This is a genomic window from Corynebacterium sp. HMSC074A09 (genome assembly GCF_001811545.1).
In the GTDB taxonomy this organism is placed as follows: Bacteria; Actinomycetota; Actinomycetes; order Mycobacteriales; family Mycobacteriaceae; genus Corynebacterium; species Corynebacterium hiratae.
Genome location: NZ_KV805155.1, coordinates 1 through 56,908, shown reverse-complemented (window position 1 = coordinate 56,908; position 56,908 = coordinate 1). Strand labels below are relative to the sequence as shown.

50 protein-coding genes, 1 other RNA gene and 4 pseudogenes are annotated in these 56,908 nt (G+C 58.2%); 21 read left to right on the top strand and 34 right to left on the bottom strand.

Features of this window, described 5'->3' with window-relative positions:
• A pseudogene (locus HMPREF2807_RS09180) lies at positions 1 to 1,003 on the bottom strand (IS3 family transposase); the annotation flags it as partial.
• A 73-nt stretch (positions 1,004 to 1,076) separates the two neighbouring features.
• Between HMPREF2807_RS09180 and HMPREF2807_RS09170 the strand changes: the two are divergent.
• Positions 1,077 to 1,643, top strand: a pseudogene (locus HMPREF2807_RS09170) (transposase); the annotation flags it as partial.
• 543 nt (positions 1,644 to 2,186) lie between these two features.
• Here HMPREF2807_RS09170 and HMPREF2807_RS09165 read toward each other — a convergent pair.
• Genes HMPREF2807_RS09165 through HMPREF2807_RS09155 form a run of 3 tightly spaced genes read right to left on the bottom strand, consistent with a single transcriptional unit; the run spans position 2,187 to position 4,823 of the window.
• A complete protein-coding gene (locus HMPREF2807_RS09165; protein ID WP_014303356.1) occupies positions 2,187 to 3,008 on the bottom strand; it encodes an ABC transporter permease in 822 nt (273 codons plus the stop codon).
• Positions 3,001 to 3,762, bottom strand: a complete 762-nt coding sequence (locus HMPREF2807_RS09160; RefSeq protein ID WP_014303357.1) for an ABC transporter permease — start codon at positions 3,760 to 3,762, stop codon at positions 3,001 to 3,003. Before HMPREF2807_RS09160 ends, HMPREF2807_RS09165 begins: the two co-directional genes overlap by 8 nt.
• Complete coding sequence (locus tag HMPREF2807_RS09155) at positions 3,759 to 4,823, bottom strand: ATP-binding cassette domain-containing protein (protein WP_014303358.1); 1,065 nt, start codon at positions 4,821 to 4,823, stop codon at positions 3,759 to 3,761. The genes HMPREF2807_RS09160 and HMPREF2807_RS09155 overlap by 4 nt, the downstream gene beginning before the upstream one ends.
• 411 nt (positions 4,824 to 5,234) lie before the next feature.
• On the opposite strand from HMPREF2807_RS09155, the gene HMPREF2807_RS09150 reads away from it, so the two are divergent.
• The 5 genes from HMPREF2807_RS09150 (at position 5,235) to HMPREF2807_RS09130 (ending at position 11,389) form a co-directional block, all read left to right on the top strand.
• Complete coding sequence (locus HMPREF2807_RS09150; RefSeq protein WP_014303359.1) at positions 5,235 to 5,864, top strand: sugar O-acetyltransferase; 630 nt, start codon at positions 5,235 to 5,237, stop codon at positions 5,862 to 5,864.
• 7 nt (positions 5,865 to 5,871) lie between these two features.
• Positions 5,872 to 7,089 carry a glycosyltransferase gene (locus tag HMPREF2807_RS09145; protein WP_070512124.1) on the top strand — a complete coding sequence of 406 codons (1,218 nt, stop codon included), beginning with the start codon at positions 5,872 to 5,874 and terminating at the stop codon, positions 7,087 to 7,089.
• Complete coding sequence (locus HMPREF2807_RS09140) at positions 7,086 to 7,871, top strand: thioesterase II family protein (RefSeq protein WP_023018093.1); 786 nt, start codon at positions 7,086 to 7,088, stop codon at positions 7,869 to 7,871. Before HMPREF2807_RS09145 ends, HMPREF2807_RS09140 begins: the two co-directional genes overlap by 4 nt.
• 93 nt (positions 7,872 to 7,964) lie before the next feature.
• The gene (locus HMPREF2807_RS09135) at positions 7,965 to 9,665 is read left to right on the top strand and encodes an ABC transporter ATP-binding protein (protein ID WP_232751658.1); all 1,701 of its coding nucleotides are present in this window, start codon (positions 7,965 to 7,967) and stop codon (positions 9,663 to 9,665) included.
• Complete coding sequence (locus tag HMPREF2807_RS09130; RefSeq protein WP_014303363.1) at positions 9,665 to 11,389, top strand: ABC transporter ATP-binding protein; 1,725 nt, start codon at positions 9,665 to 9,667, stop codon at positions 11,387 to 11,389. Before HMPREF2807_RS09135 ends, HMPREF2807_RS09130 begins: the two co-directional genes overlap by 1 nt.
• A gap of 3 nt (positions 11,390 to 11,392) precedes the next feature.
• Here the strand turns inward: HMPREF2807_RS09130 and HMPREF2807_RS09125 are convergent, their stop codons facing one another.
• The 4 genes from HMPREF2807_RS09125 to HMPREF2807_RS09110 form a co-directional block, all read right to left on the bottom strand.
• Positions 11,393 to 12,871: an ABC transporter ATP-binding protein gene (locus tag HMPREF2807_RS09125; protein WP_070512120.1), complete on the bottom strand. Its 1,479-nt coding sequence runs from the start codon at positions 12,869 to 12,871 to the stop codon at positions 11,393 to 11,395.
• A complete protein-coding gene (locus HMPREF2807_RS09120; protein ID WP_070512117.1) occupies positions 12,868 to 13,614 on the bottom strand; it encodes an energy-coupling factor transporter transmembrane component T in 747 nt (248 codons plus the stop codon). The genes HMPREF2807_RS09125 and HMPREF2807_RS09120 overlap by 4 nt, the downstream gene beginning before the upstream one ends.
• On the bottom strand, positions 13,614 to 14,240 hold the full coding sequence (locus HMPREF2807_RS09115) for an MptD family putative ECF transporter S component (protein WP_014307391.1): 627 nt from the start codon (positions 14,238 to 14,240) through the stop codon (positions 13,614 to 13,616). The genes HMPREF2807_RS09120 and HMPREF2807_RS09115 overlap by 1 nt, the downstream gene beginning before the upstream one ends.
• A gap of 91 nt (positions 14,241 to 14,331) precedes the next feature.
• Positions 14,332 to 17,079, bottom strand: a complete 2,748-nt coding sequence (locus tag HMPREF2807_RS09110) for a non-ribosomal peptide synthetase (protein WP_255365585.1) — start codon at positions 17,077 to 17,079, stop codon at positions 14,332 to 14,334.
• Positions 17,080 to 17,116: 37 nt separating this feature from the next.
• On the opposite strand from HMPREF2807_RS09110, the gene HMPREF2807_RS09105 reads away from it, so the two are divergent.
• A complete protein-coding gene (locus tag HMPREF2807_RS09105) occupies positions 17,117 to 18,427 on the top strand; it encodes a purine-cytosine permease family protein (RefSeq protein WP_083306710.1) in 1,311 nt (436 codons plus the stop codon).
• Between the two features lie 21 nt (positions 18,428 to 18,448).
• On the opposite strand, the gene HMPREF2807_RS13750 is transcribed toward HMPREF2807_RS09105, so the two are convergent.
• The 10 genes and pseudogenes from HMPREF2807_RS13750 to HMPREF2807_RS13915 all read right to left on the bottom strand — a co-directional run bounded on the left by HMPREF2807_RS13750 (position 18,449) and on the right by HMPREF2807_RS13915 (position 28,911).
• The gene (locus HMPREF2807_RS13750) at positions 18,449 to 18,577 is read right to left on the bottom strand and encodes an IS3 family transposase (RefSeq protein ID WP_066512189.1); all 129 of its coding nucleotides are present in this window, start codon (positions 18,575 to 18,577) and stop codon (positions 18,449 to 18,451) included.
• Between the two features lie 439 nt (positions 18,578 to 19,016).
• Complete coding sequence (locus HMPREF2807_RS09090) at positions 19,017 to 19,388, bottom strand: hypothetical protein (protein WP_066512193.1); 372 nt, start codon at positions 19,386 to 19,388, stop codon at positions 19,017 to 19,019.
• A gap of 412 nt (positions 19,389 to 19,800) precedes the next feature.
• Positions 19,801 to 20,745, bottom strand: coding sequence for a coiled-coil domain-containing protein (locus HMPREF2807_RS14215; RefSeq protein WP_066512197.1), 945 nt, complete (start codon positions 20,743 to 20,745; stop codon positions 19,801 to 19,803).
• A 484-nt stretch (positions 20,746 to 21,229) separates the two neighbouring features.
• Positions 21,230 to 21,544 (bottom strand): annotated as a pseudogene (locus HMPREF2807_RS14380) (relaxase/mobilization nuclease domain-containing protein); the annotation flags it as partial.
• Positions 21,545 to 21,716: 172 nt separating this feature from the next.
• Positions 21,717 to 22,109: a plasmid mobilization relaxosome protein MobC gene (locus tag HMPREF2807_RS09080; RefSeq protein WP_066512200.1), complete on the bottom strand. Its 393-nt coding sequence runs from the start codon at positions 22,107 to 22,109 to the stop codon at positions 21,717 to 21,719.
• A gap of 244 nt (positions 22,110 to 22,353) precedes the next feature.
• Positions 22,354 to 22,662, bottom strand: coding sequence for a hypothetical protein (locus HMPREF2807_RS09075; protein ID WP_070512106.1), 309 nt, complete (start codon positions 22,660 to 22,662; stop codon positions 22,354 to 22,356).
• Between the two features lie 2 nt (positions 22,663 to 22,664).
• Positions 22,665 to 23,003 (bottom strand): hypothetical protein, encoded by a 339-nt coding sequence (locus tag HMPREF2807_RS09070; RefSeq protein ID WP_070512104.1) that lies wholly within the window; start codon positions 23,001 to 23,003, stop codon positions 22,665 to 22,667.
• A 92-nt stretch (positions 23,004 to 23,095) separates the two neighbouring features.
• The gene (locus HMPREF2807_RS09065; RefSeq protein ID WP_070512101.1) at positions 23,096 to 27,325 is read right to left on the bottom strand and encodes a DNA polymerase; all 4,230 of its coding nucleotides are present in this window, start codon (positions 27,323 to 27,325) and stop codon (positions 23,096 to 23,098) included.
• On the bottom strand, positions 27,325 to 27,531 hold the full coding sequence (locus tag HMPREF2807_RS13535) for a helix-turn-helix transcriptional regulator (protein ID WP_255365581.1): 207 nt from the start codon (positions 27,529 to 27,531) through the stop codon (positions 27,325 to 27,327). Before HMPREF2807_RS13535 ends, HMPREF2807_RS09065 begins: the two co-directional genes overlap by 1 nt.
• Before the next feature lie 990 nt (positions 27,532 to 28,521).
• Positions 28,522 to 28,911 (bottom strand): hypothetical protein, encoded by a 390-nt coding sequence (locus HMPREF2807_RS13915; RefSeq protein ID WP_158010536.1) that lies wholly within the window; start codon positions 28,909 to 28,911, stop codon positions 28,522 to 28,524.
• Between the two features lie 56 nt (positions 28,912 to 28,967).
• Between HMPREF2807_RS13915 and HMPREF2807_RS13530 the strand changes: the two genes are divergently transcribed.
• Positions 28,968 to 30,194, top strand: a complete 1,227-nt coding sequence (locus HMPREF2807_RS13530; protein WP_232751656.1) for a site-specific integrase — start codon at positions 28,968 to 28,970, stop codon at positions 30,192 to 30,194.
• Between the two features lie 257 nt (positions 30,195 to 30,451).
• Positions 30,452 to 31,282 (top strand): aspartate dehydrogenase domain-containing protein, encoded by an 831-nt coding sequence (locus tag HMPREF2807_RS09050; protein ID WP_070512094.1) that lies wholly within the window; start codon positions 30,452 to 30,454, stop codon positions 31,280 to 31,282.
• A 119-nt stretch (positions 31,283 to 31,401) separates the two neighbouring features.
• Here HMPREF2807_RS09050 and HMPREF2807_RS09045 read toward each other — a convergent pair whose 3' ends face one another.
• Positions 31,402 to 33,228, bottom strand: a complete 1,827-nt coding sequence (locus tag HMPREF2807_RS09045; RefSeq protein WP_232751655.1) for a vWA domain-containing protein — start codon at positions 33,226 to 33,228, stop codon at positions 31,402 to 31,404.
• A gap of 252 nt (positions 33,229 to 33,480) precedes the next feature.
• Between HMPREF2807_RS09045 and HMPREF2807_RS09040 the strand changes: the two genes are divergently transcribed.
• On the top strand, positions 33,481 to 34,443 hold the full coding sequence (locus tag HMPREF2807_RS09040; protein ID WP_070512090.1) for a YwqG family protein: 963 nt from the start codon (positions 33,481 to 33,483) through the stop codon (positions 34,441 to 34,443).
• 17 nt (positions 34,444 to 34,460) lie between these two features.
• On the opposite strand, the gene HMPREF2807_RS09035 is transcribed toward HMPREF2807_RS09040, so the two are convergent.
• Positions 34,461 to 34,907, bottom strand: a complete 447-nt coding sequence (locus tag HMPREF2807_RS09035; RefSeq protein WP_070512087.1) for a DUF1990 domain-containing protein — start codon at positions 34,905 to 34,907, stop codon at positions 34,461 to 34,463.
• A 59-nt stretch (positions 34,908 to 34,966) separates the two neighbouring features.
• On the opposite strand from HMPREF2807_RS09035, the gene HMPREF2807_RS09030 reads away from it, so the two are divergent.
• The gene (locus HMPREF2807_RS09030; protein ID WP_070512083.1) at positions 34,967 to 36,172 is read left to right on the top strand and encodes a DUF418 domain-containing protein; all 1,206 of its coding nucleotides are present in this window, start codon (positions 34,967 to 34,969) and stop codon (positions 36,170 to 36,172) included.
• Between the two features lie 7 nt (positions 36,173 to 36,179).
• Here the strand turns inward: HMPREF2807_RS09030 and HMPREF2807_RS09025 are convergent, their stop codons facing one another.
• Genes HMPREF2807_RS09025 through HMPREF2807_RS09015 form a run of 3 tightly spaced genes read right to left on the bottom strand, consistent with a single transcriptional unit; the run spans position 36,180 to position 37,676 of the window.
• Positions 36,180 to 36,488: a hypothetical protein gene (locus tag HMPREF2807_RS09025; protein WP_070512079.1), complete on the bottom strand. Its 309-nt coding sequence runs from the start codon at positions 36,486 to 36,488 to the stop codon at positions 36,180 to 36,182.
• A 47-nt stretch (positions 36,489 to 36,535) separates the two neighbouring features.
• Positions 36,536 to 37,222: a DUF4232 domain-containing protein gene (locus HMPREF2807_RS09020; protein WP_070512076.1), complete on the bottom strand. Its 687-nt coding sequence runs from the start codon at positions 37,220 to 37,222 to the stop codon at positions 36,536 to 36,538.
• A gap of 25 nt (positions 37,223 to 37,247) precedes the next feature.
• Complete coding sequence (locus HMPREF2807_RS09015) at positions 37,248 to 37,676, bottom strand: NUDIX hydrolase (RefSeq protein ID WP_070512073.1); 429 nt, start codon at positions 37,674 to 37,676, stop codon at positions 37,248 to 37,250.
• 186 nt (positions 37,677 to 37,862) lie between these two features.
• Between HMPREF2807_RS09015 and HMPREF2807_RS09010 the strand changes: the two genes are divergently transcribed.
• Positions 37,863 to 39,065 carry a S1 family peptidase gene (locus HMPREF2807_RS09010; RefSeq protein ID WP_070512070.1) on the top strand — a complete coding sequence of 401 codons (1,203 nt, stop codon included), beginning with the start codon at positions 37,863 to 37,865 and terminating at the stop codon, positions 39,063 to 39,065.
• Between the two features lie 130 nt (positions 39,066 to 39,195).
• Here the strand turns inward: HMPREF2807_RS09010 and hisN are convergent, their stop codons facing one another.
• On the bottom strand, positions 39,196 to 39,969 hold the full coding sequence (gene hisN / locus HMPREF2807_RS09005; protein ID WP_070512067.1) for a histidinol-phosphatase: 774 nt from the start codon (positions 39,967 to 39,969) through the stop codon (positions 39,196 to 39,198).
• Entirely contained in the window at positions 39,962 to 40,789 is an 828-nt protein-coding gene (locus HMPREF2807_RS09000; protein ID WP_070512064.1) for an inositol monophosphatase family protein, read from the bottom strand. The genes hisN and HMPREF2807_RS09000 overlap by 8 nt, the downstream gene beginning before the upstream one ends.
• 69 nt (positions 40,790 to 40,858) lie before the next feature.
• On the opposite strand from HMPREF2807_RS09000, the gene prfB reads away from it, so the two are divergent.
• The 5 genes from prfB to HMPREF2807_RS08975 are packed head-to-tail and all read left to right on the top strand — an operon-like array spanning position 40,859 to position 44,516.
• Positions 40,859 to 41,965, top strand: coding sequence for a peptide chain release factor 2 (gene prfB / locus HMPREF2807_RS08995; protein ID WP_070512060.1), 1,107 nt, complete (start codon positions 40,859 to 40,861; stop codon positions 41,963 to 41,965).
• Between the two features lie 33 nt (positions 41,966 to 41,998).
• Positions 41,999 to 42,688, top strand: a complete 690-nt coding sequence (gene ftsE / locus HMPREF2807_RS08990) for a cell division ATP-binding protein FtsE (protein ID WP_070512057.1) — start codon at positions 41,999 to 42,001, stop codon at positions 42,686 to 42,688.
• Positions 42,689 to 43,591, top strand: a complete 903-nt coding sequence (gene ftsX / locus HMPREF2807_RS08985; RefSeq protein WP_070512053.1) for a permease-like cell division protein FtsX — start codon at positions 42,689 to 42,691, stop codon at positions 43,589 to 43,591.
• 54 nt (positions 43,592 to 43,645) lie between these two features.
• Entirely contained in the window at positions 43,646 to 44,149 is a 504-nt protein-coding gene (gene smpB / locus HMPREF2807_RS08980; RefSeq protein ID WP_070512049.1) for an SsrA-binding protein SmpB, read from the top strand.
• A gap of 10 nt (positions 44,150 to 44,159) precedes the next feature.
• On the top strand, positions 44,160 to 44,516 hold the full coding sequence (locus HMPREF2807_RS08975; RefSeq protein WP_070512046.1) for a DUF488 domain-containing protein: 357 nt from the start codon (positions 44,160 to 44,162) through the stop codon (positions 44,514 to 44,516).
• On the opposite strand, the gene HMPREF2807_RS08970 is transcribed toward HMPREF2807_RS08975, so the two are convergent.
• Entirely contained in the window at positions 44,513 to 45,784 is a 1,272-nt protein-coding gene (locus tag HMPREF2807_RS08970; RefSeq protein ID WP_070512043.1) for an SLC5/6 family protein, read from the bottom strand. The genes HMPREF2807_RS08975 and HMPREF2807_RS08970 overlap by 4 nt on opposite strands.
• Before the next feature lie 211 nt (positions 45,785 to 45,995).
• On the opposite strand from HMPREF2807_RS08970, the gene ssrA reads away from it, so the two are divergent.
• Positions 45,996 to 46,375, top strand: a transfer-messenger RNA (tmRNA) gene (ssrA, locus tag HMPREF2807_RS08965).
• Positions 46,376 to 46,713: 338 nt separating this feature from the next.
• Here ssrA and HMPREF2807_RS08960 read toward each other — a convergent pair.
• From HMPREF2807_RS08960 to HMPREF2807_RS08945, 4 genes are read right to left on the bottom strand one after another with little or no spacing between them, the layout of a single operon-like run.
• Complete coding sequence (locus tag HMPREF2807_RS08960) at positions 46,714 to 47,568, bottom strand: ABC transporter ATP-binding protein (RefSeq protein WP_070512040.1); 855 nt, start codon at positions 47,566 to 47,568, stop codon at positions 46,714 to 46,716.
• The gene (locus tag HMPREF2807_RS08955) at positions 47,565 to 48,623 is read right to left on the bottom strand and encodes a FecCD family ABC transporter permease (protein ID WP_070512353.1); all 1,059 of its coding nucleotides are present in this window, start codon (positions 48,621 to 48,623) and stop codon (positions 47,565 to 47,567) included. Before HMPREF2807_RS08955 ends, HMPREF2807_RS08960 begins: the two co-directional genes overlap by 4 nt.
• Positions 48,624 to 48,670: 47 nt before the next feature.
• Positions 48,671 to 49,696 (bottom strand): FecCD family ABC transporter permease, encoded by a 1,026-nt coding sequence (locus HMPREF2807_RS08950; protein WP_070512037.1) that lies wholly within the window; start codon positions 49,694 to 49,696, stop codon positions 48,671 to 48,673.
• Positions 49,693 to 49,962, bottom strand: coding sequence for a hypothetical protein (locus HMPREF2807_RS08945; protein ID WP_141754747.1), 270 nt, complete (start codon positions 49,960 to 49,962; stop codon positions 49,693 to 49,695). Before HMPREF2807_RS08945 ends, HMPREF2807_RS08950 begins: the two co-directional genes overlap by 4 nt.
• Before the next feature lie 624 nt (positions 49,963 to 50,586).
• Between HMPREF2807_RS08945 and HMPREF2807_RS08940 the strand changes: the two genes are divergently transcribed.
• The 3 genes from HMPREF2807_RS08940 (at position 50,587) to HMPREF2807_RS08935 (ending at position 53,619) form a co-directional block, all read left to right on the top strand.
• Positions 50,587 to 51,372, top strand: a complete 786-nt coding sequence (locus tag HMPREF2807_RS08940; RefSeq protein ID WP_232751654.1) for an ABC transporter substrate-binding protein — start codon at positions 50,587 to 50,589, stop codon at positions 51,370 to 51,372.
• A gap of 4 nt (positions 51,373 to 51,376) precedes the next feature.
• The gene (locus tag HMPREF2807_RS14205) at positions 51,377 to 51,574 is read left to right on the top strand and encodes a hypothetical protein (protein WP_232751653.1); all 198 of its coding nucleotides are present in this window, start codon (positions 51,377 to 51,379) and stop codon (positions 51,572 to 51,574) included.
• 188 nt (positions 51,575 to 51,762) lie between these two features.
• Positions 51,763 to 53,619, top strand: coding sequence for a siderophore-interacting protein (locus HMPREF2807_RS08935; RefSeq protein ID WP_070512031.1), 1,857 nt, complete (start codon positions 51,763 to 51,765; stop codon positions 53,617 to 53,619).
• 171 nt (positions 53,620 to 53,790) lie between these two features.
• Here the strand turns inward: HMPREF2807_RS08935 and HMPREF2807_RS08930 are convergent, their stop codons facing one another.
• The 4 genes and pseudogenes from HMPREF2807_RS08930 to HMPREF2807_RS13910 form a co-directional block, all read right to left on the bottom strand.
• Positions 53,791 to 55,371 (bottom strand): phospho-sugar mutase, encoded by a 1,581-nt coding sequence (locus HMPREF2807_RS08930; RefSeq protein ID WP_070512028.1) that lies wholly within the window; start codon positions 55,369 to 55,371, stop codon positions 53,791 to 53,793.
• Positions 55,372 to 55,374: 3 nt separating this feature from the next.
• The gene (gene deoC, locus HMPREF2807_RS08925; protein ID WP_070512024.1) at positions 55,375 to 56,022 is read right to left on the bottom strand and encodes a deoxyribose-phosphate aldolase; all 648 of its coding nucleotides are present in this window, start codon (positions 56,020 to 56,022) and stop codon (positions 55,375 to 55,377) included.
• Positions 56,019 to 56,681: pseudogene (locus HMPREF2807_RS08920) on the bottom strand (MFS transporter); the annotation flags it as partial. The pseudogene HMPREF2807_RS08920 and the gene deoC, both read right to left, overlap by 4 nt.
• A complete protein-coding gene (locus tag HMPREF2807_RS13910) occupies positions 56,672 to 56,830 on the bottom strand; it encodes a hypothetical protein (RefSeq protein ID WP_158010535.1) in 159 nt (52 codons plus the stop codon). The gene HMPREF2807_RS13910 and the pseudogene HMPREF2807_RS08920, both read right to left, overlap by 10 nt.
• Positions 56,831 to 56,908 lie beyond the last annotated feature (78 nt).

Genomic DNA, 56,908 nt, shown 5'->3' with positions numbered 1-56,908 from the left:
GATTCTGCCAGGGCATTATCGGCACTCGTTCCAACCGCGCCCATGGACTGGCGCACACCTAACGACGAGCAGTAGTTCCTAAAGGCTTGTGAGGTGTACACGCTGCCGTGATCGGAATGGAAAATAGTCCCGTCAAGACTGCCGCGCACGCCGTGTGCGTGGGCTAGAGCATCGATAACTAGTGAGACCCGCATGTGGTCTGCGAGTGCATAACCTGCAAGTTTACGTGAATACGTGTCAATGACTGTGGCCAAATACATGTTCTTGCCACCCTTACAGGGCAGGTAGGTAATGTCGCCAACATAAACGCGGTTCGGCTCGTTGGCTGTGAATTTACGGCCTACTAAGTCCGGCATGACACGGTGACCAGGCTTACGCCTGGTAGTAATGCATCGACGCCGTTTGCTAAAGCCTTTTAACCCCATGGATTTCATGATGCGTGCAACTTTCTTGTGATTGATCGGGGTATACGTCGTGTCCTCCTTGAGGCTTGCGGCGATGCGTTTAGCACCATAAAGCCCGTGCTCATCATCGAAGATGGTCTTGATTCTTGCACCAATAACGGCATCAGAATACATCTTTAACCTGCGTTTTTTACGGGTGCTCACCCACTTGTAAAACGAGGAACGATTCAGCTTTAACACATCGCACATCCGCTTAACCGAGTACTCGGTTCGGTGGTCATCGACAAACTGGAAGCGGATCACCAGTGAGTCTCTTCGGCAAAATATTTCGCGGCCTTACGCAGGATGTCGCGTTCCTCGCGCAGCTTAGAGACTTCTTTTTCCAGCTGACGGATTCGCGCAGAATCATTCGCCGCTTGGGCTTGATCGTGCACGGCCTTCGTGCGGGCACGTTTGCCAGTGCCGTACTTTTTGACCCAAGAATGTAGCGAGGCACGGTTGATACCGAGCTCAGCTGATGCTGAGTTCAGCGAGAGATCCTCGTTGTTCTCATAGAGGGCTACGGCATCGCGTTTGAACTGTTCGGAGTACCTGGACATGGTGGTAGATTACCTTTCTTCCCAGCTCGACTGGGCTGGATATCAGGTGTCCACCACATGGGGGTCAGGTCCCATCGATGCCATGCTTGCTGCCATCCACGAACAGACCGTATCCATTGCCGGCGCAGAATACGCCGAACTTGGCGTAGCAATGTCCGCCACAGATGCACTAACCAAACTCGAGCATCGTAAAGAAATCGAAGCGCAGGTACTCAAGCTGATTCAGGACATTCCGCAGACCGAGATTCTTTTATCCATGCCTGGTATCGGCCCGCGTAGCGCAGCGCAGATCCTCATGACTGTTGGCGATATGTCCGACTTCCCCGATGCAGCGCACCTAGCATCCTATGCAGGGCTATCACCGCGGACGAATCAGTCAGGAACGTCTATCATGTCGAATTCGCCTAACCGGGCTGGCAACAAAAAATTAAAGAACGCCCTATGGCAATCGTCTTTTGCATCGATCAGATTCCACGAGCGTTCCCGGCAATTCTATGAACGAAAACGCAAAGAAGGCAAAAGACACAACGCCGCAGTCGTCGCACTCGCACGCCGGCGCCTCAACGTTCTCTTCGCCATGATGCGAAACGGCGAGCTCTACCGAGACATCTCCACAGTCCAGGAGGCCGCAGCAGCCTAGAACCAACAGACCCTCACCTCAAGCCGATTGCACAGCAAGCCCAATCGGCTCCTCACCGTGCCCGAAAACAACATCCACAAGGAAAAGCAGAAACCCTTCACACCCCCCCAACAAACTCACCCACGGAATTGACAAACTATATAGGAACACCTCCCTGGGCGATGGTGCAGGCGCGGAGAGCGCCGCTGTTGCCGATGCCGCGCCCAACACCGCGACGGTAGTAGAGTACCCGCTGCCGGTGCAGGAGTTTGCGGTGACCCGCTACGATTTGCCCGCCGGCACCACGGTTTCCACGCAGCTTCCCGGACCGGCCATCGCCCTGGCTACTTCTGGTGTGGTCACGGTAAACGACCTGGAGCTAGCCCCGGGCGAGGCCGCCTGGTTGCCGGTAACCGGCGGCGACACTACCCGCCTTAGCGCGGCCGCGGGTAAAGATTCGCAGCTCTTTATCGCGGCGGCGCGCCCTGCGCGGCAAGTAGCGCTACCGCGCCGCTGGGGACGCCGCCGCGCGACAAGTAGCACTGTCGCGCTAACCGGCGCTATTTACGACATGGTGGGGCGGCGGAACGCAGCTGCGGCGGCTAGCAGCACTACGGTGAGTGCTACCATCCAGGCCACGAAAGCCCAGACTGCGGTGCCGGGCTGGCCGGTGGCAAGGATTTCGGCGCTTGGCGTGCCGTCGATGGCGGCGCCGGCGCGGGCGGCGAAGGTAAGCGGATTCCACCGGGCGATGGGTTGAACCACACCAGCGAATTGCTCCACGGGCACGAGGCCGCCGTTAAGTGCCATGGCCGCCATGATGATGGGGGCCGGGCCAATGGCGGCCTCCGGGGTGGCGCACATCGCGCCCACCATGGCCGATAGCGAGGCGGCCACCACCGCGCCGAAGATGATGACTAACAGCACCCAGCCAAACCCGGCCAGCGTGTGAATACGCAGGCCAGAAGCCACGGAAGCCAGCAGCACCGCGCAGCCGGAGATAAGGCTGCGTAAGGAATCGAAACACCAGCGGCCGAAGATCTCCGGGCTGGTGCCGTAGCGCGTGGTCGCGATGCGGGTGGTGATACCGCGTTGGCGTTCCTTAATTATCTGCGCGGCGGCGGAGGTGCCATTCATCAGTTCGCTGGAAAGGATGAGCGCGATGGTAAGCGGTAACGCGTCGAGCGTGGCAGAGCCTTGCGAGGCCGCCATGAGGTCGCCAAACAGCCACCGCATGACCAGGAACATCAAAACGGGACCAGCCACGGTATTGGTAATTACCGCGCTATCGCGGCGGGCGGCGCGCAGGTGCCTTCCAAAATGCGTGGCGACAGTGGACAGCCAGGTGGTGTCGTGCGACACGGTGGCGGTGGTGTGGTTAGTCATGTTTCCTCCCCTGGAAAGCGGTGATAAAGCCCCATACGCCAACGACGGTCATGGCGATGAGCCAGCACAGTGCTTCGACTCCGCGCGCCCCCAGGGCAGCGCCACCTAGTAGGTTGCGGGCGGTGTCCAAGATGGGAGATAGCGGTACGTGCCGGATGATGGGGCCAATGCCGCCGGGCAGCGCATCCGCAGGCACGAATGCGGTGGAGAACATCACCATGACCAGCACGAGGTTTTGGAAGAGCAAGGACGCCGAGGTGGGCTTGGGGGCCAACAGGCAGGAGCCATCGATAAACGCGGAGAGGATGATGGTGAGGGCGGCGAAAAGGGCGATGGTAAGGATAATACGACCCGGTCCGGCAGCGTAGCGGGCACCGAGCAGGATCGTGGTGAGGACGACGATGCTGCACGACCACGCGGCGCGGGTGAGATCTGCCAGCAGCCGGCCGACGACCGTGGCCCAGGCGGGCGTCCCGGTGGCGCGGATGCGGTCGTGGATGCCGTTTTCGGCGTCACGCGTAATCGCCAAGGAGGAGCCCCCGGCGGCGAACACAATCGCCTGAATAACGCCGGCGGGCAGGAGGAAGGCGGCGTAATCGATGCCGAGTTCCGTCGAAGCCTTGGCGAAGGTGGCGTAAAAGATGACCATGAACAGGCTGGGTATTGCCACGGCGGAAACCATTACGGCCTTGTTGCGGACGGTGCGCAGGACATTGCGGTGCCACGAGGCAGCGACTGCTCCGAGCGCGTTCACTGGGAGCCTCCACCGGTGTGGGGAGCCTGCTGCGCGATGTCGCCGGACCCGGCGATAGCGAAGTAGACATCGTCCAAGGAGGGCGGAACCAAGGAGACGTCCGCGACCGAGGTGTCGTCGCCATCCCACAAGGCCAGCGCCCGGACTAGGGTGCGGTGGCCATCGGGCGCATCGACGCGCAATACGGTGTCCTCTTGGCGGCAGTCGATGCGGTGTTCTTGCAAGGTGTGGGTGAGGCGTGCGGCATCGTCCGGGCTAGACATCGTGATGAGGCACACCGTGGTGCCATAGCGGTCCTTGAGCTCGGCGGGGGTGCCTTCGTCGAGCACCTTGCCTCCGGCGAGCACGGCGACGCGGTCTGCGAGCTGGTCAGCTTCTTCCAGGTATTGGGTAGTAAGCAGGATCGAGGTGCCGTCGGCCGCCAGCCCGCGGACGGTATCCCACACGGAGCTGCGCGCGGCGGGGTCGAGGCCCGTGGTCGGCTCGTCGAGGAACAGCAGCGCGGGCGGGACAGTGAGGGAGGCGGCGATATCTAACCGCCGGCGCATGCCGCCCGAGTATGCCGAAACCAGGCGGTCGGCGGCGCCAACCAGATCGAAGCGCTCAAGAAGTTCCGCGGCGCGGGCCTTCGCATCGCTAGCTTTAAGCCCTGCCAGGCGGCCAAAGAAGATGAGGTTTTCCTTGCCGGTAAGCTCCTCATCCACTGCGGCGTATTGCCCGGTCAGCGCGATGGAAGCGCGCACCTTGGAAGGATCCGTGGCTAAGTTGTGGCCATCGATGATGGCGGTTCCGCCCGTGGCGGGCAGCAGCGTGGAAAGGACATTGACCAAGGTTGTCTTGCCGGCACCATTGGCGCCTAGGACGGCGAGGATGCCCCCGCGCGGAATGGCGAGGGTCACACCGCGCAGGATTTCCGTTCGCTTCTTGACTTTTCCCAGGCTACATCGCAGATCTTGGACATCAAGCACCAGGTCGCGGCCTTTTGCGTGGGCGCTGGTTGAGGGGACTGCGGTGGCGCTGGGGTCACCGCTAGCGGTTGCCGTGGTGGGGTTTTCTTTCATGATTCATCCCTGGATATACGTCAACGGTCTATTAGACGGCGCACCGATTCTCCTACCGCAGAAGGAAAACCGATTATTGCCCGCGAACGATGGATTGTGGTCCACGGAGCAAGCGCCTGGGGTAGTGCCAACTAATCCTTAGAAAATGATGTATGTCTAGCGGCACCGGGTCGTGCACAGCGCCCCGCAGGAGAGGGCTGCACAGGTCGGCTGATCGGCGGCGACGCTGCAGGTTGCTGCAAAGTTGAGCATACCATAATTAGGCATGGCATGCTTGACAATTAAGTCGAAGGCCTGTAAGCTACCAAGTGTGAGCTAAGAATCTGGGTATTCCGACTAGTCAGGGTCAAACCGCGTGGCTGACCGTAATTCGTATTGTGGCTCGCGCCTCTCAAGCGCAAAGGAGTATCCATGGATTCTCGAGAGCAAATCGAAGATAAGATTCTCTGCGGTCAGCCCTTCCGCCCTATTGAGGACCCGGATCTCTATTACGAGATGATGGAGGCGGCGGAGAAGTGTCACGATCTCAACCAGCTTCGTCCACTTCAAACAGCGGAGAAGCAGGCAGTGATGGCAGACCTGCTTGGTGAACTGGGGGAGCGCTTAATGGTTTTCCTGCCATTTCATGTCCAATATGGCTCGAAAATCAAGGTCGGAGATGGCGTGACCTTCAATCGAGGAACGACGGTACTTGATATGGCCCCGGTGACATTTGGCAATGAGGTCATGGTTGGTCCATGGTGTTCCTTCTTTGCTGGCAATCACGCCTTAGACCCCGTAGAGCGGCAATACATGGTGTGTACCGGGGGTGCGATCACCATACAAGACCATGTGTGGCTTGGTGGCAATTGCACGGTAACTGCGGGTGTCACGATTGGGCATGGTGCAGTAATTGGTGCTGGCAGTGTTGTGACAAGAGATATTCCGCCCATGGTACTCGCAGCCGGTAATCCGTGCCGAGTCATTCGTGATATTGGCCCGGAAGATAAGCTCATGGGGGAGTCTTGGGTTCCTGAGTGGCCTAGTTGGATTACGGATTGAGACGGCTGTGAAAGTTCTCGCGGTCGTCCTGGGTTCTGAGGGTGATATGCTGCCATTTGCGCACCTTGGTGTCGCACTTCGAGATCGTGGCCACCAGTTTGTTTTGGCTGGGTTTAGCGAATTCGGCGGGAGTTTTCGTGCAAACGGGGTGGACTACATCGAGTTACCCGGTGATTACCGGGCGTTAATGAAGCGCCTTTTGGGCGATAGTAAAGGCATGATGGACACTGTCTTAGGTATCCGTGAGATGATATCTGACGCCCACGTTTTCGATGTGTTAGAGCATGCCATGGATGGCGTTGACGTGGTCATGTACACCCAATTCAGTGAAGTTGCTCGGTTGTTAGGGGCTGCACGCGGAGTCCCCAGCGTTCGGGTGCAGGTTTTCCCTACCGAACCCTGCCTCCGTTACAGCCTCGTGGATCCGCGAAAACTGGACGGCTCTGTCGGAGCTCTGGTCACCCACTGGATGTCCAATACTCTGATGGCTTGGGCGATGCGCCCAGTGATAGCGGCATGGCGCCGTAGGTTGGGGCTGCGTCAGCGAGCGCTCTCCTCTCCACCAACCACGATCTACCAATTCAGTCCCGCGTTGAGTCCGCCGGCGCCGGAATGGAAAAACCACATTCACGTCACTGGCGAGTGGCTTGACCCGCACCACAGTGAACTCGCCCTAGACCCAGCAGTCGAGGAGTTTGTGGCTGCCGGCTCGGCCCCGGTTCTGGCAAGCTTTGGGAGTATGGTCTCAGATCGCGTTTATGACCTTCAACGATGGACTCGAGACGCGTGCATCGAGCATGGTCTGCGGGCGATAATCGTCGATCCCGATCATGAGCCTGGTGTGAGAGAAGGAATCCTCACCGTCGCCCGGGTCCCGTTCGCGACTGTGCTTCCGTGGTGCCGTGCAGGCATCTGCCACGGCTCACTGGGCACCACCGGGGCGATCCTGCGCGCCGGCAAGCCGTGCCTTGCGGTTGCATTCGGTGGTGACCAACACTTCCATGCCAACGCAGTTTGTCGAAACGGTGCCGGGCCGAACTATATTGACGCCCAGCGAGGCGAACTGAGTGCCCAGTCCCTGGCCGCCGGAATTGCCAATTTGGTAAGTGGAGCATACGACTCCGCAGCCCGCAGGATGCCCGAGTTGCTTGCCACAGACCCGGGTACCGTCGCAGCAGTAGAAATCGTGCTTAATCAGTCCGACCTAGCGAAAGGCGAAAAATGACAGAAATCAGCTGCGAGGGAGTCTTTCCGTTTGTGGCCGGACATCGCACTGGAACCCTCTTGTTTTGCTTCCATCACGCAGGAGGCAGCGCTTCCGTCTATCGTGGATGGGTGGGGGTCAACCCAAGCATTGACGTGGTGCCGGTGGAGCTTCCCGGAAAGGCAACCCGTCGCCGAGAGAAATGGGTAAGCGACTTTGACAAGCTCGCCGATATGTGCGCAACCGAGATAGTAGATCTGGCGGCGGGCGCGCCGATTGCGTTGTACGGCCACTCCATGGGGGCAGCGCTGGCCTACCAGGTTGCTGCCTGCCTGCAGCAGATGCATCGGCCCACTATACCGGAAGCCGTGGTGGTGGCCGCACGGCAGGCGCCCGGAGAAACCGTGCCTGGGGAATACCACTCGTCAATGGGGTTCGGTGCGCTGCGCAGGGAGTTTGAGAAGGTAGGTGGCACACCACCTGAGATCCTTGCCAATGATGATGTGATGAAGCTGCTGCTCGCTGACATTCGTCGCGATTATGTGTTACACGAGGGCTTTCACCATGCAACCACGGTGCTTCGCTCTCCTGTGCTGGCATTGGCGGGGGATAGCGACCCAGCTGTCAGCCCAGAGATGCTTTCCCGGTGGGAAAATTTTACCAGCGGTAGTTTTGAACTGAAGGTCCTGCCGGGTGGGCATTTCTTCCCGCTCGATACTGGAACCGAGTTCCTCGACCTGCTTGCCGGTTTTCTAGCGGGAATTACTGGGAACACTGCCTGGTTAGCGCGGAACAATGCGTGATTGTGACTGTTAAGTAAAGAGGCCCCGATGACCGAACAAAAACCACCCATTACATTTAGGCAAATATCTCAACCTGCCCACCGGCAGATCACGGTGTCGCTGCTATTGGCGGTGCTGGCGGCGGTTTTGTCGCTGGTGCCGGTAATCGTGCTGGTTGAGCTGGTGCGCACCGTAATGCTGTCCTTCCAGGGAGAGCCGATAGATGCGTCAAAGCTGTGGCTGCTAGTCGCGGCGCTCATGGTGGCCACCGTCCTACATGGACAGGCAACCGTGAAGAGCCTCCAGGTAAGCCACCAGGCCGACGGCCTTTTGGGCGAGCACTTACGCCAGCAGCAGATTACCAAGCTGGGTAGGCTCCCGCTGTCTTGGTTTACGCGGACACCTTCGGGGACTGTGAAAACCTACATCGAAGACGACGTCACCAAGATCCACCAGCTCATCGCCCACGCGCCGCACGATTATTCGGCCGGTGTACTCGTACCGCTATTGAGCCTGGGATACATGTTCGTGGTGGACTGGCGGATAGGCCTGCTGGGCCTGGTACCACTGCTGTTGGCAGTGGCCACCATGCCGTTTATGATGCGCGAGTTTCAAGAAAAGGCGGAGAAATTTAAGTCCAGCCAGAAGCAGCTAGACGCCGCCGTCGTAGAGTTGGTGCGCGGCATCCCGGTTATCAAGGTGTTTGTTCCGGAAGGCTACGACGAGAGCATTTTCCTTAGTCGTTCCCGGAGTTTTGGTGGGTTCTATCGCGAGTGGTTGCACGCCACCGTACACCCCACCGCTTTGATGAAGATCTTCACCTCCACCGGGTTTGGCCTGCTGGTGGTAGCCGCGGCCAGCCCGTGGCTCATCACGTCTGCGGGCGTACCAGTGGCCGATGTGCTGGCAGCGTTTTTGTTCATCAACAACATCGCCGCGCCTCTGCTTATGCTTTCGCGCACTAACATCATGTTTTCGGAGGCGAAGGCTGCCGCGGCGGATCTCACCGAGTTCTTCAACATCCCGGTATTGCCGCCCGCTGCTGGCGGCAGGGAGCCTGCAAACGCCGGAATTGAGTTGAAAGATTTAAGCTTCTCCTACGTGCCGGACACCCCGGTGCTTTCCGGCATTAACCAAAAACTTACCGCCGGCAGCATCACTGCGGTGGTGGGACCTTCCGGCTCGGGGAAGTCCACGTTAGCCGCGCTCATCCCCCGGCTATTAGACCCCACGGAGGGGTCGGTGCGCATTGGTGGCGTCCCTAGTACTGATCTCCGATCTGACCAGCTCTACCGTAGGGTAGGGTTCGTCTTCCAGGACCCTTACCTTATGCGGATGAGCGTGCGGGATAACATTCGCCTCGCTCACCCGGAGGCCACCGACGCAGACGTGGTTCGCGCCGCCCGCGCCGCCCAGATTCATGAGCGCATTACCCATCTGCCGCGCGGCTACGACTCGGTGGTGGGAGAGGACGCGCAGCTTTCCGGTGGCGAGCAGCAGCGGCTGGCTATTGCCCGGTCCATCTTGCTCGACGCGCCGATCCTCGTGTTGGATGAGGCCACCGCTTTTGCGGATCCGGACTCCGAGGCCGCGATCCAGCGGGCCATTACCGAGCTGGTGGCCGGGCGCACGCTAGTAGTTATCGCACACCGGCTCCACACGATCACCGGCGCTGACCGGATCCTCATGCTGGAAAACGGTGAGGTCACCGAAGCAGGCACTCACGAAGAGTTAGTGGCGGCAGGCAAGGGCTACGCCACGATGTGGGCACGCTACCAAACCGCGCAGGCGGGCATCCAAGGGGAGGAAAAATAATGATCCGCACGCTCTATTCACTGGGCAGTCCGGCTGATCGTCGCCGTCTGGTGCTGGTCCTTACGCTAATTGGGATTTCCGCGGTGGCGTTGGCCATTGGCCTTATCCTCATTGCACTGTTTTTGGACACGCTGTTTAGCGAAGATCCCGCGCAGGCCGCAGCATGGTTGCCCTGGATCATTATCTCCGTCCTCGTCTACGCCGCCGCAGACTGGCCCACTGAGGTTATTGCCCAGGACCTGGGGCATGATTACGTGCTGCGCATCCACCGGCTTATCGCCGATCGCACGGCACAGCTACCCCTGGGCTATTTTGAAGAAGATCGCGCCGGCCAGATCGGTGTTGTAGCCACCAGCGGTGCGCTGTTTGCCGCTAACGCGCCGGCAATGATGCTGCGGCCCATGCTGCACGGTGCTGCCTCGGCCGGTTTGGCTTGCGTGTTTCTCATCGCCGTGGACTGGCGGCTGGGGCTGGTTACCGTTGCAGTGGCTGCCGTGGTGTGGTTCGCCTATAACCGCCTAATGCGGCAGTACCGCGTGGCAGAGCGCCAGAAGGGCGAGCGCAACGAGCACGGCGCCGCGGAGGTGCTGGAGTTCGCCCAGGTGCAGCCGGTGCTGCGCATGGCTGGGCCGGATTCGCTGGGGGAGCGCGCCGTGCGCGCCTCGATTCGAGAGCAGCTTAGCGCCCAGCAGCACACCCAGAAGACAGGTGAGATGATCATGGGTCGTCTGGCTTTAATCATCATGGTCGGTACCGTGGTCATTGATGCCCTGGCCACCGTGCTACTTCTCAACCACTGGCTAGAAGCAGGCACCTACATTGGCGTCATTGTGTTGGTGTTCATCCTGGCTCGCGTTGCTATGTCGGGCATACCCTACGGCGAGGGCTTGGAATCCGCGCGCAATACCTTAGATGAGATCCAAAAGATCCTCGATGCGCGGGTGTTGCCGGAGCCTGCGGTTCCGGCGGCGCCACGCGACTATGGCATCGAGTTCGATGGGGTGGGCTTTGGCTACGAACCCAACACCCCAGTGGTCCGCGACGTGAGTTTCCGCGTGGCGCCCGGAACTACTACTGCGTTGGTGGGTCCCAGCGGCTGCGGCAAGAGCACCTTGCTAAAACTTGCGGCACGCTTCTATGACGTTGACCAGGGGACCATCCGTATCGGTGGTGTGGATATTCGCGATCTTGGCTCCCGGGCGGTGTTGGATTCGCTGGCTATGGTGTTCCAATACGTGTACCTCTTCGAGGACACACTGTATGAAAACATCCGCCTGGGCTGCCACAATGCAACGCGGGAGGAGGTGCTCCGCGCAGCGGAGTTGGCCGGTGTCACCGAGATTGCCCGGCAGCTGCCGCAGGGGTTTGACACCCTGATTAGCGAGGGCGGGCAGAATCTCTCCGGTGGTGAGCGTCAGCGTGTCTCCATCGCTCGTGCGCTACTGAAGGACGCGCGGATCGTGCTGCTTGATGAGGCGACTAGCTCTCTAGACGTGCAGAATGAGCACCTTGTGATGCGCGGTATGAAAACGCTTTCTGCCGAGCGCACCATCGTCGTCATTGCGCACCGGCTGCACACCATCCGCGACGCGGACCAGATTGTGATGATGAGTCCCTCCGGCACCGTGGAGTCTATCGGCAACCACGAGGAACTCATGGAGAGTTCCCCACGCTACCGCAGCTTCTGGGGTGAAAAGAGCGACGCCACCAGCTGGAAGCTGTAGGGACTAGCTGTCGCGGCCGCGTAGATACCGCACCGTGCGCGCCAGTGCGAGATCATCGCACGGTTCGCAGGCGGTAAGGCGGCCTTTTTCCACGCGCAGGAGAAGATCGCAGCACCGCGCCACCAGCTCCATGTCATGGGTTACTACCAAAACGGTCTTGCCCTGCCGGGCTAGGGCGTCTAGCAGGTGGGCCACCCGGTGCATGCGGCACAGGTCCAGCCCGCTGGTGGGTTCATCGAAGACGATTACCTCGCGCTCACTTAGGACTGCTGAGGCGATGGCCACGCGCTGGCGTTCGCCGCCCGAAAGCGACATCGGGTGCCGGGCCCGCTTGTCCGCGAGATCAAGTGCACCAAGCACCTCGGTAAGGCGCGCTTCGTTTTTCCCAGCCGGTCCACTGGTGCCGATGATTACGTCGGACTCCACGCTCTCCCCGAAAAGCTGGTGGTTTACGTCCTGCATTACTAAATAGGACTGGCGCAGGCGCTGCCGGGGACCCGAGAGCGAGCGGTTATTGATGTCCACCACGCCGGTGGCCTTAGATTCCAGGCCAGTCAGAACGCGCACAAAGGTAGATTTTCCGGCCCCGTTGCGTCCTACCACGCCGATGACTTGTCCTTGCGGCAACTCCGTGTGGCTGATGCTCAGGGATGGCTCTGTAGCCTTGGGGTAGGTGAACTGTAGCTTTTTGAGCACCATCGTGCCACTTGAAGGGCGTGGCTCGCGGGTCACCTCGGGGACCTGCTGCGCTGAGCGCAAGCCCATGCGGTACAGTTCGGCCTTGTCTAGGGTGCGAAACTCCGAGCCGCTGAGATCATGAGCGATCTGCCCGTCCTGCATAACCAGCACTCGGTCCACGATGTCAACTAGGTAGGAAAGCCGATGCTCAGCGATCAGGACGGTGCGGCCCTGTGTCTTCCACTGCGCGACGATGCGGCGCAGCTCATCGACGGCGGCGAGGTCGAGATTTGATGATGGTTCGTCTAGTAGTAGTACCTGTGGGTGCATCGCGGCCACTGAAGCGCATGCTATTTTTTGTTTCTGGCCGCCGGAAAGTGTGAACAGGTGCCGGTCGAGGAGATGAACCATGCCGAAATCTGCGGAAAGTTCCCCAATACGCTGTCGAATCTCGTTGGGCGCCACGCCGAGGTTTTCGCAGCCAAAGGCGAGTTCGCTGGCTACTTCCAGCGTGAAAAATTGCGACTTGGGGTTTTGGAACACTGAGCCTACGCGTTCGGCGATGTCGTGTGGGTGGGCATGAGTGATGTCTTCGTCGTCCAGCAGCACCTCCCCCGAAATCTGGGCGTCGCAGAACGTGTGCGCCACGCCGTTTATCAGGCGTAGCAGGCTGGACTTACCGCAGCCTGATTCGCCACACACTAGAACTAGTTCGCCCTTCGCCACGGTGAGATTTACGTGGTGCAGCACCGGCTCCGCTGTGTTTTGACCATAGGATAGTGACACATCGTGCAGCTTTATCACGGCAGCATCACTATATTTACCAGTAGTAGGATCAGGGACACGACGAGCACGCTTATGACTACTGCGTCGCCTACGCGGAAGCCTATCTCGCACAGCGTGGTTCGTCGGCGAGGCGAGCCCAATCCGCGGGTCACTGCAGACATAGCCAGCTCGTTGCCGATGCTCACAACGGACGCCAACAGTGGCACAAAGCGGTATTCGAGCATAGCGATCGGGTTGCGCAGGCCCGAGATGCCACGCATCTGCATGGCGGTGCGGATATCGCGGTATTCCTCGAGAATCGTCGGGAAGAACCGGAACATGATGGACGTGGGGATGGTCAGGGCGTCGGGGCTCCGCATGCGCTGCATCGCGGCCATGAATTCGCTGGCCGAGACGGTGCGTAGTAGGTACCAGCAGCACGTGATGCCAGGGAGGATGAGCGAAAGCCCTGCGAACCACGTAGCGCACACGTCCACGATGATGTGGCGCTCGGGCAGGGCCTGTACCACCACCGCAGGAAAGCCGGCGAGCACCGCGAAGGTGAGTGCGTATCGCAGTGCAGCGGCCACCATGCCGGAGGCGAGGAAAAGTGCCCCGGGAACGGCAATGAGCATCCACCGGGCGGTGCTGCCCAGCGCCCCACTGGACCCGGCCGGTGAGATGAGCACCGAGGACACCACGAGGATGACCAGCACCGTGGTGCGTGGGTCCAGATGGAGTCCCGCTGTGTGCGTGCCTGATCCGGGCAAAGTGGGCGACATCAGGCGATTCCTGCTCGCTGGAAGTGCTTGGTGAAGATGCGCCGGCCGAGGATCCCGCCGAGGATCCCGCAGACGAAGGTTACTATCACAATGATGAGGAATAGCCAAGTCATCTGGCCAATAGAGGTGAGGCCATCCGCGAAACTAGCACCATATTTGGTCTGCATGCCGCTGCTCTCTATGTAGCGCCGAGTGGTGAAGAAAAGCGGAATATATGATGCGGTGGGTGACACTGCTATAAAGGCATAGGCGATCACACTGTGTATTGCGCTCGTATACTTGCCGGCGCGCAAAATTAACTCGGCAAACACGGCCATGACCAAGCTGAGCAGCAGTGGCCATATGCCTAAACCAAGCAGCAGGCTGGCGAGGCCGCTGAGAAGAAGGAATATGAAGACCATGCCGGGCTTGTGCACCTTGGCCAAGAACAGCATCATCGGGATGCCCAGGATGAGGGCCTGAACGCTGGTGATCATCACGTAGGTGATGGGGGTGATGCCGATGAAGGCGATGACCACGCCGGCTACCAAGTTGATGACGAAGAAGATGCCGATGTTCATCAGGTCGGTGATGTTCAGCCGTCCTGCTTTTGCATCTTTCGGGGTGGTGTGGGGAGTACTGGGCATGATGTTTCCTTTCAGATTAGGCTGCTTGTGCGTAGCACTGGGTTGGGGGCAAGTGGCTTGTCAGGTGAGTGAAACAGGTGTGGCATGAACTCTAAATTTCGCCTTCTTCTACGTCGCTGCCGACGATGTCGGCGATCAGGTCGGACAATTCTCGGACCGTTGGATGGTTGAATACGTCACGTATGGAGATCTCTACTGACATTTCTCGACGAATCGAGTTAGTAAGCCGCACGGCCGTGAGCGAGTCGGCACCGATGGTGAAGAAGTCATCGTCGATGCTGATCTCCTTGGGCCCGAGGAGTTCTTGCAAGACGGTAATGATACCCGAATCTCGGTGATTACGAGAGCGTTCCCTTGTTTGTGGTTGTTCAAAGGTTTTTCCTTCTAAACTCTTGCGATCAATCTTGCCGTTCCAAGACCGTGGTAGCCCATCAATGCGTGATATCACGCGTGGACGCATATAGGCAGGGAGAGACTCGGCGAGGTGGTTATCGAGTGCTGCCATGTTAAAGCCCTCATGCGTAACAACGTAGAGAACAATGCCATGGTCGTTGACAGCGACGCAATCGCGGAGTTCGTTGAATTCTCGTGCTGTTGACTCGATCTCACCGAGTTCGATGCGGTAGCCGTTGACCTTAACCTGACCGTCCTCGCGCCCCAGGAAGATGATGTGACCAAGGTGATTGTAGAGGGCCTTGTCGCCCGTGCGGTACATTCGTTCGCCGGTGCGGGGGTGGGTGATGAATGATGCTGCGGTCTTCTCTGGGTCCTTCCAGTACCCCATGGCCAGGCCACGTCCGGCAATGTAAAGGTCTCCCGGCACATGCGTGGGTCGGGGGTTCAGGGCCTCATCGAGGATGTACATTCGCTGATTTGCCAGCGGCGTTCCATAGGGAATGCTGGTACGCGAGGCATCATCGACGCCTACCTCGTACCAGTTTGACCATATCGATGCCTCGGTAGCACCCCCAGCAGCGAAAACTGTGCAGTCCCGGAAGAGGGTGCTGACCTGGTAAGCGATATTTACAGGTATCCAATCTCCGCTGAGTAGTGCCGACCGTACGGAGGAACCAATGAGGCTCCGTTCGCGGAGGTGTTCCACGTACATCGAAAAAAGTGCTGGCACAGAGTTCCACAGCGTCACCGAGTGCGTAGTTACGGCATCTGCCCAGCACTGCGGATCACGTTTGTCTGCTGGAGATGGCAACACCAAGGTAGCACCCCGCGCGAACATCCCGAAGATGTCGTATACCGATAGATCGAAGTTTAGCTCTGAAATCCCCAATATCCGGTCGGTCGGAGTCACCCCGAGGCGTTCGTTGACATCGACAATCGTATTGACCGCCGACTCGTGGGTGATGGCTACTCCTTTGGGAGTGCCCGTCGTACCAGACGTGTAGATGACGTACGCAAGCGAGCTGGGTGTCGGACTCGATTCGCTTAAGGCCTGGTCACCTGGCCGATGCCGGGCGACATCGGCCAGAGTGATGACTGTGCAGTGCTCGGCTAACGCAGCGAAATCATCGTCCGGATGGTCCATCGCAACAATGGATGCACCCGCATCGTTGATGATGGAAGTGTTACGCCCCACCGGTTGGTCCACGCTCAGCGGCAAGTAGGCGCATCCGGCCTTCATTGCGCCTAGTACCGCTGCGATCTGTTGTGCGGACTTTTCCATCATGATGCCAACGAGATCACCAGGCGCCGGGTCAGTTGCAGCAATAAGCTGGGCCCACTTATCCGACTGCTCATTGAGTTGCTCGTATGTCCATTGCGTGGTGGCGTCTATCACCGCGAGGTTGTCACCATGCTCGGCAAGTCCCTTCTGATACAGCCCCAGTAGGCTCTTATCCGCTCCGGGGAGTTCCCGGTCTGTGTCGTTGATTCGATCTGCGGTGGGCGCGTTGGTCGTCGGAGCTATGGTACTGGTGGGCGCGTTCCAGAGTTCAGGGGACTCTGCGAGGTGCGAGAGAGTGGCTGTAAGGCTGGTGAAAAGCTCCGCCACCATGTCGTCGGGGAAGATCGCCTCGACCGCGTCCATATTCAGCATCAGGCCACCATCGTGTTCATAGACCTGGAGGTCCATCCATACCTGTGGCGTCTGCGATAGGCCATGATCGATTACGCCCAGGTAAGGACTCTGATCTGACTCGGGGTGCTCCACGACGCCCAGGCCACACGTGAAGACCACCGGCATGGTTACCCGAGCACCGCGTTGCTTAGTAAGCATTCGCTGCACCGACACGCCGGAGACACTGCCGTGATCGAGATTGCTGAACATGCGCCTGTGTAGCGCTGCAGCGCGGTCCCGGAACGATGGTGCACACTGGGTATCCACGCTGAGAATAGATAGGCTGGTGAAGTCGCCAACTATGTGGTCAACCTCGGGGGCGAACCGAGTGCGGTCGAACCGGGTCAGGTTGATGCTAAGTCGCGGCTCATCGCTGTACCTCGCTAGGACTTCGGCGTATACCTCGGCTAGGAATACGGCTTCGGTCATCCCCTCCTCACGTACCCGTTGCTTAATCCGGCGCCACTTCGCAGCGTCCACCAGGGCGTGGTGGCGGCAAAACTGCGAGGTATTAGCGCCGTTTGTGTCGGTCACCGGCAACTGCGGTGCAGGATAAATAGTATCCACTGCCGATTCCCAATAGGCTTGGTCACGCTTATGGATGTCGCTGTGTGACAGTTCAATCGTGGCTTCGACATAGTCTTTAAATGAATAGGGGATTGCCGGATCGAGACTGTCTACGCCGTGGTCGTAGGCCTGCTTCCACTCACGGAAAATGTGGAACATGCTCCAGCCGTCGATAAACAAGTTATCGAAACTTAAAAGCAGTCGACCCGCGTCGGGCTCGGCTACGTAGCGCCCGTCGATGTTCGCTATCTGGGTTGGATTTGGGTACGTGCCAACAGGATTGATTGTGGGCGGTCAACTCGCTGGGCAGGGAGGCGCCGAGGGGATGACATTCGGGCAAGCCCTTTTGGCAATCTCAGTAGGCGAGGGCCTCCTTCTTATTCTCACATTCCTGCTCGGTCTCGCGGCAATGCGTACAGGGCTTAACCTTTCCCTGATTTCTCGCATTTCCTACGGCAAGATGGGCATGATTTTGCCAATGCTCATCATGGCGCTTTTGACCCTCGGTTGGTTTGCGTCAATCGTAGGCATGGTTGGTTCAATTTTCGACGTAGCTGTAGGCGATCTCACGGGCATCACAGTTGTTAACGGGTTGTCTCTTGAATACGTGCTTTTGTGCCTGTTCTGGGGCGCTGTGTTTACCTACTCCGCGTGGAGGGGCATCACGGCTATCGAAACGATTTCAGGCTGGGCTGCACCATTTGTTCTCATCGTTGCACTGGTAGCCGCGGTCTTGATGGTTGGTGAATTTGGCGGATTTGATAAGGTAATTGATGAAGCTTCAACCCGTTCGGGCATGTCCCAAGGCACGGGCGTGACAATCATGCTTGGTGCATGGATTGCGGGTGTCATTATGGGTGTAGATATCTTCCGCTACGCCAAGAAGGTGACTCACGTGTTTATCGGAGCTGCAGCCTGTTTTATCTTGACTAATCCTTTGCTCAATATTGTCGGTTATGTCGGTTCAATTTCGACAGGTGACTCGAATTTTATTACCTGGATGGTTACAAAAGGCCTATTCTTAACTATTGTCGGCGTAACGCTGTGGGTCTTGGCTCTGTGGACAACCAACATGTCTGAGTTGTACTGCAATGCCCTCTACGTTGGCCCTGCCGCCGAGAGCGCCGGCCTTCGCCTGCACCGTGGCAAGATCGTTATTGTAGTTGGAATTGTTGGCACCATTCTCGGTTCCCTTGGTTTCTATGAATATTTCTTCTCCGACTTCATCACCATTCTTGGTGCTGCATTCGTTCCACTGGCCGGACCTATCCTTGCTGACTATTACCTACTTCGTCGCGATGAGTACTCGACCGCAGATCCTAACCATATGCCTCCGCTTCGCCTGCCTGCTGTACTTTCATTCATTGTTGGTGCCCTATGCGGGATCGCATTCCAATACTGGTTCGCCCTCCCGCTTGACTTCCCAGCTGGACTTGGCGCGCTGATTGTCACTTTTGTTCTTCACATCATCTTGTCAAAGGCTATGGCATCACGTCCCGAGCAGCAGCAGCAGGTCATCTCGGAGGGTTTCTCCTCGCCAGCTGCGTAGCAAACGCTCTATTTTTATCCTCTAGCCCGCGCAATGCAGCGAGGCACGGTTGATGCCGAGCTCTGCTGATGCTGAGTTCAGTGAGAGCTCCTCGTTGTTCTCATAGAGGGTCACGGCATCACGTTTGAACTCTTCGGAGTACCTGGACATGGTGGTAGATTACCTTTCTTCCCCGCCCGACTGGGCTGGATATCAGGTGTCCACCAAATGGGGGCCAGTTCAAAAACCTCCGGGGGTATTTTTCAGAATTACTAGGGCCCGGGGTGCCAAGGCTATGCGGCATCAGAGCTTTGCCGGTGAGGCGCGGGCATCTTTCATGACGCACTGCCATGTCGCTAACCACTACAAAGTGCACTATGTGAGTTGCTTTGGGTTCGGGCACATCCTGGTCAAGGGCTACATCGAGATCGCCTGATTGCCGAAAGTCCTAGAGCAGGTAGGGGTCGCCGAGGTCGTGGCTGACCCCTACATCGGTCCGTACAGGTTGCATGTCGCTGAAATGATATTCATCCAACTTAGCCCCTGTCTAGCCTAGTGTAGGTTGCCGACCACCTACGGGATCCCCTGGTTCTACAAGTCCAGGCACCTGTTACGGTTCCCAGAAGTGCAAGATCTGACCCCTGCGGATGTCGCCTCGGACCTTGAGGCCGTCGGTTCCCCTTTCGTAACTGCGCAAGATGTCGCGCAGGATGCGCATCACGGTTTCGTAGCTGACGTCGGTAGGCTCCGCGAAGGTATCCGGAAGCTGACACAACACGTCCTCGGGAAGATGATGAAGATAAAGTTTCGATGTTGACGCGACGGCAATTTTGCCCCGATACTTTAGGACCACACTGAAGATGGTGTCCTTGAAACTCGTCTCCTGCTCATCGATCTCGAAGAGATCCAAGAATTCCTCCTGGGTATCCCGGTTATCAAATGCGGTCGGAACCGCAAAAATGTCGTATTCATAATTACACATGTGAAACCTTTCACTTGAGCTAAATAATTACTTGTATAGGCTAATAACGTCCGGCTTATTCGTTTAGTTCCCGAGCTTCTGACCTATGCAGTGGGGCCTGGCCACCGGATAGTGGGCACACTGAAACCAGTATTTCGCTGGCGGAAGGAGGAACCTTTCCGCCATGCCACGCAAGACCTACACCGAGTAGTTCGGTGTCACCCAGTAGGTGGGGTCGATTGGGGTGAATGCGGACAGCCCGTTGGAGGGGTCGCTTAACGCATCACTGAAGCGGGAAGTCCTTCAGGATGAGTCTGTTTTCCCACGTCAGCTGGTGAGCCGCTAGACCAGCGACCCTGACTATCGCACCTTGGTGAATCCCCCGTGCCCACTTTCCGGAGTTCAGTCCCCTAAGGGGTTTGTTCTTCTCCAGCTAATCGTCTCTGGTCAGTTTCAAGGCAAGGTAGAACATAGGACCGACGATGAGGCCAATGACTGTCATTGTGACAGTTAGCCACCCTATCGTCGAGTACCATGTCTCAGCATCAGCGACGTGACCCCAAAGTGCCCCCAGGCCGTCAGGGAAACCGAGGTACGTCATAACGCCTACGCCAAGACCGCCAATGGCCACGAATCCCACACTTGCCATAAGGGCTGCTAGGACAGACCAGAGCGCGAACCTTTTGGTGTTATCTATCCGATCAGTGTCTTTCTGTATGGCTTCGGCCAACTTCTGTCGCTCTGCGCTCACCTTCTCCAGCTCTCTCGAGAGTCGGGCACTCTCCTTCTCCAATCGTGAAACGGCTGCGTTGACCGTACTGTCGAGGTCGGTCTGGACCCGCTCGAACGACTCGTTAACCACGGGCCTAATACCGGAACTCAGGCAAGCCGTTAACTGCCTGGTTAAGCCGCGCGAGACGCTCATGGCGCTTTCGTCGCTGAGCCTCACTGGGTGTTTCGCGACTTCGATTGTTGCTCGGTACATCTTCGCCAGATCGAGCAGTGTTTTCTGAATGTTCCGCATAGCCGGACCCATATCTGTCAGCATGTTGACCAGGCTGCTGATGGTTTCTGCGACTGCTTTCTGCGTTTGGTCGTACTCCTTTGTGCCGACCGTTGTCCGAGCGAGCTTCTTCAGCTGCTTGTTGAGCTTCTGCTGCTGCTCGGACAATGTGTTCAGTTCCCCCTCCGAGGCCGCGATGCTCGAAATCCTGCTCTCCAGTGCGTCCATCGCTTTGAGTGCGGTGGCCATCTTCGCTGAGTCCTTCGTGCGCTGCTCCTGCATAGTCTCCAGGGCTTCCAGGACGGGGTCGAGGCTCTCTTCGAGGTACGTCTCCAGGGCCTGCTGTTGTTGTCCGGTAAGCGCTTGTTTGATCACTGTCTTCCTCGCTTTCTTTTAGTTTCTTCAGTCGTTCAATTCGCGTCTGGCGCGCCAGTGCTGCCGCCAGTTGTGCCTGTGCCTCCGCGATACGGTCGCGCAGGCCGTTGGTGGTGTAGCCAGGCCCAAATTTCGAGCCAGCGTCTGCCGCTTTCCGCCTGCGACTACGACCCTTAGGCGTGCGTGTCGTGTAGACCGCTTCCTCGCCGTCGTCACCGATCAAGCCGATGCTGAGATCGCCGTCTGTTGACCTCAACGAGAGGTTGTACTCGGCGGCGATCTCACAGGCTTTCTGCAGTCCATCTGGGGCGGTGAGGACCCGCTCGTCACTCACAAGCGCATCAACGCGTTTACGCAAGAAATCCGCCCAGGTTTCACCTGTCAGTTCGTCGATCTCCAGACCAGTTGAGTCGACGCTCTTGCCATCTCGGAGTGCCAGTCGCTCGGCACGTCGGTGCTTGACAAAGCCCTTCGGTTGCAAAGTTCTCATGCCCCAGTCACGCATGACGGAATCGTTAATAGCTTTGACCGCGTGCCAGTTGCTCGTACGCCTAGGCGCTGCCTTTCCAGTATTCAGGTCGTGGTTGAGCAAGATGATGTGATTATGGACGCATCGTGACTTGCCGTCAGTGTGGGTGGCGATGACGTACGGTGTGCCGGGAGCTAACCTCTGCGCAAGGTCCGCGCCCATGGCATTGGCCTTCTGCACGTCGGTGGAATTGTCCCCGTCGAGTTCGTCACGCGACCAGGATTGAACCAGCGTAATGGCCTGGTTGCTGCGACTGCCGTAGCGACCCATAATCTCGCGTCCGGATTCGATGAACTCGAGCCCGGCCCAGCGCCCGCCGCTGTCGTTTTTCATTTCTTCGCCGCAGACGACGGTCAGCGCTGCCGCACGGACCCGGCCAGCTTTCGCATTCGCTCGTGTGCCGTAGACCGCGTAGACGACGGGCGAGGAGAGACTCTTTGACCTATCGACTGTTGTGACGGACATATCGGCCCACCGCCTCTTTGAGTCGCCGCAAATCCTCCTGTGCAAGGCGAATGATGCCCATCAACTCCGCATCACCGGACGTGTGTGCGAGACGCGAGAGCTGATTGATGTTTACACCGATGCTGTTGATCTCTTTCCAGAGCCGCCTTACATCGTTTTGGAAATCCTCGGGAGGGTCGTTCATTCGTTCAGCCCACCCACGTGGTAGGCGGTCGGAAAGGGTATATATCGCCCCCCGCATGACCTCAGCAGGAGTCAGGTTCGTTCGCTTGGCGACCTCACTGACAACTTCCCACTGCTCAGCGTTGAGACGCAGCGTTAACCGCTTACTTACCGGGCCATCTAACTTCAATTTTTTCGTATCCTTCATCTTTTATTACTTTGTGTTACGTAGATCTCCCAACTCGCTTACGCGAGTTGGGAGATAGCCCTTATTTCTCGCACGCTTCGCGCTACCTCCGTCTCACGGATTACTGCGTATTCCGTGAGCACTGGTGGTAGTCGAAGTCGGCTCCAAAGAAGGGCGGCCAGCATCGCCCTGAGCACCTCCGGCGCTCACCCGGCTGACGCCGGGCCTTCGGGGGCGGCTGGCAAGGGGAGGGCCCCTTGACCCCCTAATCTGACCAGCCGACAGACTGGTCAGAATCTCCCGTTGGTCGCTCTACCTCACCACGTGAGGCGTCGGATGCGGTCTCACCGACCACATCCAGCCCCAGCGCTGCGAGCAGCTCCGCGACCGTTCGGTCGCGGTACGACGCCCATTCGGAAGTAGGTTTCGTGGCGGTGTCAACCAACACTCGGCCAAGCTCCATCAGGAGCTTGTCCTGCTGTTCCTTCTCACGCCGTTTGGCTTCCTCGCGAGCGCGCTTCTCAGCCTCGATTCGCTCCAGAGCGATCTCGATCTTCGTTTTCTTCGTGGCCATGTTTAGAACTCCATTTCAACGTCGTTATGGCTCTTTGACGACGACCTCTTCGAGGCCGCCGTCCGGGACACCATCGCCTGCTTGAGGCGACGGTTATTGGTTTTCTGGCGCGACCACTGAGAGACTTTGATGATGTCCTTGGCGGCGCTTTGGACATCACGTTCGGCTGAAGCAGCGGGCGCTCCTTCAGCCACCTCGCGCATGTCGTTCTCGGCTTGCGTGGCCTTTGTGGCCAGCCGCTGCCAGTCAGCGCCGAGCACACCAGCTGTCTCGGGTGTTAGCGGTTGCTTTGTTCGCGTGCCAGTCACGCTTTCTGTCACTCTTGAAGTCAGGTTGCCCATGACGGTTTACTCCTTAGTTCAAAGTTGTTTTGGAATGTTGCGCGGGACTCCTGAGGCGGTCCACGTGTGCGCCGTTTCGTGCTCAACTTCGGTCAGTCCTTACAACCAGCCCAGGACTCAGCAGGGCCTGCGAAGTCGGACAAAACAGGTACCTCGACGCCGTCCTTGCCGGGCAGCGTTACAGCGTTGAAGGCAGCCATAACTGTCTGCGTGATCTCGTCAGCACGGTCACGCGGGACCGACAACACAATCTCGTCGTGGACGAAGATGCGGACCATCTCCAAGACCTCCTGCGGAAGGTTCATCACACCTTCAAGGAACACGTCTCGGGCCGTCCCCTGGCCGTAGGCGGCAGGGGCTTGGGTGTACGCCGATCCACGGCTGACAGCCACCCGGCGGCCGAACCCCGTGGCAACCCAGCCAAGTGCCTCGGCGTGCTTGCGTAGATAATTCTTGAAGTATTCGAGCGTCGGAAACTCGAAGCGCAGACGGTCAAGCTGCTTCTTCGCCTCCATCACAGAGATGCCCGCATCGGCTGCTAAACCCCTGGCCCCCATGCCGTAGTTCATGGCATGGGCTAGCTTCTTCGCATCAGGCCTGCGAGACGCATCGTCGAAGACTCTGATAGCCATCTCCGTGTGCGCGTCACGGCCGGGGGCAAACAGTTCTGCGTAGGCTGCATCGCCGCTACCTGCTGCCAGACACCGCGCGTCGATCTGCGAGAGATCCACCGAGAGCAGTTCCTCATCAGCGTTGTCAGGGAGGATCATCTCGCGCTGCCTGATGAGACGATCAGTACGCTTACCGAAGACCGCTAGCGCCGGTTTCGTGGTGCTGAGACGACCCGTGACTTGGTCTGCCTGGATACTTGGATACACCTTGTCTCCGTGAAGGTTTTCCTTGACCGTCGAGGCCGGTGTGGAAGACCTAAGCAGTTTCTCCATCTTGGCTGCCAGCTCGACGATCTCGGGCACGTTTGCGTGCTGTTCGGCAAGCTGGCTAAACGCCTTCGCGCTGATACTGATCTCATCCGTGTCCGTGAGTAGCGCAGCAACGCCGAAACTATCTAGATAGTCTGAGATAGCCTGTTTGCCTTCCTTGGTCATCCAAGGCGCTTTCCCCTTATTGGGGATACCGACCACATCGACAAGCCAGGTGCGAATCTCAGACTTGACGGCTGCCTCTTCTGCCAAGGCCTCTTTGACCTTGACCATGTCCACTCGAACGCCGTGAGACTCCACAACACTTAGGGCGTGCATCTTCTCGTGTTCACGCTGCAGATACTCTGCGCTGACAGCTTCCAAGGCAGCAGGCAGCATTTTCTCGTAGACAGCGGAGGTTGAGCGTACGTCCTGTAGTGCGTAAGCAACGTACTCGGCGTTATCCACGGGAATCTTGTCAAACCCACCGAACCGTTCCTCCAGGACCTCAAGAGCCGTCTTACCGTCGTCCAGCAACTTGCCGTCTACACCACAGCGCTTAGCTACGGCATTGAGCTTGTATTTGAGGCTGCGGTCCCCACCTGCAGCCAGCTGGGAGAGGATCATCGTGTCATGCACCTTGCCAGCGTCGATGAGCGCCTTGTCATCGAGGCCATAGAGCCGTCGCAGTGCAGCCAGGTCAAACTGCACAACGTTGTGACCAACGATGGTGTCGGCAGTCTCCAGCAGCGGAATAAGTTCACCAGCGATGTCGGTGGTGGTCACAGGCTCAGCACCGTTGATCGAGTAAGCAGCAAGACGCACGAATCCTGGATCATCCGTGACCTGCACAACACCTGCGTCACCCGTTTCAAGGTCGAACACGACGGTTGTACTGTCGGCGGGTGCTGAGGGTACTGCCTGCCCGTCTGCTGTTTCTGCAGGTGTTGGTGTTGGTCCCGGTGTCGGCGGAGGAGTACCACCGCTGCCACCGTCACCACCGTTACCGCCATTGCTATCGTCACCGTCGTCATCGTCAGGATCGACACGTACGACCTGGAACCGCTTCGTATGGTTAACCATCCCAGCGCTTCGCATGACGTAACCATCGAAGGGCCTGTCTTGGAAACGGGTGTACTTACGTCCAAGGCGCTGGGCCGTGGCGTTATCAATTGTCCAAAGCCCAGAAGGCAAAGGAACAAACTGACCGCCGACGTTGCGCGCTTCAATAGCCTTCTGCGCGTCGAAAGCACGGAATGGCTTGCCGTCGAAAACCTCGTCTAGCCACGCGATATGGGCAAGATCTTCCAGCTCGCTGTCGTCCGACTCCTTGCGCCACTCGCGCACACCCTCCATGAGGTCACTACGACCTGCGAAGGCGAGAATGCCACCTACGGTTAAATACCACTCTTCAAAACTACCTACGTCATATCCAGAAGGAGGTGCGGGTTTACCGGCAACAACCCAGGCACGGATCATCGTGTGAGCAGCCTCAAGAAGCCTTTTTCGATTCTGGAATACCCATTCTTTGAGGTTTGGATGCTTAAAATCATCACGTGCCTCAGGGTTGACTAAATCCGAATGTAAAATAATAGGAATGGTACGGCGCGACATGTCTTTTCGGGCTGCAACCTTCTTGCCAATAGCAAACACACACGCACTGTTCGGTACTGACTTGTGTTCAGACTTGCCGAGGATGCGACCAGAGTAGACCTCGGCGGTGATCATCGAAGCCAACGCTTCGCTCTCCAGCCCCCCACTAGCCTCATCGAACATTAACGTGGTGCGGCCGGACAAAAGCGCAGAATACAGCACCTTTTCCATCTCTTCTTCGCTGACGGGAATCTTTTGAAACTGTGCAACCCGACCCGTCGCAATAATGCTGGCAACGTGCAGACATAAGTTTTTGCCAGTACCCTGGTTATTTGCCGAGATGAGGCCCAAGGGGGCCGTTGAACACACAGACCTTGTAAGCAATGTAAGAGGCATGGACACCGCGCGGGTGAGATCGGCCTCTGAAGCAAACGGGAAGTCACAGAACGGCTCCAACAGCGTCTCCAGCGCTTCCAGAGCATCGTCAGCGGTAGGAGCGTCAGGTACGTGGAAGCCTTCGAGATCGTCTGAAAGATCCAAGAACTTACGCGTCTCAGCGTTGTAGCCAGACTCACAGACAACATTTCCACTCTCCGAGAGGATAGGGGCTTCGGCAATACCCTCAATGGAGGGATACTTCGACACACGATTCTTGTTAAAAATCACAGCGGCCTCAGTCATGCCGAGTGGCCTGACCACTACTTTCTTAGCCATGTGTTGTTCGACCTGAATCGTCTGCGCAGCAAGGTCAATAGCATAGGGAAGATCAACGGTGTCAAGGCTCTTACGTCCGTCTCGTTTCTCCAAGGCCATGAGCTTGTCGTTGGTACGAAACAGTCTCGTACCTGCGTATTTGTCGTAAACGGCCTTATCCACGGTGTCGTAGAAGACCGACGGCTCAAGATCAGAGTTGACGGATGGCTTCATACTGCCCGCCTGCGGAGTTGATGCAGTTTGCGAGGGTGCCTGAGTCATCGAGGGCCGCTTCTGACAGGGCTTATCGCCTGCCTGCTTAATCCACAGCTCAAGCATCGTCTCGCGACGATCCGCGGGGATATTACCGAGCACGTCATCGATGCCTTGCTTGCCGCCGCCAGGAACATTTACAAAACGAACGGGGGTCGCACCCCACCGGCGGCACAGTGTGCCAAGTCCCTGGGCACCGTCATAGACCAGACGGTTTGCTGCAGCATCAGCGTCTGCGATGATGTAGGTGGGCAGGCCACCAACAAGTTGGAATGCGGGGGAAGGGCCAGCGTCACCACCCTGCCAGGACGTAATGCCGGGCAGAGCGTACACAGCAGTGTCATCGTCAGTGATCGACATCACGGCCAAGGGTTGTTTCGTACCCTCAACCAGCAGCACACGGCGTGTGCCAGCATGGACTGCGCGCCGCTCGATCAGCGAAGGTACGGGATGGCCGGAGTCCTTCGAAGGACCGATGTACTTGGGTGCACGACCATCTGCCAGTACTACAGTGCCGGGCTGAGGTTTTACCTGCCAGGTCGTTCCTTTATCTGCTTCTTGAAGTTCATAGACCAGGAATGGGGCTGCGTCTGGGAACCTGCCGATCCACTGCAGCGGCTCGGGTAGATCCTCAGTGGCATAAGCCGTGTATGCACCACAGCTTGCGATGACCTCATCAGAGATACCAGAGGCACGCAGCTCAGCGAGGTGCTCATCCGACAGGGAATCTAACTCTAAACCTTTACTTGAGGTTGATGGTTTAGTGTCAACGGTAGTAATATCGGTGTTAGTGGTTTTGGTGCCCTCATCAGCGGTGATGGGGGCGCTTTCTTTTGTCTCCATTAGGCTGCACCCCCGATCGTGGGTTGTGCGTTGAGCCAAGCATCAAGATCTTTGACGCGATAGAGGATTTGTCTACCAGATTTAATGTAGCGGGGACCTCGTCCCTCGGCACGCCAGTTTGCAAGAGTGCCGCGCGACAAGCCAAGCATTTCAGCAGCGGCTGTCGGCTTAACAGAAAGACGGGGAAGATCTACATGGGTACTCACGATGAACTGTCTCCAGACATGGAAAATTCACCCCAGCCTGCGCAGTTTGCGCTTAGGAGCTATTTCATGCCCGGTTCTAATTCGTGATTCCACTTTCATTTTCGAGGACCGATAAATGGGACCTCGCTGGCGACACCCGGAAGGCTGACAACCACTCTATCCCATTGCGGGCCATTTGGCAAGGGGCAGCAGTCTGGGTTGAGGCAGGCGTAAATGCACCCCCTAGCGCATGTTCGTCGCGTAGTTCTGCATCGTTTCGTTGCTTGAGGTTCAAATAATGAAAAAATGACGAAACGCTTGACCGGTGGTTTTGCAAAACTACGAAAATCAAAAATGCGAAACAAGCTACAGGGCTGCGACCTGTGTGGATCGGCATGATCGCGGTGGTGTTTCGTAATTCAGCGACTTTTCAATCCAACTCCTTCAAAGTAGAGAAACATAGACGTTGTGAGTGACGTGGCTTGCGTATGGCAGATGTCGAAACGGGGAGGCAGGGAAATAAAGGGGATAAGGGGTAGGATTCAGCGCCTGCCGTGTAGAAATTCCAAAAAACACCTTAGTTGGTAAATACCAATGAATGTGTTTTTTCATTTTCCCTAGAGTTAGGGTGAAATAAGCCCCAGTATCCCCCCGGACCTCCTAGTTCCATGACGGGCATTATGGTTCCGAGGCGCCCCTGGTGGCACAGGTCATGCATTGGCGCTCACTATGGGTGTTGATGTGGGCAAGACGTCTTTCTTCGTCTAGACGCTCGTCAAAGGGTGAGAAATAGTGAAACGTAATGCATGTCCGCTGATCAAGCTATGCTTTCGCGTTTCGTAAATTACTTCTTTTCGCTATACATATCTCGCTGCCCCGCGTCCTCGTTCGGCTGTCGTGTGTACTTCGTGGTTTCAATGTTAGGGCCTCCACTGCTGCGTGTAACGGGTTTTGCCTCTTGGGCGGTGTGGCGGAACACTGCTAATCGACGACTGTGAACCCTTTCGACCGTTATGACCATTTGAGCAGGGGTGGAAACCATTCATCAACGGGGAGATTGGTCTTATAGGACGAGGCCCAGTGGAAGCCTGCATAGGCAGTGGGTGCCAATTCAGGTTTAAGGCCTGGCGCAGGCAGCCTTCCGTAGGCAAGCACGCGTAGGCGATCCGTGAGCTTCTTCTTCAGTGTTTTTAGTCCACGTCTGGCCGAGGCAAGCGCTCTATCGCCATGTGCGGTCTTAATTTGAGTAGTCAACTCTTCGAGGCGAGCGTTGATGCTCTTGAGGTCGCGTGCGAGCGCTGCGAGCTCAGCTTCAAGTTCTTCCTGAGTGGTTGCGCCATCATCGAGCCGGAGTTGTACGAGTTTGGGGGCGTCCCAGGGGGCTGGGCGTTGGGTGTTCATGTTTACCAGGCTACCAACATTCGAACCATTACAAAAGTGGTGCTATAGTCTTGTGTATGGTAAAGAGGCAACAAGCATCACGCGCACCACTACAGCCGGGCGAAGATACTGTTGAGCGAGTCCTGGACACGCTCTCACGAGGGCCGTTCGACGCGTTTGTCACCGTCAAGACTTGGGAAGGGCGCTCCAAACGCATTCACATCCGCGCGAAGACGAAAGGTGAATTTCGAACCAAGGCTCGAGAAAAGATCGATGTTGTCCTCAATACGTCAGCGAGTAGCTGGACGAAGGCGCAACGCCTTACGACCTTTATGGATGAGGTGAGTGAACCAGCGGTTAAAGCCGCGCGCCTGAGATTGAACACGAGAAAGCGCTATGAACTAGCCTTATCACAGCTACGCCGCCATCTTGATGGACTCACGATCGGCCACGCCGTGAGATTTAGGACTCTTGAAAAGGCGTTGCAGGACATCGGCCGAGATCATGGCGCTGAGTCTGCGCGACAGGCACGCACAGTGTTAAGTAAGTACGTCTTGGACCAGCTGATTCGCGAAGGCCTTGTTGAGCACAATCCTCTGAGAGGTATCTCCATTGACCTCGGAGATACCCGCAAAGGCAGTAAGCCTGCACAGTCGCACGCGCTTACCGATGCTCAATATGACGCGGTAGTTGATCATCTCATAGAGCGCGATACCACTGGGCCGATACCTCCGGGGACGGATAGACGGCATACCTCCATTAAGAAGCACGAAATCACAGTGGCGCTGGCCGTGCTGCAAGCGGGCACAGGCCTGCGCATTAGCGAAGCGCTCGCGCTCACCCGAGAGGACGTGACGGTCGCGCAGGGCTCGCTGGCAGTAACAGTGCGTCCTGAGAAGTCCAAGACCCACCGGGGGCGTACCGTGCCGATGCTTGATGCGCGGTGCGAGAGATTCTGGCGAGAGCGAATCGAAACAATTGGTCCCGGTGATCCACTTATTCCTGCACCGGGGGATGCACACTCGCATTGGCGGACAGATAATGCCGTCAAAGCATGCGCGGCGCTCTATAAAGATATTGGCGTCCAACTTGAAGACGGGGCTGTTTCTTCGATGAGGTCTCACGCTTGGCGTACGGTACTGAATAACCGCGCAATCGCTCGCGGTGTTCCTGCTGAGATCCGCAGTGCTTTCTTTGGTCACACCGAGGCGATGAACGCCCGAAACTACACGGACCTTACCGACGTTTCGGCCATGCAGTCGGCACTTGAGGGTGGTGCACTAGATGGTGCACTAGGGTCATGATTCTGGATGATTCTAAATGATTCTGAATGATCGAAAAAGCGCCTAAACTGCACGGTAAGAATCGAATAACACCTGTTAGGCTCGAATATAATCCTATAACCCAGAGGTCGTAGGTTCGAATCCTGCCCCCGCTACCAACTTCCAGAACCCCATCAGTCAACATGGCTGGTGGGGTTCTTTTTCATTTTCCGGCGGTACGCGGAGCTAAATGGATAGAGTGGGTTCACATCTAAAACGCACGGTAATGGAGGATTGTCATGTCTGCTTCGGCTCCACGAGTCTTACTCCTTGGTTTTGGTGCAATCGGACGTCAATTGGTGACACTTTTTGATCCATCGGAATTCGAAGTCAGTGCATTTGTTCGTGATGCTGCCCCGCACCGAGAACGCGGCGCCTTGGGAGTATCGCTTCACAATGACAACCTTCTAGAGCTCATCGATGCCCACGATATCGTGGTTGAATGCGCGGGCGTTTCGGCGGCGAAAGAACACGGACCGGCAGTGATTACACGCGGCAAGGATTTGGTGCTGACCTCGGTAGGCGCTTTGGCCGATCCTGACACGCGCCAGGCGCTGCTGTCTGGGCCTGGGAAAGTGCATGTTACCTCCGGTGCGATCGGAGGATTCGATCTGTGGGCGGCATTAGCAGAGTCGAATGCCGTGGATACCGTAAAGATTCGAACCACCAAGAATGCAGAGTCTCTCATTCAAGGCTGGATGAATGATGCTGAGCGCGCTCAATTAGAAAGCCCAACAGAACCGTTTGTACTTTTCAGCGGTAGGCCTAGTGACGCGATTGCAAAATTCCCTGGCAACGTCAATGTTTCCGTCGCTCTTGCTTGGGCAACTCGCGGCAGAGGCTCCAGCGATGACGAGTTGCTTGCGCGATCACTTGAGCGCGTATCGGTGGAACTAGTTGCTTCTCCGAATCTGATTAAAACACGCCATGACATCGAGGTATCAGGCTCCGCCGGCGCTTTCTCTCTGGTTAGCGAATCTTCTCCACATCCAGTGAATCCCAAAACCTCTGCCATTACGGCGTTGTCGGTTGCGCACACTTTGAGGCAGGCGGTGGGCTCGCTTCAGTAGCGGAGGGCTCTGCCCTACAGGGTGGAGTACTACGTCACGACAGTCACCGTAAATAAGCCCCGAAATCTTTGCAGATTCGGGGCTCTAATTACCGTGAATGACGTTCGTGGTCAGCGGGGCTAGCGGTTGAGGCTCCTGATAACAACAACCAGAGCAACGACGAGGCCGAAGAGGACGAGGAGCCCGAGCCCTACCAAGAGGAAGGGGAATCCGGAGAAGAGTGAGGAGTCATCGTCTTCTTGCGCGCGGTTCTCCGTGTCTTCTTTAGCGTCTTTTTCCGCTGGTGCAGAGGGCTTCTCAGTCTCAAGTTTGACTGGTGCGAAGGTCGGCTCCGGAACGGGATCCCCCACGGCGTCCGCAACGAGGTCATAGGTCAGCACGGGAAGCTGCGTGTTTTCGTCGATTTCTTGGTCGGTGAGGAGCTTCTCGTAGTTGACGGCGATGTATTGCTCGCCGCCCTGCCATACCTTTTCAATTCCTAGACCTCCCGCACCATCGTTGTGTGAGCCACCGTAACGATTAGAGAAGAGGATGGGAGCTGGGTAGCTGAAATCGATCTTGCTGTCCTTTTGAATGGTTGCGTGGGAACCCTCAACGTCAATTTGTGCACGGGCTTTGTTGTACGCGGTAACGATCAGGGCGTCACCCGGTCCATTGTTGTCAAAGTCATCGGCTTCTTCGACCATGGCGATGTTGCCAGCAAGCTGTTGCCCATGTTCGACAGGCATCCGGTAAAAGTGCGTCTCACCGGGGACAATTTGTGCGCGCACCGGCTGCTGCGGGGTGAGCTCAGCTGCGTCGGTGAACCACGTTCCGGGAGTAATCTCGGTGGGGTCACCGGAAGCCGTGACGGTGTCTGGTTCGGTCTTTTCTTCGGCCGGATCTGGTTGTCCGTCCATATCCGGCTCACCGAAGCGGGTAATGGTCACTTCCACCCCGAGCTCTTCATCTTGCTTCCAGTCACCTTTTCGCTGAATCGAAAAAGCGAGCTGATCGGAGTCGCACCCCTCTTCACCACCTTGGGTGCTGTACAAGGTTGCGGTCTGGTACTGGTTCACTGAGGTATCAGTGGCGGAAGCGGAGTCGAGTTCACAGGATAGTTCAGCTGCATCAATACCTAAGTGGAATGATCCGCCTTTTCGGAAATTATTGATGCTGGGAGTCTGCGTGGTGGTAGCGCTGATCACCACACGCTCGCCTTCAGCAATGGGGGTGGTGAAGAATGTCTCGGATTCAGCCGAGTGGCCTTTACCTTCCGTCGGCAGAAGAGTGGTGGAGAAGGCCTCTATGTCACGGTCTACCTTGGCGGGGGAACCCTCGGTTTTGCCGCCTTCGATCTCCTCTAGGTTGGACTCGTAGGCGTTGAAGGTGCGCGGGGCCGCACGGTTCAGCTCCTTGGCCAAGCTATCGGCGTCGGAGGCGTTGGCGTAGGTGCCGCCGGTGGCGTCGGCAATGCACTGCAGTTCCTGCTGAGCCTCGGGCTCAACGTTGAAGCCGACGGTGTTGATGACTAGGTCGATGCCCTGCTCCTTCAGCTCCTTCGCCACATCGCAGACTGGTGGCGGGGTACAGGTGGCAACGCCATCCGAGACCAAGATGATGCTGCGCTGGCCTTCCTTTGGTAACTCAGCGGCGGCCTTGCGCAGGGACTCGCCGATGGGCGTAAAGCCGCGCGGTTGCAGGCCATCCATGTGGGCGATCATCTTGTCGGAATTGCCGGCCTCGGGTGGTGTGACCACGGTGATGTCCTGGCAGCCGGCCGCCTCATCTTCAGGGGCCTCGCCGGTGTTGCCGCCGTAGGTGACAAGCCCCAGAGGGGCGTCGTCACCAGCCTCCGTGATGAAGGTGCGGGCGGCATCTTTGGCGGCATCAATGCGGGTCTGCCCGCCGGCATCGTTGGTGATCATGGAACCGGAGGAATCGAAGACCACCATGGTCGGAGCCATGGTGCTGGAAGAGGAACTGGGGGCATTCGTCTCTTCTTCAGCAGAGGCTACTGGAAAGAGGCCTGATACAACGGCAAGAGCGGTTGTTCCAAGAACAGCGATCAACGCCGTTAACAGGGGCGTTAGAGAGAAGCGTGACGTGTTTTCCATGTGAGCCAAGCTACATTGAACGCCTGCGTGCCGCTTGCCTTCGAAAAGGCGGTGGGGAATATCCCCCGAGCTACCTGCATGATTCTTCTTTAAAATCGCCCCATGACAGCAGAAGACGACTTTTATGCCCTGAAGTATTCCTTCGACAGTGTCCCCACGCGCCCGATCATCGACTTTGCGGAAAGCGCCCGCCCAGATTCGCCTACCACCTCCAAGCTGTGCGGAACCCCGTACCTGCCAGAGCACGCGCCGTACCCCGAGTACGACGACGAGCCCATGTTCTTTATTGCCCAGTTCAACTTCGCTGAGTTTGAACCGCTTCCCGGTTTCCCTACCTCCGGCCTCCTTCAGCTTTTCGTACCCGGTGAGTACGGATGGGGAATGGAACTCTGTAACAAGTATGTGGCGACAGGTGAACGCACTTCCACGCCCTTCGCTCGATACCTTGAAGACATCTCCGCCCCACACGTAGGCGAGGTGCCGGAGGAAGTAGAGGATTCAGGAGAGCACCCAGCGGAGGAACCGCTGGAGGCTACGACTATCGACGGGAAGCTGAGCGAGCTGAGCGTTACCGAAAACGCGCACGAGTTCGGCCGCACCGCCTTTTGGAACAACGACCTTAGGGCTCTCCTGCGGCGCGGCGAGGACCTGGTGGATGTTCACACATACGGCTGGGGCATTATCACGCGGCGCGTTATCGACGGGGAAACCACAATCGAGGCGACGAAGCTCCCCGGCGATACTAAGGACGGCCAGAAGGAATTGTTCGATGAGATTGTGGCCAGCGTTGAAGCCGAGGGGTTCAGCGTTGATCCCACCGCTGAGGAATCAGAGGAGCGCGTAAACCTCGAGGACGGGCAGTGCGAGGTTCGCCTCGGCGGCTACGCCACCTACTGGAACCCCAGCAAGCTGCCTATCGGCGATGAGCACATCACACTCGCGACGGTGGATAATGGTGGCACCTTCGAATGGGGTGATGGAGGAATCGGAAACTTCTACATCCACCCGGAGGATCTCGCTGCGCGTAACTTCGACAAGGTTCTCTTCGACTGGGACTGCGGTTAAAGCGGCTGCTATCCCTATCACTCATCCAGCGCCCGCAGGTAAAACCACCAGATCAGTGCGCGCCGGGGAATATCGAGCAGCGGGCGCAGGAAGGTGAGGCGGGCGGGCTGGGAGGAGGCGTCGACAAGCAGCAGCGTGCGCCCATCCCGCAGGAGCTCCAGCGTAAAGGTTTCCTCGCCGCGCTCGATATGGCCGGGGAGGGTGCCGTACGTAAATCCACAACGTCCAGGCTCCTTGAACACCTTTACTACCCGGCAGCGAAACTCCCACGGCCCCAACCCGAGGCCGACCTCCGCGCCTTCTTCCACCGTGGCGTGGCTGGGGCGAACCCGAAAAAGACCGCTGCGCTGCAGGCGCCAGCGGAACAGTTTGTCTGCGGCGGTATCGAAATCGGCATCGATGACACGGGACATGTGGAGCTGCGGGAAGCCCTCGGTGGAGGAGTAGGACAGTGGCTCAGGCATGGGACTTAGCCTAGTCAAACGGCCCTTAGATGATGCTTGAGAAGAGTAAAATAGGGTGTATGCAGGAGAAACGACAACGGCTCATCGTGCCGGATCTCGCGCGTGGAACGGCCCTACTGGGCATCGCCATGGCGAATGCTGTGCAGAGCTGGGTAGTCAATGATTGGTCGATAGGTCCCAGCTCCACCGTGGGTGGTGTGCGCCCCGGCAGCACTTTAAACATTTTCTCCGCGGTATTTACGGCCATGGTTGTTCGGGTACGTGGCCTGCCCATGTTCTGCATGCTGTTGGGATTCGGCATTGGTCTCATTGCTGCCAGCCTGCACCGCAAGGGCTACACCGATACGGAATCCAGACGCATTCTGGTACGCCGCTACGGGCTGCTGGCGGTCTTTGGCCTAGCGCATGGCTTCCTGCTCTTCGATGGTGACATCATGCTGGTCTATGGCCTCATGGGCATCGCTGTGGCTTGGTGCTTTACGCTCTCGACGCGCACGCTGCGGCGCATTGCCTACTGGTTCTTTGGCGGCTATGCAGTTTTCGCCGGTTCAGGTGCATTGGGAGCCTATTGTGGTTACTTCAATCCTCTGCCCAGTTCGCGGCCGATGACCGGTGACCTTGTCACCTTCGGCGACTACTTCGCCCGCAACCTGCGCGGTGAGATCGCTGCTTTGGGACAGATCCCCTTGATGTTTGTTGGGCTGACCGGTGTTTTCCTCATCGGGTACATCTGGGCGCGGGAGGGTGTGCTGGCCAGCGTTTCTGCGCACCGCCGCACCCTGGTTACCTGGGTTGTCATCGCAGGCGTGGTCATCGTCTTTGTGGGGCTTCCGTGGGGCCTTGCTGCCGCTGGTGTCCTGCCAATAGAACTGGAACCAGTGTTCTTCATGCTGAACCAAGCTTTCGGTTTTCTTACTGGGCCGGGCATTCTGGCTGTACTGGCACTGCTCACAGAGAACCTCAACAACCGTGTTCCCGGGTGGGCCTATGCTTTTGTAGCGCTGGGCAAGCGTTCAATGTCGGGCTACATTGCGCAGTCGATATTATTCATTGTCCTGGTTACCCCGGCTGGCTTCGGTCTGGGAGCGGATGCTTCGGTGAGTGGCAAGCTCGGAATCGGTCTGTTGGTCTTTGTCCTGACGCTGCTTCTTGCCGCTTTGCTTGAGGCTTGGGGCAAACCCGGCCCATTCGAGTGGGCGCATCGCCGGCTGGCATACGGTCCAACGGGCCGCATAGAGCCTAAATCAGCAGGTACACCGGCCTGACGATGGTTTAAGCGGCTGATTCCTCATGCAAGAGCCAGCCGCAGAGATCTTTTTGGGCGCGGACGACGCCTCCGGGGTAGCTTTCCTCGAGCTCCAGCTTGACGTTATCAAAAATGCGCTCTGAGATGAGCTCCGCGCGTTCTCTGCTCAGCTTCCCCCGCAGCTCATCGAGGGGCACTTTGAGCTCCGTATATGGGCTCGGCCGGAAGTACCATGACCGCATGTCGTCGGAATAGACGACGATAATCGTCTTCGTCATGTGCGATTCCAGCACTACGTTCCCAAAGACCAGCGATGTCAGCTTCTTGGTTTCCATAGTCGCGAGTGTAGACGGGTGCGAAAACCTGCTGGGGTACACGCAGCTTAACCTGCGGTGACTGGCTGGATTGAGAGGTAATTCGCATCGCCCGCGCAGCCCTGGAGGCCTTCGACGCGGATGAAAGCGCTGGCGGTTTCGCCGGGTGGGTACACGCGCAAGCCGTCGGCTGTCTGGGGCTGGCAGGAAGCGGGATCGAGGACCCCAACGTTGGTCATCTTGAGGCCCGCGCGGGCCGACTGGCCGGGCTGAAGCGTGACGGTTGTTGCTTCCTTGCCGGTTTCGCGCACGGCGGCGGCGCCAAGCTGAGTGCCGTCATCGTTGGTGACGGCGGAAACACCGGGGAAGCCGTGCAAAGTGCAGGGTTCGGAAGACGTATTGGTGAAGGTGATATCCGCCAAAAGCGAACCGGCAGCGCCTTGCTCATCGGCTAAGCCGATATCGAGCTGGGCCGTTGCGCAGGATTCGTTGCCAGCTGCGGCCGGGTCGGTGTTCTGAGTGGATTCAGCGTCGTGGTCTTCCGCAGGTTGGGAGTCCTCTGGGGCCGGAGCATCGGCCTCGGGCGATTGCGGAGCCGCGGGTGCTGGAGCCCCGGATTCGGCGTCGGCGGCCTGGGTGGTTGTAGGGGAGACGTCAGAAAGCGTGGCGTCGGTGCTGTCATCGGTGGCGCAGCCGGCCAGCGCAAGGGCAAGGGAACCGGCGGCGAGAACGGGGAGTAGTCGCTGCGTAGTCATGGGGTGGAGTCTAAGGCTTGGGAGGCTAGAGTTCCTGCAAGGCGGGGAATACCCTCTCCTTGAGTAACGGGGCGACATCGACGTCCGGGGCAGCGGGATCGACCCACGCTAGCTCGGCAATCTCCTTGTCGGGGTGTACAACAGAGATTTCTTCTTCGTAGACATACACGTGCGCGTGGATAGTCTGTGGGGCGTCGTTAGCGGCTGGGGAGATATAGGTGGCAAGCCGGCGCAGCTTGGACATATCGACCACCGCGCGTATGGCTTCGTGGGCGATGAGCTGGGCCGCGCGGGCGGGATTGAGGGTGCTGTCAATGGAGCCGAAAGGCAGGACGAATTCTGGGGTGGAGGTGATGCGGAGGACTAGCACGCGGCCGTGGGTATCACGTAGGACAACGGCGACAATTTCCTCAATGTCTGCAGCGGGTGAAGGAGAATTGGAGGTCTCAGACATGCCTCCATAGTAGGGCCGCCCCGGGGCGGGGAGGCGGTGAAAGAAGAGAGGGGGCACCCGAAAACTGTCAGTAATGTAACGGGTTGGACACAGTCTCACACGTTAGAAACGGCCGCTTCGATGCGCGTGCCATCATGGGTAGGTCTTATAGACCAATACGAGAAGAAGTGAAAGAGGAATTGCTCAATGCGAAAAATTCCGCACCTTAAGAAAGTCCTCGTGGGCTCGGCTTTCGCAGGTGCGTTCTTCCTGGGTAACCCAGCGGCGGGTGCCCAGGATCTCCCCACCATCCCGGAAATCGATTCGGCCGGTTTTGTTGACCAGGTGCGCGCGGACCTGAAGTCCGTAGGTATTGAGACCAAGCCTGTGGACGCAGCGCTGACCGACGCCGTCGACACCGCCGTCAACGGTGCCGCCGCAGCGGCATCGAAGGATGTGAACCAGGCGGTCGAAGGAGCCGTGAACTCTCCTGCGGCGCAGCGCGTCGCGGAGCAGGCGAACCTGCAGACGCAGCTGCCGGCCCCGTCCGAGCAGCAGGATTATGCCGGCGCTGATGCCATCACGGGTGAACCGCTGACGAACCCGACTCCCATCGGGTTGCTGGAGGAGGCCACGCAGCCGGAGTTCGTGCCCCAGGGCACTGATCCGAACTACGTGTGGAAGAACGACCTGTTCTCCAAGATTGCGGCCGGTAAACCGCACGCGGACTATGTTCTGCACCGGGTACCCGGCTCCTTCTACGATGCACCCCAGATTCCCGAGGAATCTAATGTTGCGATGACTGAAGGAAAATCGCTGTATGGCCCGGGTACCCCGCTGTACATCCGTGAGGACACCATGTGCACGCTGACGGCTGCTGGCATGGATGCTGAAGGTCGCAAGGTCGGTATTACCGCCGGTCACTGCGGCAACGTGGGTGATCCGGTGTCGTCGGCGGACTCCTGGCAGGTAGGTCCCACGGGCACCGTGGTGTCCAAGAACGCGCAGCTGGACTACTCGCTCATCGAGTTCGGCTCCCAGGCAGAGGTGACCCGCAGCTACAACGGTGTGACCGCGTACGGGATTGGTGGGGCCACCCAGCCGGGTGACATCACCTGCAAGCGCGGCGTGGCTACCGGCCGCACCTGTGGCATGACCTTCCAGCACAGCCAGAAAATCACCATCAACCAGGTGTGCGCCATGGTTGGAGATTCCGGTGCACCGGTCTTCCACAATGGCCGCATTGTCGGATCGGTATCCCGCGGTCTGATTCCGGGGCTGCCGTCCTGCCGCACCCCGTGGCAGGGTGCACTGCACAACCCGACGGTCGTGTCCAACACCGATGCCATCATCGCGGATTTGAACCGCCGCGAGGGCGTGGGTTCCGGATTCACGATTCCGGAGAACTAGAAGTACGTTTCTAACATTTAAGGCCCCAGATCGTTAAAGATCTGGGGCCTTATTTGATCGAAATGACCTGCGGAGTGCGGTTCGCAGTTCGGCGCTAGGCTGCGGCACCGGCGTGCGGCGCCGCACGGCGCTAGGAGAGGGCGCTGAGGGCGGCGTCGTGAAGCTTGCCGTTGGAGGCCAGAGCCGAGCCGCCGTGGGGGCCGTCTTCGCCGCGGACGTTGGTGAAGCGGCCGCCTGCCTCGGTCACGAGGAGCGCCGGGGCCGCTAGGTCCCAGAGGGAGACCTCGGGCTCGGCGGCGATATCGACGGCGCCTTCGGCCACGAGGCAGTAGTTCCAGAAGTCGCCGTAGCCGCGCAGGCGCCAGACCTTGTCCGTGAAGGAGATGAAAGCGTCGCGGTTTGGCTGCCACCCAGACAAGGAGCTCATGGCCAAGGAAGCATCCTCCAATTTGGAGACCTCGGAGACGCGCAGGCGCTTCGGCTCTCCGCCAAAGACGCGGAAGGCGCCTCCGCCCTTGGCCGCGTACCAGCGGCGCCGCAGGGCTGGGGCGGAGACGACGGAGACGACCGGCTCGCCGTCCTCCAACAGAGCGATCAGCGTGGCCCAGACGGGAACGCCGCGCACGAAGTTTTTTGTGCCGTCAATGGGGTCAATGACCCACTGACGGCCCTCGAAACAAGCCTCGCCGCCAAACTCTTCGCCCAAAACTTCATCGCGCGGGCGGGAGCGCTTCAGTGCCTCACGGATGGCTTTTTCGCAGGCCAAGTCCGCATCGGAGACCGGGGTCATGTCCGGCTTTTCTTTGACGGACAGGTCTGCAGCCTCAAAGCGGTGCATCGTGATGGCGTCCGCATGGCCCGCCATCTCCAATGCCAAGCCGAGATCTTCTTTGTACTTACCCACGGAGCCATTCCTCCATCTGATCAACTACCTGTTTATTACCCGCGATACACCATTCCACACCGCCGGCCTCAACCTTGCGCGCCGCGCCGCCCGCGGCCAGCACCAGCGCCTGGCCGGGATACCAATCCCAGTCCTTGACCGAGTGCTGCATCCACGCGCCCCACGTGCCATCCGCCACGCAGGAGAGATCCACGGAGCCCGCACCCAGCATACGCACGGTGGCGAAGTGCGGAGCTACCTTCTCCCAGGCAGCAGCGATTTTCGGGTCGATCATGGACGTAGGGTGCAGGTACGTCGACAAGCACAGTTTGTCGGCGGGGGTGTCGGCAAGCTTGGCAACGTCCTTGCCATCCAGGCTGGTGGGGAAGTCGCGGCCACCAAACCAGGTGTAGCCCATAGCGGGGCGGTGAACGGCGCCGAGGATGACCCCTTCAGCGTCGATAAGCGCGAGTGCAGAGCACCAGTAATCGAACCCGGAAGCGAAGTTGTAGGTGCCGTCGACGGGGTCGATGACCCAGGTGCGGCCGGAGGCCGACTCACGGTTCGCACCCTCCTCGCCCACGATGCCGTCCTCGCCGCGCAGGGCTTCGAGGACACCAGCGACGAAGCGCTCGGCGGCGAAGTCAGCGTCGGTGACGACATCGGAGACGGAGGTCTTTTGCTCGACGTCTACTCCCTGCTCGCGCAGGCGCCAGGCCAGGCGGCCGGCGTTATAAACAAGCGCCTGGGCAAGGTGGGCGTCGGTATCGTCGGCATGGGCGACGATGAAGGTCTTGATGATGGCATCGATCATCTCGGTGAGGCTTGGCTGGTCACTCATGCCGCCTATTGTCGCGCTAAACGCGGCCGATGGCTAATCAGGGAGAAAGAATAAGTAGAGTAGGGGGCTATGCGTCCGGAACAAACAGCACGACTTGAGGAACTCAGCGCCACCTTGACCTCCATTGAAAAGGTGATGGACCCGGAGGCGGTGTCCGAGCGCGTGCGCGAGCTCGAGGCCCAGGCAGGGGACCCGTCGCTGTGGGATGACCCTGACCATGCACAGAAGGTGACCTCGGAGCTCTCGGCACAGCAGGCAAAGCTGCGCAAGCTTACCTCCCTGCGCGGGCGCATTGCGGATCTGCCCGTGATGTCTGAGCTGGCGGAGGAGGAAGGCGACGAGGCCTCCCAGGAGCTCGTGAATACGGAGCTGGAAGAGCTCGGCGCGGCCATCGAGGCGCTCGAGGTGACCACCATGTTGTCCGGTGAGTATGACGAGCGTGAGGCGGTGATCCACATCCGTTCCGGAGCCGGTGGCGTGGATGCCGCGGACTGGGCGGAGATGCTCATGCGCATGTACACGCGCTGGGCGGAGAAAAACGGCCACAAGGTGGATGTTTATGACATTTCCTATGCCGAAGAAGCCGGTATTAAGTCCGCTACCTTCGTGGTGCATGGTGAATACATGTATGGCCAGCTTTCCGTCGAGCAGGGCGCGCACCGCTTGGTGCGTATTTCTCCTTTTGATAACCAAGCCCGCCGCCAAACCTCGTTCGCGGAGGTGGAGGTGCTGCCGGTGGTGGAGCAAACCGACTCCATCGAAGTGCCGGATTCGGACGTGCGCGTGGACGTCTACCGCTCCTCGGGCCCGGGTGGTCAGTCGGTCAACACGACGGATTCGGCGGTGCGCTTGACGCACATCCCGACTGGCATCGTGGTGACCTGTCAGAACGAAAAGTCCCAGATCCAGAACAAGGCTTCGGCTATGCGCGTGCTGCAGGCGAAGCTGCTGGAGCGCAAACGCCAGGAGGAGCGCGCGGAGCTCGATGCACTGGGCGCGGGTGGCAATGCCTCCTGGGGTAATCAGATGCGTTCCTATGTGCTGCATCCCTACCAGATGGTCAAGGATCTGCGCACGAATTACGAGGTGGGAGACCCTTCCAAAGTCTTGGACGGGGATATCGATGGTTTCTTGGAATCTGGTATTCGGTGGCGCATGGCGCAGCAGGAGTCCTAGGCCCGAGTAATAATTGTTGCTAATGTGGCTTAAGTGATCACTTTCGAGAATGTGTCCAAGGTCTATCCGACCTCCACGAGGCCCGCGCTGGACAACGTGTCCTTTGAGATAAAAGACGGCGAATTCGTCTTTCTCATCGGCCCGTCCGGTTCTGGCAAGTCGACCTTCCTCCAGCTCATGGTCCGCGAGACAAATGTGAGCTCGGGAGATATCTACTTTGGGGACTTCCACGTCAACGCGTTGAAGGGGCGCGAGGTCAATAGGCTGCGTCAGTCCATCGGCTACGTCTTCCAAGACTTCCGCCTTCTGCCCAAGCTCAATGTCTACGACAATGTTGCCTTTGCCCTCGAGGTCATTGGCAAGCGCAAAGCACGGATTGCCAAGCAGGTCCCCGAGGTTCTCGACATGGTCGGCCTGGGAGCCAAGCAGCACCGCATGCCACATGAGCTCTCCGGCGGTGAGCAACAGCGCGTGGCGATCGCGAGGGCTTTTGTCAACCGTCCCAAGCTGCTGCTTGCCGACGAACCCACGGGCAATCTCGATCCCTCCACTGCCGCGGAGATCATGTCGTTGCTCACCAAGATCAACCGCCGAGGAACCACCGTGGTGATGTCGACGCATAACGCGCGTGCGGTCAACGAGGCCCGCCAGCGTGTGATTGAGCTGCACAACGGCACGCTCGTGCGCGATGAGAAGAACGCGATGTATGGGGAGGCGGTCTAAGTGAATCTGGGCTTTGTTTTTAGAGAGGCCTTCAAGGGACTCGGTCGCAACATCACCATGACTATCGCCATGGTGATTACCACGGCCATTTCGGTGGCCTTGGTGGTGGCCGGTGTTCTGGTCACGCAGATGACCAATGAGACGAAGGATATTTACCTCGAGCGCGTCGAAGTCATGGTCCAGCTCAACGAAGATATTTCCGCCAACGATCCGGAGTGCAAGGACTCTGCCTGTGCGGGGCTAAGGAAGAAGCTGGAAGCAGATGAGGATATTGAGTCTGTCAACTACCGCAACCGTGAGGACTCTTACCAGCGCTTCGTGGAGCTGTTCAAGGAGACCGATCCGGTCATGGTTGAAGAAACCTCCCCAGATGCGTTGCCGGCGGCCTTCCATGTGCGGCTGAAGGACCCGACGGATACCGCGCCCATCGACGCCATCGCGTCGAATCCTGCCGTCAGCGACATCATCGACCAGCAGGAGGAGGTGCGCAGCGCCGCCGGCAACTTGGATGCCATCCGGAATGCCACGTTTGTCGTTGCCGCTGTCATGGCGCTGGCCGCCATCATGCTGATTGCGAACATGGTGCAGATTGCCGCCTACCAGCGCCAGCGGGAAACCGCGATTATGCGCATGGTCGGTGCCTCGCGGTGGATTACCCACGCGCCCTTCATCCTGGAGGCGGTCCTTGGCGCTGTGGGTGGCGTTATCCTCGCCGGGGTCGGCGTCATCGTGGGAAAGAACACCGTGATCGATCCCGCGCTGAAGGACTTGTACCACAACCAGCTGTTGGCCCCGGTGACCTCTGGGGACGTCTGGACGGCGCTGCCCATCGTGGGGTTGGTGGCAATCCTGTGCGCTGCGCTGACCGCGCAGGTAACCATGCGCGCTTATGTGCGGACATAGGCTCTGAGCAACGATGTGGATTTTGCCTGGCTGTAGCGTAATATAGTCCGAACTATGGCGAAGAAGGCAAAGAAGAAAAAGGTGGCCGTCGATAATAACTCGACTCTGGCCACCAACCGACGTGCCCGCCACGACTACACCATCCTCGACACCCTGGAATGCGGCATGGTGCTCGTGGGCACCGAGATTAAGTCGATGCGCGAAGGCAAAATCTCACTGGCGGATGCCTTCGCCACCATCGACGACGGTGAGGTTTATATCCGCAATCTCCATATCCCGGAGTATTCCCAGGGTACGTGGACGAATCACTCACCGAAGCGCACGCGCAAGCTGCTGCTGCACCGTCGGGAGATTGACAAGCTTATGGGCCAGGTGCGCGACGGCAATAAGACGCTGATTCCGCTCAAGGTGTACCTGAAGAATGGCCGCGCCAAGTGTGAGCTCGGCTTGGCCAAGGGTAAGCAGGACTACGATAAGCGCGAGGCGATTAAGCGCCGCGACCAGGACCGCGAGATTACCCGCGAGCTTGGACGCCGCGTAAAGGGGATTAACGCCTAAGCTGGAAGCCATGATTTATACGGCCAAGGTTCATGACGTTATTCACGGTGACGAGGAGCTGCGTGGGGAAGCGGTGCTCGTCGATAAGCTCTGGCCCCGTGGCGTGGCCAAGGAGCGTCTATCCTATGACCACTGGTTCAAGGACGTGGCGCCCAGCGCGGAGCTGCGGAAGTGGTGGGGGCACGATGCCGACGCCTTCGAAGAGTTTGCCCGGCGCTACCGTGCGGAGCTCGACGACAATAACGGCGAGGAGCTTGAGCAACTGCGCCAGCTTGCTGCGGCTGGCGACGTCACCCTGCTCTTCGCCGCCAAGGACCGCGAGGTTAACCACGCGACTGTGTTGAAGGCGTGGTTGGAGGAGCGCTAGGCCAAAAGGCTCCACACGGTTGCTCCCACGGCGATAAGGCCCGTGAAGACGACGAAGACGTTGCTGGGGCGGCCTCGGAATTGCTTGAGAGCGTCGATGCGGTGGATGGCATACATCGGCAACAGGTAGAGGATCGAGGCGATGAAGGGGCCGCCGATGGCCTCAATGAGGCCCAGGATCGACGGATCGATAATGGCCACGATCCATGCACAGACAAAGATGATGCCGTGCATGATGGAGTTGAGCTGCTTTTCCGATAGCTTCGCCGTGGCGCGCGGGGCGGCGCTGCGCAGCAGGAAGTTACCACCCTCGGTAGCGCCCAGCACGTGCCCGAAGTAGGAGGAGATGATGGCAATCATCGCGATGATGGGGGAGAGGAAAGCCAAGACCGGAACGCCGGTGACGTTGGCCAGGTAGGACAGGACCGGCAAATTCTGTTCGCGGGCTTCTGCTAGGCCGTCTGCACCAAGCGTGAGAGTGCAGGACCATACGAAAAACATGGTGAACACAGTGAGCAGAATCGCGGTCAGTGCCAGCGCGCGCGAGGCGTTCTCGGAGCTCTTCTCGCGGCCGTGCGCGGCGACCATAGCCAAGGAGAACTGGGAAATCGCCGGTGAATGGTTAAAAGAGAAGACCAGCACGGGGATGATGAGGGCGACAGCGCCGACGATGCGCCAATCACTGTTGCCCACCTCCATGAAGGAAGCGACGTCCCAGCGCGGGATGAGGTAGATGGATAGCGCGCCGAGGCAGAAGATCAGGGGATAGACCAAGAACTGCGTCACGGCGAGCACGATGCGTTGGCCGAAGGCGAAGACGATGGTCATGATGCCCACGAGAAGGAATGCCAACAGTGGGCGTGGAAATGTCGGTCCGTTCAGTTGGTTGACGATGAAGCTGTTGACCGTGTTGGTGATCGATACACCATAAATTAAAACGATGGGGAAAATCGCGCAGAAATAAACCACCGAAATGATAAAGCCTGCGCGTTTGCCGAAGTAGTCGGTCACAACGGCTGTGATGTCCTCGCCCTGGCGCGGCGATGCACAAATCATTCGGGCTAGGCCGCGGTGAGAGAAGTACGTCATCGGGCCAATCAAAAGCGTAGCCACGAGGAGGGGCCAGAAGCCGAAGCTGCCGGCGTTGATGGGGAGGAACAAAATACCAGCGCCCACCGCGGTGCCGAAAAGCGAGATGGCCCATTCGGTATTACTTGCCTGGCGGTGGTCGATTTCTGGGGAGCGGGAGTTTTCAGCGGTTGTGCTCACTTCGCAACCTTTAACAACGTAGGGGATTTGGACTCACATACCTTAACAGCGATTAAGATGACGCTAATCACAAGGGGGTGCTTATGAAAGCTATACCTCACGTGGCCTGCGGTGGAGCTTGCGGGAATAGGGGCGGGTGCAGTAGCGTTGAACAAACCGTAGGGCGCGTCAAGGCGCGTTCTGCGCAGCTTTCACAGCAATGTGTAATCGAGGGGTCGACTTGGTTTCGACTTCGTACATTGAGCCAGGGGAAGCGTGCCGGTGCAGGCTAGAGACCACCGTTAAGCGTCGTAGCAACCAATAAACGCAGAGAAGAACTCTCAGCGTGACTACGCCCTCGCTGCCTAATTCCAGCGACGCGTGTCTGTCAGCCTAGGTTATGTTCCTGACCTAGAACCTGGCATCGACTAGGGAACTTGCCTGACCGGTTTGTTGTTCGGCCGGTTGGGGACTTTTAGAGCAACTGGGCCCATCATCCGGAGCGAGTTTGCCCGAGCCGGAGGGCCGAGTAGAGATCCTGTGCAGACTGCGCACGGAGAAGCCCTGGCGAGGTGACGAAGGACCCGGGTTCAATTCCCGGCGGCTCCACAGATAGCATTTCCCCTGGTGAGCGTTCACCGGGGGATTTGCTGTATCTGTGCAGTTCATTGGCATGATACTGTGTTGCCACAGGTGGCCACGAGTTGCCACTAAATGACTCTGATTAGGGAATGAATAGGGAACGTTTCCCTAGTCCCTAGTCCCTCGTTGTGGAAGGTGTGGCAATGGCACGGAGGAAGGCTGAGCGCACGCGCCGGGCATTCGGCAAGGTGTCGGTTAAGGGCAAGCGCGTCTATGCGGAATACACCGGGCCGGATGGTGCGTTTCACCGCCCTGGGCATTCCTTCCCCTCAAAGATTGATGCGGAAGGTTGGCTAGCGGAGGAATCCTTAGCTGAGGGAGGAACTAAACCCAGGGCGCTTCATTCTGAGTGGAACGATGAGCGGATCTCCAGTCTCCGGATCCTCGATCACCCGTGCCCGCAGATCAAAAGCCTGCTGCAGCAGCTCTGCGGTGATGATATCGGCGGGTGGGCCGGAAGCTATTACCTGGCCTTCCTTCATAACCACAAGGTAATCGGAGTAGCGCACCGCCAGGTTTAGATCGTGCAGCACCATTACTACGGTTCTTCCTAGTTTCTGACGCAGGCTATCGACAAGTTCGAGGATGTCCACGGAGGTAGCCAGGTCAAGGTAAGTGGTCGGCTCGTCTAGGAAGAGGATGTCGGTGTTTTGCGCTAGCACCATGGAGATCCACGCCCGCTGGCGCTGGCCTCCGGAAAGCTCATCCAACGTACGGCTCGCAAGATCTGCAGAACCGGTCTGGCTTAGAGCCGCGAAGACTGCTTCCTCGTCGGTAGAGGACCACTGCCGGAACCATGCTTGGTGCGGGTGCCGACCGCGGGCTACCAGATCGGAGACCAACAGGCCTTCAGGTGCCACGGGTGATTGGGGCAACACTGCCAGTTTTCGGGCGACGTCCTTGCGCTTGATGGCCGAGATATCTTGTCCATTTACATATACGGTCCCTGTATCGAGGTCGAGCAGTCCGGACATGGCACGCAGCAAGGTCGATTTACCGCACCCGTTGGGCCCCACGATAGTGGTGATTTTTCCCGCTGGGAACGTGGCGTTGAGATCGCGGATGATGGTGCGCTGGCCGTAGCCTACCGTGACCGAGGAAGCGACCACGCTACTGGTGGTATTCGGTTGGTCTGCGCTTGACTGAGGTATGGGGGAGGTCATGCGTCTGTGCTCCTAGTGCGTTGAACGAGTAGGTAAATGAGGAAGATACCGCCCAGCGCGGAGGTGACAATACCCACCGGAAGTTCCACCGGCAGAATAGTTTGGGTCACGATGTCCGCACCTAGTAACAGTACTGCGCCGGTAAGAGCCGACGCCGCAAGCGGGGGACTGGGTACGCCGCACATCCGAAGGGCTACTTGAGGCGCTACAAAGGCGATGAATCCGATGGGGCCGGCAGCGGAAACAGCTACCGCAGCTAGCGCTACGGCCAACGCCAGCATTGCCACCTGCACGCCGTTGACTCGCTGGCCCAGCGCTCGGGCTAGATCGGGTCCCAGAGTGGTGGCCAGCGTTTGGTGGGAGATCCAAGCCAGCAACGGGGCGCATACAATCACAAGGGCGACCATGGGGATGGTGGTATTCCACTCCGACTTGGCCAGGGACCCGGTGAGCCAGAACTGTGCCTGGCTGGCATCCCGCAGTTCCGCGCGGACCATGAGGAAATTGATGTAGGAACTTAGCAGCGCGGTAATGATGATGCCCACGAGTACGAGGCGGTAGGAATCCGCGTGGCGCCGCCAAGCCAACGCCCAGATAGCCGTGGTGCTCAGTATCGCGCCCAGAAACGCGGCCAAGGGAATCCCAATTCCAGCGAGCCAGCCGGCGAAGCCGCTGCCGCCACCGCCGAGCACGATGACCGTTACGGCCATGGCAGAGGCGCCCGTGGTGATGCCGAGGATATCGGGGCTGGCCAACGCGTTCCGGGTGACCGTCTGGGTTAGCGCTCCAGAAAGTCCCAGTGCGCAGCCGACCGCGATGGCTGTGGCTACTCGAGGCATGCGCCACTCGAGGACCACGAGTTTTTCCACGCGGGATCCTTCCCCATGAAAGATCACCTGTAGTACTCGGGGGACGGAAATAGGGTAGTCGCCCAGTCCGATGGAGAGTGCTCCTAAAAAGACAATGAGCGCTGTGGCGATAAGACACACCAGCACCACCCGCGGGCGCCAGAGAAAGGAGATTGGCCCAGCTCGGAATGGCACCCTGCCCGGCATCTGCCACGAAGTGCTTTGTTTATCCTGTACAGCCTTGTTATGTCGTATCACAGCGTCATCACCTTTTTCCGAGAGATTAAGGCGAGGAAGAACGGCGCGCCAACGAAGGCCAATACGATGCCCGCTTGGAGCTCCCCGGGGCGGGCGATGAGGCGGCCCACTACGTCCGCACACAGCAACAGTGCCGCGCCGGCCAGTGCAGAGTAAGGCAAAATCCACTTGTAATCTGGGCCTGTGAGAGCCCGGACAATGTGGGGCACTACCAGACCAATGAAGCCCAGCGGGCCCGCTGCAGCCGTGGCCGCCCCGGCCAGCAGTGCGATGATGCCCATGCCGCCAAGTCTTGCGGCCGCGTTGTTGATGCCGAGTCCTGCGGCCACGTCGTCGCCTAAGTTCAAGATGTTCAACTGTGGGCCGGTGGCAAACGCCAGGATCAGTCCCAGCACTATAAACGGCAGGATGCCTAGTGCAATGTTCATATCCCGACCGGCAAGGGAACCGACGGTCCAAAAGCGCATTCGATCCAGGTTATTGTCATTGGTGAGAACGAATGCGCTGGTAATGGCGCTTAATACCGCCGACAGTGCGGCTCCGCCCAGTACTAAGGTCAAAGGGTCCACTGCTGCTTTGCCTGCGGAGGCTAGGCCGAAGACTAGTGCAGTGGCTGCGATCGCGCCGAGGAAGGCTACTACTGCGGTGGCCCACGGGGCGGTGATGCCAAACAGAGCGAAGCTGACCACAACGCTCAGGGCCGCGCCGGAGCTGACACCTAGGATTCCCGGATCTGCCAGGGGATTGCGGGTATGGCCCTGAATGAGAGCACCGGCCACTCCTAGTGCCGCCCCCACCATAATGGCCAGCAGGGTGCGCGGTAGCCGCAGCTCGGCTACTACGCGTTGATTGGTTGGAACTTCGTCTTGGGAGCCGCTCGCCCCTGGGAGATCCCGCAGCGCGGCCCACACATCCTCCGCAGGAATGGAACGGGCACCGTACAGCAAACTGCAGATCGTGCCGCCGAGGACCAGTAGGAACAGTACCCCTAGGCCCAGTAGGCGGGTAGTGCGCACACTCATAGCGTGGCCTCCAATCCCTGCAGTGGCTGCCAGCCCGCACCTAGCTGCAGGCGACCACATAACCGAGCCTGTTGGCCTGCCCACTGCTGCTTTCCGATGTCCGTGAAGTAGGCCCTAAAGAGTGCCCAGTAGGCGCTGGTGCTTCGGTAGTCTGGCCCGGACAAAACCATGAGGAGCTCCGAGTCCAGATCCAAGGGTGCTGTGACCCGATGGCCCAAGAAGGACGAGAGACGCTCATGACCGGTCATCTCTGCCATATCGATCACGATGGGAAATCCTAAGTTGTGGGGGCGGGAGAGGTGCGTAACGGTGAATTCGTCCCAGTGCGGTTGACAAAATTCCATATATCCCGACGTGCCCACAGGATCGTTCCTCCGCGATCGGGTACTTGCCACCTCTGGAAGGGGAGCTTCGGCCGAGTTGTGGCTCAGACTTTTGCTGGGGGTGGTTGTCAATCATGGGAAAACATATTACCACTTAAAGTAAGGTAAGCCTTCATTTACTTAAGGGGCGTTCAAAATAAGTTGCTGGAGATTAGGGATTGGCGTAAATGCGGCTACGCCGCTGGCGTCGGCATTCGGCATAACGACAGAATCGAGGGCGATACTCCGCGTATCGAAAAGACGATCCAGAACTTATCGTGACCGTGTCCTCGGACATTGATGAAAATGCATACAAGTAGCTGTCTGATATCGCCCCTGTCGTTGTGCGAAAGGGTGAAGGTATACCCCTTTAGGTAGGTAATAACTATAGATCAATAACTAGAATAAACTATTGCAACGTGGCATAGGTAATGCTAACCTAACTTAAAAGTTACCTTCGGGTTTACCGAAAATTCTGATGAAAAGAGCTGAAAGGTAGCTTGAGGAAACCGACTTTAAGGATAAAGGATGTCAGTAAAAAGAGGTGCGCGGTCATTCATTGCTGCCGCTATCTGTGCCGGATTAGTTCTGTCGGGCTGCTCGTCGAACGATTCAATCGATGAAGCGGCAACAACCTCCGAGGTTGCAGAATACGTGACCATTGAGCACGCACGGGGAACGGACACGTATCCGGTCAACCCGCAAAACGTGGTTGCCGTAGGAACGGCCGTTGATAACCTGCTGGAACTTGGAATTAAACCAGCTGCCGTTGTGCAGCATAGAATAGACAAGAACTCGCCTTGGCGCGAGGCCAAGCTCGATGGCGTCAAGGTGATCGATCAGACAGACTTCAAGACTCTGCCCCAGGAACAAATCGCGGCAATCGAACCCGACTTCATCGTTGGCGACTACTGGACAATTTCCGAGGCTCATTACAAGGAATTGTCTGCAATCGCACCGACTCTCGGCGGAATCTCCGATAAGGGTGAAGGAATTGGCTGGGAATCTCAGCTAGAAGCTTTGGGCAAGATCTTCAATAAGGAATCCGAAGCGAAGAAAGCTATTGAAGAGGATCAGAAGCGTTTCTCCGACGCAAAGGAAAAATTGCCTAACCTCTCCGGTAAAACCGGCGTTGTTTCCCAGTTCGCCCAAGGCTCCTTTGGCGCCGTTGCTGACCCTGAGGATCCGGGTGCTTCCTTCATCTACGATCTGGGCATGAAGTTCCCGGACAAGCTGACGGACGGATCCGTCCCAGCTAATAATAGTGGCCGCGTCACGCTTTCCCCGGGAAAATGTTTCCTACCTAGCCGCTGATTTCATGGTTATTTATAACCGCGACGGCTCAATCGAAGAGGTTGAAAATATTCCGGGATACAAAGATTTGCCACAGGTGAAAGCCGATGCGACTCTCGCTGGTGATTCAGCCGTCGTCGCCGGACTTAACAACCCGACGAGCTTGAGTCGAGCTTGGGTATTGGATAAGACGATGCCGACGCTGGAAAAGGTTGGAAAGTAGTCAAGGCCCGCACAACCCTGATACCTGCTAGAAGGGGCTCACTTCGTTGCAGCAGGTAGTCATGAACGCCTTCCGATTTATCGGAAGGCGTTGTTTTAGGTGATGAAGTCCAAGGAAGTGGTGAGTTCGTTCTTGCCTCTCCGGCAACGAAATAAAAATCAACTTGACCAAAAGGAATGGTTAAAACTATGCCCAGAAACAGTCGAGGTAGAGAAATTTATCCAATCTCTTACCGGGAATTATATGTGCAAAATGTCGAAGATATATCGCCATGCATGCGGCGCATTACGCTCAGCGGAGAGCAACTCCAGGAGCACAAACACGATGGTTTTTCCGTTCCTGCATTATTAAGCAATGGTTTTGATGACGACGTTCGGCTGATCTTCCCGGATCCGGAAACTGGAGAAAGGCCGCACCCAATCGCCCAAAAAGATGGCAACCTACTGTGGCCAGAAGCTGTCAAAAATCTATTCCGGACATACACGGTCCGCCACTTTGACGCTGCTAACCAGCGGTTAGCAATAGATTTCGCGCGCCACGGTGAGGGCCTAGCAGAAAACTGGTCACAGAACGCTCGAATAGGTGACGCCATTTTTGTGGCAGGTCCGAAGTCTTGTGCACAGTTACCTACGCATACCGATTGGCTATTTTTGGCAGGAGATGAGACTGCGCTCCCGGCAATTGGCCGCTGCGTAGAATCACTCCCGTGCGGGCACCCTGCGATTGCGGTGATAGAGGTTCCTACGAGCGCTGATATTCAGAGCTTAGACATTTCCGATTCAGTACAGGTCCACTGGGCGGTACGCGAACGGGGTGAGGACTTCGTGGAAAAGACTAGGGCGCTTTTTGAAGCTACTTCTCCTTCATTATTGCCTGATGGCGAAGGATACGTATGGGCGGCAGGGGAAGCTTCTCGGCTAAAACCGCTGCGCCGTTTGTTTAAAGCTTCCGGAATTACCCCTGAGCATCAAGAAATCACGGGCTACTGGCGGCGTACTAACCCGAAACACGGCAAAGGAAACGCATCGAGCAGTAGTAATAGTGTTTTGCATAATATCCATGATTTAGCTGAGTTGAACTCGGCCTTTGCGCTTCGCACTGCAGTACGTTTAGGACTATTTCAAGAAATCGATGCGGGTGCCAACACAGTCCCTGCCCTTGCTGTTGCGGCAGAACTTCACGAGGAGGCTTTGGGAAGATTTGTCCGTTACTTGGCCGCTCTTCAACTCGTCGAAATCAGCGGGGACGCCCTCACGTTGACTGCAATGGGAATGGAACTGGCGGACCCAGATTCAAATGCGGTGCGCTGGTTAAGCGGGCCTGCGCATCTTGAGGCGATGGCGCTGATGCGACTTGAGCACAGTCTTCGTACCGGTGAGTCAGCACCTCAAGGGGAAAAGGGATTGCCGTGGTCAGAGTATGTTAGCCGTGACCCACAACTCGTGGCCGAACGCTTTGAGCAAAAGAATGTGAGCGCTGGGTGGACTGCTCCTTCGGCAGCTAAGGCACTACAGCAGTATTTAGATGAAACCGCTCGCGTTCTCATCATTGGCCAGGGAGGCGCGGTATATGCAGATGAAATACTCCGACGATGGGAGCATGCCCAGAGCCGTATTATCAGTGATGCTTCCTCGGAAGCGGTGCTACAGGAAATCGCAGTAACCTCTCGTGCACGATGCGAGACGAATGGCGAGGGAAGCGGTTTTTATCCCACTGAAGTGGACTATGTGTGGGCAACTGATGTAGTTTTCATCGATCCCTGGGGTGTCTTTGGTAGCGAGGAAGTAGCTCACCAATTAAACCGTGCAATAAGTAAGGATACGTTCCGGCGGGTTTATATCTTTACCGAGGTTATCGATACGGTAGGCGGAGATGAGCATTCCTATGAAGAGGACATGGTGAGGCTTTCCATGTTCGGCACCAAGATACCGACTCAGGAAGACATCAACGCTGCTGTCGCTGACAACGGCGCTTTTATTGCCTCCACCACGGCTGTTGGCTGGGGTAAACGCCTTTTCGTTCTTGAGGCAGAGGCGAAATCCTAAAGAGGAACTGCTGAGGTTCCCCTCGTGTAGTCGACACCCTGGCTGAGGTCAAAGAAAAATGCCGAAGGAACCACGGTGTCTATGCTGCGGTTCATGCCGGATAAAAGCCGCTGCTGTCCCTGTGAAAGAGAAACCGAGGGCAGCAGCGGCTAAAGCGTAGAGCGTGGCGGCTTAGAGCCCGAAGTACTCGCGCAGATCGGCGGCGATGGCATCGAGGCGATCGGCGTCGGGGGACTCGAGGTAGCACTTGAGCTTGGGCTCAGTGCCGGAGGGGCGGACGATGACGAGGTCATCGTTGTCGGTGAAGAACTTCGAGCCTTGGGCGAACTTTTCCACCTTGGTTATAGGGGAGCCAGCAAGCTCGGTCGGTGGGTTCGCGGAGACCTTCTCCATTGCTTGAGCAATGAGGCTCAAGTCTTCTACGCGGAAGGTCAACGGCTGCGTGTGCAGTGCGCCAACCGTGGCGTAGATTTCTTCCAAGCGGCCTAGCAAGCTAGTTCCAGCGGCCTTGCATTCAGCGGCAAGGCTGGCAAGTACGACGGAAGTAGAAATGCCGTCTTTGTCGCTGACCGCGGCGGGATCGGGGCAAAAGCCAATGGCCTCTTCATAGCCGAAGGATAGCTCTGGGGTGCGGGCGATCCATTTGAAACCGGTAAGCGTTTCCTTATGGCCGAGACCGTAGTGCGCGGCGATGCGCCCGAGCAGGCGGGAGGAGACCAGGGAATTGGCGAAGTTACCGGTAGCGCCGCGGCGAGCAAGGTAATCGCCCAGGAGGGCACCGGTTTCGTCGCCGCTTAGTTGGCTCCAAGAGTTTTCCGCCGTGGGGACGGCGGCGGCGCAGCGATCGGCATCTGGGTCATAAGCGATAAGGATATCGGCATCGATCTCCTCAGCGTGCTTGATTCCAAGGTCTAAGGCGCCGGGTTCTTCCGGGTTGGGGAAGGACACCGTAGGGAAGTCAGGGTCGGGTTCGGCCTGCTCGGGCACCAGCGAGACGCGGAAGCCACAGCGGGAAAGCAGTTCCTTGCCGAGCTCGGCCCCCACGCCGTGCATGGCGGTCAGCGCGATGGTGATATCGGTACTGTCACCGACTAGCTGGGCGGCGCGGTCGAGATAGTCCTCGCGGGTATCGACGTCCTCGATGCGCTCAGAAGAAAGCGCAACCTCGTCGGCATAGGGAGCCGCAGCGATAGCGGCGGCAATTTCGGAGTCTGCCGGAGAAATAAGCTGCACGCCCTCGCCTGGGCCGGTGGCGATGCGGCCGCCCAAGTACACCTTGTAGCCGTTATCGGCTGGAGGGTTGTGGGAGGCGGTGACCATAATGCCGGCATCTGCGCCCAAGGAGCGAACCGTAAAAGCCGTCAGTGGGGTCGGGTTCTGTGCAGGCAGAACCAGGGCCTTACCGCCGGCGGCGGAGATGACCTGGGCGGCATCGCGCTGGAACTGCGCGGAACCGTGGCGGGCATCGCAGCCAATGACGACGACCGGGGCATCGACCTGCTGGTTGAGCCAGGTGATAAGCCCGTAGGTGGTGCGGATGACCACGGCGCGGTTCATACGGGATTCGCCCGCCCCCACGGCGGCGCGCAGGCCCGCGGTACCGAAGTTCAAGGGGCCAGCGAAGGCCGCGGCGAGTTCTTCGGAATTGCCTTCCTCGATCCACGTCAGTACCTGGCGGGCGGTGTCCGCATCCGGATCGTGTTCGGCCCAGGTGCGGGCGTAGTCGACATCGAAGTTCGTGTGTGCGGGCATGGCTTAAAGCTCCTCGAGGATCTTGGCGGAGGAAGACAGCCCCAGGCGGGTAGCGCCGGCTTCGATCATTGCCAGTGCATCCTTGCCGCTGCGGATGCCGCCGGATGCCTTAACGCCGAGAGCGTCGCCTACGGTCTCGCGCATGAGCGTGACCGCGTGGGTGGACGCACCGCCGGCGGGGTGGAAACCGGTGGAAGTCTTGACAAAGTCCGCCTGGGCGGCTGCGGCGGCCTTGCAGGCGAGGACAATGGCGTCGTCGGAAAGCGCGGCAGACTCGATGATGACCTTGAGCACCTTGCCAGGGATGGCATCGCGCACGGCCTGGATTTCGGCCTGCAGATCCTCGGCGCGGCCCTCGATGGCCAGGGGGATATTGATGACCATGTCCACCTCTTCGGCGCCATCAGCAACCGCGCGGGCTGCCTCAGCGGCCTTAATCTCCGGCTTTACGGCACCGGAGGGAAAGCCCACGACGGTGGCGATGTGCATGGATTCTGGAACCTCGATGGGCAGGGCGGACGGGGAAACGCAGACGGAGTAGGTGCCCAGCTCGGCCGCCTCATTGACCAAGGCGCGGAACTGCTCCGGGGTGGCCTCCGGCTTGAGCAGGGTGTGGTCGATGATGGAAGCAACGTCGGTGCGGGAAGTCATAATTGTTCTCCTGAGCGGGTTAGGCGGGATTCGGAACGGGCCATCTTGAGGTCAGAGACGACGTACAGGGCAATACCGATGGCGGCGACTGCCGCGAGGATCCACAGCACGGTGTTATAGCTGGTGAGGTCCTGCAGCTTTGCCGTATAGGCAATGCCCAGTGGGATGGCGATATTGATGGTCAGGTTATAAAAGCCAATCGCGATGCCGGACTTGGTGGCGGTGATATTGCGCAGTGCGGTATTGACCAGCGGGGCGTACATCAGCGCAAAGCCGGAGGCAAAGGCCACGATGACCAGGATGAGTACGGCGACGTGAAGCTGCACGAAGAGCGCGGCCGCCACCAGCGCGCCGGCGACAAGGGCGAAAGCGGTGTAGATGGTGGCGCGAGAGGACAAAACGCCACCGATCTTGCCGGAGAAAATACCAATGAGGATGGCGCAAATATAGCCCGGGATCATCAGCAGGGAGGCCTTGTCGATGCTCATGCCATGCAGGTCATGTGCGGCAAATGGCAGCAGGAAAATGAAGCCCATCTGGGTGGAGTAGACGAAGAAGACCATGAGGATGGTCCACACATAGCGGCCGTTAGTAAAGAACTCCGGGGTGACCACGGGGTGCTTGGCGTGGCCGATGTGGATGATGAAGCCTACGACGCCCCGGTGGTGGCACCCTTATTCTTGTAGAGGCGTTGGCCGCATAGAGTGTGGATTACTCCGTGTGGTTCGATGTGGTGAATGAGGTGCCGCAAGCGTGGCGTGCCGGTACTCCGGCGTGCCGGGTTGGTGGTGGTTTGTGGGGTGGTCATGGTTGCCTTTCCTGGTGCTATTAGGGAAGGATTAGGGAATTTTCCCGGGCCTGACCCCCGGAAAGTAGACACGTCGGG

Coding starts and splice junctions, on each gene's coding strand:
- HMPREF2807_RS13915 (WP_158010536.1), bottom strand. CDS start 28,911: ATGAACACCCAACGCCCAGCCCCCTGGGACGCCCCCAAACTCGTACAA.
- HMPREF2807_RS09140 (WP_023018093.1), top strand. CDS start 7,086: ATGACAGAAATCAGCTGCGAGGGAGTCTTTCCGTTTGTGGCCGGACAT.
- HMPREF2807_RS09120 (WP_070512117.1), bottom strand. CDS start 13,614: ATGTCGCCCACTTTGCCCGGATCAGGCACGCACACAGCGGGACTCCAT.
- HMPREF2807_RS09040 (WP_070512090.1), top strand. CDS start 33,481: ATGACAGCAGAAGACGACTTTTATGCCCTGAAGTATTCCTTCGACAGT.
- HMPREF2807_RS09015 (WP_070512073.1), bottom strand. CDS start 37,676: ATGTCTGAGACCTCCAATTCTCCTTCACCCGCTGCAGACATTGAGGAA.
- HMPREF2807_RS09115 (WP_014307391.1), bottom strand. CDS start 14,240: ATGCCCAGTACTCCCCACACCACCCCGAAAGATGCAAAAGCAGGACGG.
- HMPREF2807_RS09090 (WP_066512193.1), bottom strand. CDS start 19,388: ATGTGTAATTATGAATACGACATTTTTGCGGTTCCGACCGCATTTGAT.
- HMPREF2807_RS09075 (WP_070512106.1), bottom strand. CDS start 22,662: ATGGCCACGAAGAAAACGAAGATCGAGATCGCTCTGGAGCGAATCGAG.
- HMPREF2807_RS09045 (WP_232751655.1), bottom strand. CDS start 33,228: ATGGCTCCGACCATGGTGGTCTTCGATTCCTCCGGTTCCATGATCACC.
- HMPREF2807_RS08955 (WP_070512353.1), bottom strand. CDS start 48,623: ATGCCGGGCAGGGTGCCATTCCGAGCTGGGCCAATCTCCTTTCTCTGG.
- HMPREF2807_RS08935 (WP_070512031.1), top strand. CDS start 51,763: ATGCCCAGAAACAGTCGAGGTAGAGAAATTTATCCAATCTCTTACCGG.
- HMPREF2807_RS13530 (WP_232751656.1), top strand. CDS start 28,968: ATGGTAAAGAGGCAACAAGCATCACGCGCACCACTACAGCCGGGCGAA.
- HMPREF2807_RS13910 (WP_158010535.1), bottom strand. CDS start 56,830: ATGACCACCCCACAAACCACCACCAACCCGGCACGCCGGAGTACCGGC.
- HMPREF2807_RS09050 (WP_070512094.1), top strand. CDS start 30,452: ATGTCTGCTTCGGCTCCACGAGTCTTACTCCTTGGTTTTGGTGCAATC.
- HMPREF2807_RS09025 (WP_070512079.1), bottom strand. CDS start 36,488: ATGGAAACCAAGAAGCTGACATCGCTGGTCTTTGGGAACGTAGTGCTG.
- HMPREF2807_RS09165 (WP_014303356.1), bottom strand. CDS start 3,008: ATGACTAACCACACCACCGCCACCGTGTCGCACGACACCACCTGGCTG.
- HMPREF2807_RS08940 (WP_232751654.1), top strand. CDS start 50,587: ATGTCAGTAAAAAGAGGTGCGCGGTCATTCATTGCTGCCGCTATCTGT.
- deoC (WP_070512024.1), bottom strand. CDS start 56,022: ATGACTTCCCGCACCGACGTTGCTTCCATCATCGACCACACCCTGCTC.
- HMPREF2807_RS09150 (WP_014303359.1), top strand. CDS start 5,235: ATGGATTCTCGAGAGCAAATCGAAGATAAGATTCTCTGCGGTCAGCCC.
- HMPREF2807_RS09130 (WP_014303363.1), top strand. CDS start 9,665: ATGATCCGCACGCTCTATTCACTGGGCAGTCCGGCTGATCGTCGCCGT.
- HMPREF2807_RS09070 (WP_070512104.1), bottom strand. CDS start 23,003: ATGGGCAACCTGACTTCAAGAGTGACAGAAAGCGTGACTGGCACGCGA.
- HMPREF2807_RS14205 (WP_232751653.1), top strand. CDS start 51,377: ATGGTTATTTATAACCGCGACGGCTCAATCGAAGAGGTTGAAAATATT.
- HMPREF2807_RS09155 (WP_014303358.1), bottom strand. CDS start 4,823: ATGAAAGAAAACCCCACCACGGCAACCGCTAGCGGTGACCCCAGCGCC.
- prfB (WP_070512060.1), top strand. CDS start 40,859: ATGCGTCCGGAACAAACAGCACGACTTGAGGAACTCAGCGCCACCTTG.
- HMPREF2807_RS09000 (WP_070512064.1), bottom strand. CDS start 40,789: ATGAGTGACCAGCCAAGCCTCACCGAGATGATCGATGCCATCATCAAG.
- HMPREF2807_RS08930 (WP_070512028.1), bottom strand. CDS start 55,371: ATGCCCGCACACACGAACTTCGATGTCGACTACGCCCGCACCTGGGCC.
- HMPREF2807_RS09035 (WP_070512087.1), bottom strand. CDS start 34,907: ATGCCTGAGCCACTGTCCTACTCCTCCACCGAGGGCTTCCCGCAGCTC.
- HMPREF2807_RS08950 (WP_070512037.1), bottom strand. CDS start 49,696: ATGAGTGTGCGCACTACCCGCCTACTGGGCCTAGGGGTACTGTTCCTA.
- HMPREF2807_RS13750 (WP_066512189.1), bottom strand. CDS start 18,577: ATGTCCAGGTACTCCGAAGAGTTCAAACGTGATGCCGTGACCCTCTAT.
- smpB (WP_070512049.1), top strand. CDS start 43,646: ATGGCGAAGAAGGCAAAGAAGAAAAAGGTGGCCGTCGATAATAACTCG.
- HMPREF2807_RS09020 (WP_070512076.1), bottom strand. CDS start 37,222: ATGACTACGCAGCGACTACTCCCCGTTCTCGCCGCCGGTTCCCTTGCC.
- HMPREF2807_RS09105 (WP_083306710.1), top strand. CDS start 17,117: ATGTTCGCTATCTGGGTTGGATTTGGGTACGTGCCAACAGGATTGATT.
- HMPREF2807_RS08975 (WP_070512046.1), top strand. CDS start 44,160: ATGATTTATACGGCCAAGGTTCATGACGTTATTCACGGTGACGAGGAG.
- HMPREF2807_RS09080 (WP_066512200.1), bottom strand. CDS start 22,109: ATGAAGGATACGAAAAAATTGAAGTTAGATGGCCCGGTAAGTAAGCGG.
- HMPREF2807_RS09030 (WP_070512083.1), top strand. CDS start 34,967: ATGCAGGAGAAACGACAACGGCTCATCGTGCCGGATCTCGCGCGTGGA.
- HMPREF2807_RS09010 (WP_070512070.1), top strand. CDS start 37,863: ATGCGAAAAATTCCGCACCTTAAGAAAGTCCTCGTGGGCTCGGCTTTC.
- HMPREF2807_RS08960 (WP_070512040.1), bottom strand. CDS start 47,568: ATGACCTCCCCCATACCTCAGTCAAGCGCAGACCAACCGAATACCACC.
- HMPREF2807_RS09065 (WP_070512101.1), bottom strand. CDS start 27,325: ATGGAGACAAAAGAAAGCGCCCCCATCACCGCTGATGAGGGCACCAAA.